Genomic DNA, 54,223 nt, shown 5'->3' with positions numbered 1-54,223 from the left:
CACGTGACCGGTGGGCTGGGATGGACCGATGACCGTCGACACCGCGACCGAGCTCTTCGAGGAACACCGGCCCGTTCTCACCGGTGTCGCCTATCGCATGCTCGGCCGTGTCGCCGACGCCGAGGACGTGGTCCAGGAGGCGTGGCTGAGGTGGTCGGCGGCGGCGCGCGAGGACATCCGGGAGCCGCGTGCCTTCCTGGTGCGGATCACCACCCGGCTGGCCGTCGACCGGCTCCGGCACCTCCGGTCACGCCGGGAGTCCTACACGGGGCCCTGGCTGCCGGAGCCGGTGGTCACGGAGTTCGGCCCCGCCGTGCCGGACACCGCGGAGCGCGCCGTCCTCGCCGACTCCGTGTCGCTCGCCGTGCTGGTCGTCCTCGAATCGCTCTCGCCGCTGGAGCGCGCGGTGTTCGTCCTCCGGGAGGCTTTCGGCTTCCCGTACGCCGAGATCGCCACCGCTCTGGACCGCACCGAGGAGGCCGTCCGGCAGCTCGCCGGCCGGGCCAGGCGGCATGTGGAGGAGCGCAAGCCGCGTTACGACGTGGACCCGGCCGAGCGCCGCGATCTCACGGAACGCTTCCTGGCCGCAGCCTCCGGAGGCGGCATCGAGCAGCTGCTCGCGCTGCTGGCCCCGGACGTCCGGCTGGTCAGCGACAGCGGTGGCAAGGCGAAGGCGCCGCGGCGGATCATCGAGACCGCCGACAAGGTCGGCCGCTTCCTCTTCGCCGTGGCCGGAGAGGTCGGCCCGGACAGGGACATCCGGATCATGGAGCTCAACGGAGGGCCCGCCGTCGTCTACTTCGTCGGAGGGAAGGCCGACACCGTCTTCCAGGTCGAAGTCAGCCAAGGTGTTATTCAATGCGCCTATATCATTCGTAATCCGGACAAGCTTTCCAGGCTGCCCGTCGCATAACCAAAAGCACCGCCGACCTCCTCCGCCCCCGGTGCCCCTCGGGTCCGCAACGGGCCTGGTCGGAGCCCCGCCATCCGTCGTGATGGCGGGGCTCTGTGCTGCGCTCACCTCACGGCACCACGAACGTCGTGTGAACGCTCTGCGCCAGAGTTCCGTTTCGTTCCGTTACGGAATAAGGATTGGTCTTGACCAAGGGGGTATGCCGTCCTAGGGTCTCTACTTAAGGCAAGAACCTTTAATAAATAACGTCGCGGAAAAGACGCCGGGCGATTGCGGAGGATCAGGGTGGGGACCACGCAGCTGGAAGCGGTACAGGAGCCGAAGTACTGGCACCTCAAGACCGTGCTCAGTGAGGCACTCGACTCGGACTTTGCGGTGGGGGAGATCCTGCCCAACGAGCGGGACCTCGCGGCGCGGTTCGGTGTCGCGCGAGCCACGCTCCGGCAGGCCCTGGAGCAGCTCGAACTCGAAGGCAGACTGCAGCGTCGCCGTGGTGTCGGGACGACCGTCGCCCCGCCGCGCGTGGGCATCGCCGTCTCCACCGCCCAGCACGAATGGACGGGCGGCGTCAGCGGCGAGGCCTGGCAGCCGGTCGACACCGTCATGGACAAGGCCCCCCCGGCGGTGGCCTCCATGCTCGGCACCGACCCCGCCGAACCGGTGCACGTGGTGCGCCGTATCCGCGACACCCAGGGACAGGCGGTAGCGGCGGAACTCCTCTACATCCCCGCCTCCTCGGTGCCCGACCTCTCCGCCATCGAAGCCCCGTCCGGCGCCGTCCGCGCCCGGAGCGTGCTGCGCGAGCTGCACCGGCTCGGCCTGCGGGGCCAGGACCGCTCCGTGGAGCTCGGCTCGGCGCGCGCGGCCGACGCCAAGGAGCTGGACCGGCTCCCCGGCGCCCCCGTCCTCGTCGTCACCACCCGCTACTTCACCGCCGACGGTACGGCGGCCGTGTCCGTCGCCACCTACCGCGCGGACACCTGCCGGCTCACCTTCGGGGACTCGGGCGCGCTGGAGATCAGCCACGACGACCAGCCGGAGCGCCAGGCCTCCTGACGCCGCCGACCCGCTCGGCCCCACGCCCGCCGCTTCTCCAGGACGCCAGTCTCCGGGAACCGGCGGGCGCGTGTGTTCCCGCCCGATCCGGCTCAGGGAACAGCGCCGGTGATCAACCCGGCCCGGGGAAGCCCGTGATGCCCGCGGCTCCCGTGGCTCCCGGGGCAGCGCCCGGATTCCCCGCCTCCCGGACAGCGTCCGCACCCCGACCCACCGACGCGCACGCGGTCCGTGTGCCGGGTCTCCCCGCGGTCAACGGCGGGCCGTCACGGCCCCCTCGACGGCGAACAGCTGCTCTTCGACGTGGTCGAGGGCGAGCCGCAACGCCCCCGTCGCGACGGCGGCCTCCCCGAGCAGCGACAGGGTCACCCGCGGTGGGCGCAGGCAGTAGCGGGCCAGCTCTCTGCGCAGGGGCTCCAGCACCCCGTCCAGCCCGGCGGCCCAGCCGCCCACCACGACCAGCTCCGGGTCGAGCGCCAGCACCAGCGCCGCCACATCGTGCACCAGCCGCTGCAGGAAGCGCTCGACCGCCGCCCGGGCCCCTGCGTCGCCCTCCCGCGCCTTGGCGAACACCGCTGTCACAGCAAGCTCGTCCAGCGGTTCCAGTGGTGTGTCCGTCGTCGACAGCAGATGCTCCGGCGTCACATCCCTGCCCAGCAGGTGCAGGGCGCCGATCTCCCCGGCGGCCCCGCCGAACCCCCGGTGCAGACGCCCGCCGATCAAGGACCCCGCGCCCGGGCTCAGCCCCGCCAGCACGAAGACCACGTCATCCGACTCGGTGGCCGCGCCCTTCCAGTGCTCGGCGACCGCCGCGGCGTTGGCGTCGTTCTCGACGAGCACGGGGCAGCGGAACGAACGGCGAAGCCGCTCCCCGAGCGCGAGGCCGGTCCAGTCCGGCAACGCCGTACCCAGCCGCACGGTGCCGTCGGCCTCCACGATCCCGGGACTGCCCACGCCGACCGCACGCAGACTGCTCCGGGCCACCCCGGTGCGTCGCAGCACGTCCGCGATCACGGCCCGTACCTGGTCGAGCCGGTCGTCCGCGCCGGCGGTCTCCGACACCACGCGGGAGCCCGCCCCGACGATGCGGCCGTCCAGCCCCGAGATGAGCGCCGACACCCGGTGCGGACCGATCTCCACCCCGAGGAGATGCCCCGCCTCGGCCCGGAAACGGAACCTCCGGGCAGGGCGCCCCTGGCGCCGCGCCTCGCCCTCGTCGGGCAGCGCCTCGACCACGAGCCCTGCTTCGAACAGCCCCTCGACGACCCCTTCGACCGTTGGCCGGGACAGCCCGGTGATCCGTGTCAGGTCCGTCAGCGTCGGCGCGCCGGCCCCTCTCAGCGCGTGCAGTACTACCGCGGAATTGATCCGTCGCAACAGCGAGGGGTCCCCACCGGTCAGCCGGCCCACGGTATGTCCTCCCAGCTCGTGCGCATGTCTGCCGGATCGTACTCGCTGGCCGGGAGCCCTGCGACCAGCGAGGGAAGCCGGTATCGAGCCGCAACCTCGGTCACCCCGGAGCGACGAACCCGGACTCGTACGCGGCGATGACCGCCTGCGTACGATCCCTGGCCCCCAACTTCGCCAGGACCGAGCTGACATGGGTTTTCACCGTCTCCGTCCCCACGACGAGGGTGGCCGCGATCTCCGCGTTCGACAGGCCTCGGGCCATCAACCGGAGCACCGCCGCCTCCCGCTCGGTGAGCGCCGCCCGGTCGAGAGCGGCCCGTGCTCTGTCCGTCCCGTACTCCGCGGCGAGCTGCCGGACCGCCGCCGGGAACAGCAGGGACTCCCCCTCGGCCACCAGACGCACGGCATGCACGATCTCCACCGGCCGGGCCCGCTTGAGCAGAAAGCCGTCCGCCCCCGCCCTCAACGCCTCGTACACGTACTCGTCGTTCTCGAACGTCGTCACCACCAGGATCTTCGGGGGATCCGGCACCGTACGCAGCACCAGCCTGGTCGCCTCGATGCCGTCCATCAGCGGCATCCGCACATCCATCGCCACCACATCGGGCCGCAACCGGTTCACCAGGGGGAGCACCGCCGCGCCGTCCGCAGCCTCGCCCACCACCTCGATATCGGGCTGGGCCTCCAGGACGGCACGCAGTCCGGCGCGTACCAGCGGCTCGTCATCGACCAGAAGAACGGTGAAGGGCATCCGTCCAGCGTATGCCGTCCAGCGGGAGGCTCACGCGCACCCGCCAATCGCCCTCCCGCGACTCCATCGTCGCCTTCCCGCCCAGCATCGCGGCCCGCTCCCGCATACCGCGCAGCCCACTGCCGCTCCCCGGCAGACCGGCCGCTCCGGAGAGCGGATTGATCACCTCCAACTCCAGCCGCCCGTCGGCCACCGTGATGCTCACCCGGATGGGTACCGGCCCCGCGTGACGGAGCACATTGGTGAGGCTCTCCTGAAGAATCCGATACCCCTCCCGCGAAACCGGCGCCGGGACCAGTCCCAGATTCCCGGACACCCGCGCATCCACCTGCGCCCCGGAACTCGTCGCGGAGTCCAGGAGCCGCTTCACCTCTCCCAGCGTCGGCCGCCGGCTCACGGGTGTGCCGGACTCGCGCAGCACCCGCAGCACCCGCTCCAGGTCCTCCAGGGCTTCACGCCCCGTCTCCTCGATGGCGGCCAGCGCCCGCTCGGTGAACGCCGGATCATTCGCCGCCCGCGCCGCACCGGCCTGCACCACCGCCACCGTCAGAGCATGGCCGATGGAATCGTGCAGCTCCCGCGCCATCCGATTACGCTCCAACAACTGCTCGGTCAGTTCCTCCAACACGCTCAGCCGGTCCGTCGGCGACGGGCCGAGCAGCCACCGGGCGGCCGCTGTACTGAGCCGGCCGCCGAGCACCACCAGAACGAGCAGCGGAATGATCGGCAGCGGTGCGAGCAGCGCGTTCCACCAGTGCGGACTCATGCCCTCCACCAGCCCGCCCGGAGATCTGCCCGTCGCCGACAGGACGAGCTCGATCGACGCCACGGGCAGCCAGAGGGCCATGATCGCCGCGGCCGAGATCAGGAGCCGCACCTCCAGCCAGAGCACGGTCCGCCACCGCTCCGCCCAACTCGTCGAGGAGGCAACCGAGATGGAGGCGTCCGGCTGGCCGCGCTCGGACGGAGTCAGCAGCAACTGAGCCTGCAGACCCTCCTCGAGCCGCATCGCGGGTATGAGACCCACGGGCACCGCGAAGAGCAGGGGCATCCAGAGCTGGTCGGAGATGAAGAACCACAGACTGGCCGCGGCAGCCGGAATGAACATGTGCAACCAGCGGCTGTAAGTGACCGCGCTGGTCAGCGGGGTGAGGATGCGGCGCATGTCCTCATCGTCCCAGTGGGCCGGGCGCACCGACTCCCCCATGCGAGGGAGACGATCCCCGCTGACGGGGGAGGCGGCCCGCCCGGCGTACGGGCCAGGCTGGTGGACATGAACAGCATCGACGTCCACGAGCTCACCAAGGAGTACGGAACCACCCGTGCGGTGGACCGCCTCAGCTTTCGCGTGCAACCGGGCAGGGTCACCGGATTCCTCGGCCCCAACGGCGCCGGCAAGTCCACGACCATGCGTCTCGTCCTTGGCCTGGACCGGCCGACCGGCGGCTCGGCCACGATCGGCGGGAGGCCGTACGCCCGGCTCGTCGAACCGCTGCGCACCGTCGGCGCACTGCTCGACGCCCAGGCCGCCCATGGCTCACGCACACCGCGCAGCCATCTGGCCGTACTCGCCGCGAGCAACGGGATACCCATGTCGCGGGTGAAGGCCGTGCTGGAGGAGACCGGGCTAGGCGACGTGGCCGCACGGCGGATCAAGTCCTTCTCCCTCGGCATGCGGCAGCGTCTCGGCATCGCGGCGGCCCTGCTCGGCGACCCGCAGGTGGTCGTGCTCGACGAGCCGTCGAACGGCCTGGATCCCGAAGGCATCATCTGGATCCGCGAACTCATGAAGCGGCTCGCCCGTGAGGGCCGGACGGTGCTGGTCTCCAGCCACCTCATGAACGAGACCGCCTCGTTCGCCGACCACCTGGTGGTGCTCGGCCGGGGCCGGCTGCTCGCCGATATGCCGATGAAGCAGTTTCTCGACTCCCGCAGCCGCCTCCGCGTACGCCTGCGAACGACCGAACCGGGCAGGCTCCACTCGGCGCTGGCCTCCAAGGGCCTGACCGGAGTGCAGGCCGAGGACGGCCGCTGGGTCATCGACGGCGTCACGGCGGAGGAGATCGGGGCGATCGTCGCCGGCGAAGGCATTCCCCTGCTCGAACTGGGGGATGAGCGCGCCACATTGGAGCAGGCCTACCTCGATCTCACGGCGGACGACACCCCCTTCGCCGCTTCGGCCACCCGCGACCGCCAGGAGGCGTGAGCATGACCCTGACGGCAGTACTCCACTCCGAGTGGATCAAGATCAGGTCGACACGGTCGATCTACGGCTCGCTGATGGCCGTCCTCGCCACCACCTTCACCATCACCGTGCTCATCCTGGGAACCACCGGCCAGGAGCAAGCGGAGCAGCCTGGATCCGATGCGCTCCTCAACGCCTTCTTCGCTCTGACCTTCGGGCAGATCGCGGCCATCGCGTTCGGCGCGACCGCGGTCTCCTCCGAGTTCCTCGACGGAGCCCTGCGCGTATCGCTTGCCGCGGTTCCCCGACGCTCCCTCTTCTACGCGGCGAAGATGGCGGCGATCGGCGGATCGGTGCTCGTCGTCGGGCTGGTGACCAGCTTCACGTCGTTCCTGGTCGGTCAGCTCTTCCTGGGGGAGCACGCGATCGGCCTGGGGCACCCGGGTGCGCTGCGTGCCGCCTTCGGCGGGGGGATCTACCTGGCGCTGATGGCGCTGCTCGCGGCGGGTCTCGCGGCGCTCCTGCGGAGTGCGGTGGCGGTGCTCGGCCTGCTCATACCGCTCTTCCTCATCGTCCCCTTCGTGTTGGTGGACGTTGCCACCGCGGTGGTGGCCTATCTGCCCGACCGCGCGGGGCAGGCGGTGCTGCACCAGAATCCGGAAGACGGTCCGGGGCCGTGGGCCGGCCTGGCGGTGGCCGCCCTATGGGCGGCGGCCGCACTCCTGGCGGGCTGGTGGGCGGTCCGCAACCGGGACGCGTGAGGGCCGGGGGAGCGAGGAGAGATGCGCGGGCGTGAGGATCGGGGGAGAGGTGCGGGCCGGAGCGGGTCAGTCGGTCGGGGCGGGGCCGGGGGCCGCCTGGTCGGGCGAAGGCCGGGTGAGGGCGGCGTCCCGGAGGCGGGCGTACTCCTCGGCCATGCTCTGGACCGTCCAGTGGGCGTTGAGGCCGCTGGGGTTGGGCAGAGCCCACACGCGGGCCCCGCCGACCGTGCGGTCCTGGGGGCCGATCCGGGCCCGGGGCTCCCCGAAGGCCGTGCGGTAGGCGGTGATGCCGACCACCGCGAGCCACTGGGGCGCGAGCAGTTCGACCTTCGCCGTCAGAGCGGCCCCGCCCTCCCGGAACTCGTCCGCGCCGAGTTCGTCGGCCCGGGCCGTGGCCCGGGCCACCACGTTGGTGATGCCCAGTCCGAGACCGAGCAGCTCGGCCTGCTCCGACGGACGCAGCTGTCGGGGGGTGAAACCCGCGCGGTGCAGGACCGGCCAGAACCGGTTCCCGGGGTGAGCGAAGTGGTGGCCCGTCACCGCGGTCGTCAGGCTCGGGTTGATGCCGCAGAAAAGCACGCGCAGACCGCCCGCGGCCACATCGGGGACGATGCGATCACGGGCGGCGCTCAACTCTTCGGGGGTCACGCGGTGAGGGCGGTGCCGGTCAGAGGATCGAGCCGGGGGCGTACTTCGCGGCCTCGGGGTACCGCTCGGTGATCTCCTCGATCCGGGCGACCAACACCGACACCTGGTCGCCGGCGGCGCCCGTGAACGAGAGCTTGTCGGCCATCAACTCGTCCAGCTGCGCGCGGTCCAGCGGGATCCGCTCGTCCGAGGCGAGCTTGTCGAGCAGCTCGTTGCGCTCGGCGCCCTGCTCCCGCATCGCGAGGGCGGAGGCGACCGCGTGCTCCTTGATCGCCTCGTGCGCCACCTCGCGGCCCACTCCGGCCCGTACGGCGCCCATCAGGACCTTGGTAGTGGCCAGGAACGGAAGGTAGCGGTCCAGCTCGCGCGCCACGACCGCGGGGAACGCGCCGAACTCGTCCAGCACCGTCAGGAAGGTCTCCAGGAGGCCGTCGAACGCGAAGAACGCGTCCGGGAGCGCCACCCGGCGGACCACGGAACAGGACACGTCGCCCTCGTTCCACTGGTCGCCCGCCAGCTCGCCGGTCATCGAGGCGTAGCCGCGCAGGATCACCATCAGACCGTTCACCCGCTCGCAGGAGCGCGTGTTCATCTTGTGCGGCATCGCGGACGAGCCGACCTGGCCGGGCTTGAAGCCCTCGGTGACCAGCTCGTGGCCGGCCATCAGGCGGATGGTCTTCGCCACCGAGGAGGGCGCCGCGGCGAGCTGCACCAGGGCGGTGACCACGTCGTAGTCGAGCGATCGGGGGTAGACCTGACCGACCGAGGTGAACGCCTCGGCGAAGCCGAGGTGCCCGGCGATGCGCTGTTCCAGGTCGGCGAGCTTGCCCGCGTCGCCGCCGAGCAGGTCCAGCATGTCCTGCGCCGTGCCGACCGGGCCCTTGATCCCGCGCAGCGGGTAGCGGGAGAGGAGGTCCTCCAGGCGGCCGTGGGCGACCAGCATCTCGTCGGCCGCGGTCGCGAAGCGCTTGCCCAGTGTCGTCGCCTGCGCGGCGACGTTGTGCGAGCGTCCGGCGACGACGAGCTCGCGGTACTCCGCCGCGAGCCTGCCGAGCCGGGCCAGGACGGCCACGGTGCGGTCGCGCATCAGCTCCAGCGAAAGGCGGATCTGGAGCTGCTCGACGTTCTCCGTGAGGTCCCGTGAAGTCATGCCCTTGTGGACCTGCTCATGACCGGCGAGGGCGTTGAACTCCTCGATCCGGGCCTTGACGTCATGCCGGGTGATCTTCTCGCGCTCGGCGATCGAGGCCAGGTCCACCTGGTCCAGCACACGCTCGTAGTCGGCCGACGCGGTCTCGGGCACCTCGATCCCGAGGTCCTTCTGAGCGCGCAGCACCGCCAGCCACAGCTGACGCTCCAGCTTCACCTTCTGCTCGGGGGACCAGAGGACGGCGAGCTCCGCGGAGGCGTAGCGGCCGGCCAGGACATTGGGGATGCGAGGCTTCGCAGACACAGCAGTCACGTAAAGGGATTCTACTGGCGGTTTGTGCAGGCCAGCGACGCGCCCCGGTTTGTGGCTTGCTACGAAGGGGGGCGGGATGAAGGCAGGCCCGGCGACCGGTTCAGCCGGTCTCCGCCGTGCCCACCGTGGTGCCGGGGGAGACGGCGCGACGCCACCCCGTCACCGGGCCAGGGTTCTCCGCGTCCGTCGGCGTGATCCAGAAGGCCCGGCCCGTCGTGGCGTCGAACTGGGCGCCCGAGCGCCCGTCGCCGGAGGAGCGGCCGGTGAGCCGCCGCCCGACCCAGGGGGCCAAGTGCTGACGGGCGAAGCGGATGTCCTGCGTTCGCCGGGCAGCCCAGCCCGGCGGCGCGGTCGCGGGCATCCGCGCACGCCAGTCCAGTTCGGCCGGCAGCCCCAGGGTCTGCCAGACGGCCTCGGCGACGCGCCGGTGGCCTTCGGTGGTGAGATGCAGCCGGTCGACGTCCCACATCCGGGGATCGGCGATCGAGGGCGCGGAGTAGAGATCCACCACCGCGGCGCCGTGCTGCCCGGCCAGATCGTCGATCAGGGCGAACAGCGCCTCCATCCGCGGGCGGAAACGATCGAACACCGGCCCGCTCCGCCCGGGGCTGCGCATCAGCACCAGCTGCTTGCAGGCGGGTGCGAGACGCTCCACGGCCTCTTCGAGCCGCCCCCTGACCATCCCCATGTCGCACTTCGGGCGCAGTGCGTCGTTGAGCCCGCCGACGAGGGTGACCACATCGGCCCGGAGCGAGGCCGCCGCCTCCACCTGCTCGTCGACGATCTGGCCGATGAGCTTCCCGCGTACGGCGAGATTGGCGTACCGGAAACCGGGGGACCGGACCGCGAGCCGGGCGGCGAGGACGTCGGCCCAGCCCCGGTAGGTGCCGTCGGGGAGCAGGTCCGACATGCCCTCGGTGAACGAGTCGCCGACCGCGACGAGACTGGTGTAGGAGGCATTCAATTCCATGGCCAGATGAGCGTACCGGTCGGTAGGCCGGGAGGCCAGCAGATCAGGGGGGTCCCGGCCGCCCGACGAGTTCGCGGAGCACGTCCTCCATCGTGACCATGCCGGCCAGTCGGTCGTCCTCGTCGAGAACGGCCGCCAGATGGGTCCGGCTGCGCCGCAGGGCGGTGAGCACGTCGTCCAGCGGAGTCGCCGCCCGGACGCGGGCGATCGGCCGCATCGCCGTCACCGGGAAGGGGACGTCCCGGGGCGTCGCGTCCAGGGCGTCCTTCACATGGAGGTACCCGAGGATGCGCTGCTCGCTGTCCATCACCGGGAAGCGGGAGAACCCCGACTCGGACGAGAGCCGCTCCAGCTCCTCCGGAGTGGTGCCGACCCTGGCGTACAGCACCCGGTCCACGGGCATGACCACGTCCCGTACCGGCCGGCGGCCCAGCTCCAGAGCATGGTGGAGGCGTTGCGCGGAGCGGTCGTCGACCAGCCCGGCGTCCCCGGCGTCCTGGACCATCCGGGCTAGTTCGTCGTCCGAGAACGTGGCGGAGACCTCGTCCTTCGTCTCCACCCGCAACAGCTTGAGCAGGGTGTTGGCGAACGCGTTGATCGCGAAGATCACCGGCCGCAGGGCACGAGCCATCGCCACCAGCGGAGGGCCCAGCAGCAGGGCGCTCCGCGCCGGTTCGGCCAGCGCGATGTTCTTCGGCACCATCTCGCCCAGGAGCATGTGCAGATAGGTGGCCACGCCCAGCGCGATGACGAACGAGAGCGGGTGGACCAGCCCGTGCGGCACCCCCACCGCGTCGAAGGCCGGCTCGAGCAGATGCGCGATGGCCGGTTCGGCGACGATGCCCAGCACCAGGGTGCAGAGCGTGATGCCGAGCTGGGCGGCGGCGAGCAGCGCGGAGACGTGCTCCAGGCCCCAGATGACACTGCGAGCCCGCCGGTTCCCGGCCTCGGCCTCCGGTTCGATCTGGCTGCGGCGCACGGAGATCAGCGCGAACTCGGCGCCCACGAAGAAGGCGTTGGCCACCAGGGTCAGCAGGCCGATGAAGAGCTGGAGAACGATCATCGCTGGGCCTCCGTCCGGTCCTCGGACCCCGGCAGGGGGGCGTGCAGCAGGACCCGCGCGGCACGGCGGCCCGAGGCGTCGACCACGTCGATCCGCCATCCTTCCAGCTCGACGCTGTCGTCCGCCGTCGGGATCCGTCCGATCTCGGCGGCGATCAGCCCCGCGAGGGTCTCGTAGGGCCCGTCCGGTACCCGCAGACCGATCCTGCGGAGCTGGTCGGTGCGCGCCGCCCCGTCGGCCGACCACAAAGTCCGTCCGTCGGCGTCCTCGCCCGCGGCGGCGAGGTCCGGCGTCTCGTGCGGATCGTGCTCGTCCCGGACCTCGCCGACGACTTCCTCCACGATGTCCTCCAGCGTCGCGACCCCGGCCGTCCCGCCGTACTCGTCGATCACCACGGCCATCGCGAGCCTTCCGGACAACCGGTCCAGCAGCCGGTCCACGGTGAGCGTCTCCGGTACGAGCAGGGGCTCGCGCAGCAGCTCCGAGATCCGGGTGTGGGGCCTCCGGTCGGCGGGGATCGCCAGCACGTCCTTGATGTGGGCCACGCCGACCACGGTGTCCAGGCTGCCCCGGTAGACGGGGAAACGGGACAGACCGGTCGCCCGGGTGGCGTTGGCGACGTCCTCGGCCGTCGCGCGCAGCTCCAGCGCGGTCACCTGCACCCGCGGCGTCATCACGTTCTCCGCGGTCAGTTCCGAGAGGTTCAGCGTGCGGACGAACAGTTCGGCCGTGTCCGCCTCCAGCGCGCCCGCCTTCGCGGAGTGCCGGGCCAGCGCCACCAGCTCCTGCGGACTGCGGGCGGAGGCCAGCTCCTCGGTCGGTTCCAGACCGAAGCGGCGCACGATCCGGTTGGCCGTGTTGTTGAGGTGGCTGATGAAGGGGCGGAACAGCGCGGTGAACACGCGTTGCGGGGTGGCCACCGCCTTGGCCACGGTGAGTGGGGAGGAGATCGCCCAGTTCTTCGGGACCAGTTCGCCGACCACCATCAGGACCACCGTGGACAGCGCCGTGCCGAGGACGAGCGCCAGGGTGGACGCGGCGGCGGGAGGCAGCCCCGCCGCCTCGACGGGGCCGCGGATCAGCTTGGCGATGGACGGTTCGGAGAGCATGCCGATCACCAGATTGGTGACGGTGATGCCGAGCTGGGCCCCCGAGAGCTGGAAGGTGAGGCTCCGGACCGCCTTGAGCGCGCTGGCGGCGCCTCGGTCCCCCCGCTCGACAGCCCGTTCGAGCTCGCCGCGCTCCACCGTGGTCAGGGAGAACTCCGCCGCGACGAACGCGCCGCAGGCGACACAGAGCAGCAGGGCGACGAGCAGAAGAAGCACTTCGATCATCGGTTCACCTCCGTCCCATGATCGGGCAGGGGTGGGGTGACCGCGCGGTGTCGGCAGTATCGGCTACTGGGAGGCTCGCCCATGGGCGGACGCTCACACCTTTCGGCAGGGGGTGACGGAGGGATGTCATCGTAGGCGTCTGCCCAGCGGCGCCCGGCGCACCGCCTCACTGCCCGCGGTACCGTGCCGGAAGCTCCGCGGCGCCGTGCCGGCGCTGCGCGGTACCCGGGTTCTGCGCCCGCCGTACCGCTCAGCCGGTGAGGTGCTTCACCCAGCGGCTCCACTGCGGCTGGGGCTCGTAGCCCGCCGCGCGCCAGGCGTGGTGGGCCGATGTGTTGTGGTCGAGGACCATGGCGTCGGCGCGCCGCCCGCCCAGCGCGACGCACCGTTCCTCGGCCGCTGCCAGGAGGGCGCCGCCCACGCCCCGGCGCCGCTGGTCCGGGTGGACCGCGAGCCGGTAGAGATGGCAGCGCCAGCCGTCGAAGCCGACGATGACCGTGCCCACCAGCGTTCTGTCCCGCTCCGCGAGGATCAAGGCGGCGGGGTCGCGTTCCACCAGGCGTGCGACCCCCTCCCCGTCGTCGCTGATGCTGGTGCCCTCGGCGGCCACCTTCCAGAAGGCGAGGACCGCGTCCAGATCGGCCGGGGTCGCGGACCGTATCGAAAGATCGTTCATGGCGGCCATCCCACCATCCGCGGCGACGGGCGTCGATCGCGTTCCACAGTCCGGGCGCGGCACCCCGCACTGCGCCACAGCGCTCCCCTTGCCGGTGCTAGCACGGTCGCGCTAGCGTGGTCGGGTGCCCAAGACTCAGCTGAACGTTCGAGTGGACGAGGCCACCGCCGAGGCCGCGCGGCAGCGCGCGCTGCAGAGGGGGATGAGCGTGAACCGCTACATAGAGGAACTCGTCCAGCAGGACGCGGGCGAGGTGGGACACACCTTCGTCGAGGCCGCGGCCGACTTCATGAAGCAGTACGAGTCGGTGTTCGCCGAGGAGTTCGGCCCGGAGCGCGAAGGTACCCGTTGAACCTTCGGATCGACCTCTCCTGGTTGTTGATGGTCGCCGAGCACAAGACGCCCGGAGACCCGCAGGTCGTCGACTGGGGTGCGCTCGTCGCCGCCGTCGCACGGCATGACGCGGAAATCTTCGGCAGCGCCGTCTACAGCGACCCGCACGCGCGCGCGGCCGCCCTGTTGCAACTGCTCCTGCACGTGCCCGCACTCGAACACTCAAACGCGATGTTCGCCTCGGCCGTCGCCTACGGCTACCTCGTCGCCTCCGGGCTCAAGGTCATCACCTCGCCCGAGCAGGTCCGCGATCTGGCGCTGCTGGTGAAACAGGGCAAGGCGGACGTACGCGCCATCGCCGACGAGCTGCGGCAGTGGAGCGTGTGAGGCCGGGTGGAGCACGCCACCACGGACCGGGCGAAGCGCTCCACGATCCGGTTCGGCGGCCGCAGGACCCGCCTGATCTCGGCGAGCGCCCGGGGCAGATCCCGCACGGTGCACAGGACCAGGGACGCCACCGCCCGTCGAAGGCCTCACTCTTGACGGGCAGCGCTTCGGCCGCCCCCGGCGCCACGTCCACCGGCACCTCCGCGCGCAGGGCGGAGCGGACGGCGAGCTGCCGCAGCGAGCGTTCCGGCTCCAGCGCCACGACCTCCGAGACGGCGCCGGGATAGTGGGCGAAGTTCAGCCCGTTCCCCGCGCCGATCTCGATGACCCGGCCGGAGAGGCCCGACAGCAGCTCCTCGCGGTACGCGGTGATGCCGCCCTTCAGGTCGGCGGTCACGCTCAGTCGTGCGTAGAAGCGGGCGAAGACCGGGTGGTGCACGGCGTCCCGGTGAAGCTTCCTGCTGCGCGGCCGCATGACGGACCTCCGCCGAGGAGTGGCTGTGACGCTTGAGGAGCGGTTGTGACGTCCCTCCACGATTCTCCCCCGGATCGCCCCGACGGGAATCATCGAGCACCGCCCCGACGGGGATCCTTGAGGACCGCCTCGACGGGGATCCTTGAGCACCGCCAGGACAGAAGTTTCCGAAGGCCGGCTGGACGCCCCCGGCGCGCCCGTCAGCGCGTCGCCGCCCAGTTCCCTCCGAGCTCCGGAGCCAGCCAGCCCGGCGCGCGTGCCGCGAAGGCGGCGCCCGACAGGGAACCCGCGCCGGCCGGTACCGCGCCGAGCAGTGGTGCGCCGGCCGCCACCGGCAGGTCCTCGATGTTGCAGCGGGACGCGAGGTCCGGCTCCGCCGGCATGCTGCCGATCACGACGCCCCGGCAGCTCAGCCCCCGGTTCCGCAGCGCCTCGGCCGTCAGCGCGGTGGCGTTCAGCGTGCCCAGGCCCGCGGGGGCCACCAGCAGCACCGGCGCGGACAGCAGACGGGCCGCGTCCGCGAGGGTGCCGCCCTCGTCGTCGAACCGTACGAGCAGCCCGCCCGCACCCTCCACCAGGACGAGGTCGTGCTCGGTGGCCAGCTTCTCCGCGGCCTCGGCGACCTCGAACGGCCGCACGGGCACGAGCCCCGCCCGCCGGGCGGCCGTGGCCGGAGCCAACGGCTCCGGAAAGCGCGCCAGTTCGACCGCCGTCACATGGCTCCCCGCCAGGCGCGCGACCTCGGCCGCGTCGCCGGACTCCCCGGGGCCGAGCCCGGTCTGCGCGGGCTTGAGCACCGCGACCCGGCGGCCCCGCGCGGCGGCCGCCACCGCGGCGGTCACCACGGTCTTGCCGATCTCCGTGCCCGTGCCGGACACCACCAGAATCGTCGACATATCGGCTCAGCCCTCCCGTGCCGCCGCGCACACGGCCCGGCAGATCCGCGCCACGTCCTCGTCCCCGGTGACGTACGGCGGCATCGTGTAGACGAGATCGCGGAACGGCCGCAGCCAGACGCCCTCGCGCACGGCCGCACGGGTCGCGGCCGCCATGTCCACCTCGTGGTCGAGCTGGACGACCCCGATCGCCCCCAGGACGCGTACGTCCACCACCCCGGCGAGGTCCGCCGCGGGAGCGAGCCCGGAGCGCAGGCCCGCGCCGATCCGCGCCACCTCGCCCTCCCAGTCCTGCCCGAGCAGCAGGTCCACGGAGGCCGAGGCCACCGAGGCGGCCAGCGGATTGCCCATGAACGTCGGTCCGTGCGCCAGCACCGGCACCTCGCCGCTGGAGATGCCCTCGGCCACCCGCGTGGTGCACAGCGTCGCCGCCATCGTGAGATAACCGCCGGTCAGGGCCTTGCCGACGCACATGACATCCGGCGAGATGCCGGCGTGCCCGGCGGCGAACAGCTTGCCCGTACGCCCGAAACCGGTCGCGATCTCGTCGAAAACCAGCAGGACGTCGTGCTCGTCGCAGGCCTCGCGCAGGACCCGCAGATAGGCGGGGGAGTGGAACCGCATCCCGCCGGCCCCCTGCACCACCGGCTCCACGATGACCGCCGCGAGCTCGTCGGCGTGCTCGGCGATCGTGTCCCGCAGATGCGTCACGTAGGCGGGGTCCGGCTCCGCTTCGAAACCGTCCGGCGGGGCGTCGGCGAAGACCTGGCGGGGCAGGGACCCCGACCACAGCTCGTGCATCCCGCCCTCCGGATCGCACACCGACATCGGCTGCCAGGTGTCCCCGTGGTAGCCCCCGCGCCAGGTCAGCAGCCGCTGCTTGGCCGGACGCCCGGCCGAACGCCAGTACTGGAGGCACATCTTGACCGCGACCTCCACGGAGACGGATCCCGAGTCGGCGAGGAAGACGTGCTGGAGCGGCCCGGGGGTGATCTCCACCAGCCGGGTCGCCAGCCGGACGGCGGGCTCATGGGTGAGCCCGCCGAACATCACATGGCTCATCCGGTCCAGCTGGCCGCGTGCCGCCTCGTTGAGGACCGGGTGGTTGTAGCCGTGCACCGCCGACCACCAGGAGGACATGCCGTCCACCAACTCGCGCCGGCCACCGACGGGTTCGGCGAGCCGGAGCCGCACGCCGGAGGCCGACTCCACGATCAGCGGCTCCTGGCGGCCCGGCATCGGACCGTACGGATGCCAGACGTGCGCCCGGTCCAGCGCCCGCAGTTCGTCGGGGGCGTACGGCTTCGGCGCGGCGGACAGGGGGAGTGCGGGGGCGTACGGTTCAGGCATTGGGCGCGAGATCCGTTCCCGCACCGCGCCGGCGCACCGTCACCAGATCCGTGCGCGCCGCGCCGTTGGCGTCCGTACGCGCCACCGGGGCGCTCTCCCCGGCGTCGGAGTCGGCGGCAGCCACCGGCTCCCGCTCCCCGTGTCCACCGCAGGGCCCGCAGCCCCCGCCGCCACCGTGGGAACCGCAGCCGACGGCTCCGGAGGCCTCCGGCGAACCGTTGTCCGCGGCCCCGCCGGAACCGTGCGATCCGCGGTCGGCCCCCGCCGCGGCGTCCTGCGTACCGCAGCCGCCGGCCAGGGCGTCGGCCCGGTGGCGCGGCAGCGTCGTCGTGCCCGCGCCCTCCACCTCGAAACCGGCGTCCGCGATCATCTCCAGGTCGGTCTGGCCGGCCTGGCCCTCGCTCGTCAGGTAGTCGCCCAGGAAGATGGAGTTGACGAGGTGGAGCGCCAGCGGCTGCATCGAGCGCAGGTGCACCTCACGGCCCCCCGCGAGCCGCACCTCGACGTCGGGGCAGACGAAGCGGACCATCGCCAGAATGCGCAGGCAGCGCTGCGGAGTGAGGTTCCACTCCTTGGCGAGGGGCGTTCCCTCGAACGGGATCAGGAAGTTCACCGGCACCGAGTCCGGGTCCAGGCCCCGCAGCGCGAACACCACGTCGACCAGGTCCTTGTCGCTCTCGCCCATCCCGGCGATCAGCCCGGAACACGCCGAGAGCCCCGCGGCCTGGGCCTGTTGCACGGTCTCGACCCGGTCCGCGTACGTGTGGGTGGTGGTGATCGCCCCGTACGTCTCCTCGGACGTGTTGAGGTTGTGGTTGTACGCGTCGGCGCCCGCCGAACGCAGCCGGTCGGCCTGTCCGTCGGAGAGGAGGCCCAGGCAGGCGCAGACCTCGATGCCCTCGTTCTCCTCCTTGATCGCCTCGATGGTCTTCGAGACCCGGTCGACGTCCCGGTCCGTCGGGCCGCGCCCGCTCGCGACCAGGCAGACCCGCTTGGCGCCGCCCGCCACCCCGGCGGCGGCGGCCTTGGACGCCTCGTCCGGCTTCAGCCAGGTGTACTTGAGGATCCCGGCCTTCGAACCGAGCCGCTGCGAGCAGTAGGAGCAGTCCTCGGGGCAGAGCCCCGATTTGAGGTTGACCAGGTAGTTGAGCTTGACGCGCCGCCCGAACCACTGACGGCGCACCTTCCCGGCGGCAGCCACTACGTCGAGCAGCTCGTCGTCGGAGGTCGCCAGTACGGCGAGCGCTTCTTCGCGGGTCGGCGGTTCGCGCCGCAGTCCCTTGTCCACCAGCGTGTTCAGCAGGTCCATGAGAGATGATCCTGACGTACGGCACCGCCTCCAGCCAAGGAGGAACCAGACAGGAGACCCGGGCGAGGGTGTGTGTATTGCCACACCCTGACCTGCTGCGCACCCGGCTAGGGTCTGTTGGCTGCCTACAAAGGGACCGTTCGCACCGGACCGTCCGCGCGGAGCCGCCCGCCGAGGGCCCGCCTACCCAAGGGACCGCCCCATGTCCTTCGCCCCGTTCGACTGGATCGACGCCGAGGCCCGCAGCAGGGCCACCGCCGGACTCGTCCGTACCCTGCGTCCGCGCGGCGCCGAGCCGGAACCGCTGGACCTCGCGAGCAACGACTATCTGGGCCTCACCCGCCACCCGGAGGTCACCGCCGCCGCGGCCGCCGCCGCACAGCGGTGGGGTGCCGGAGCGACCGGGTCACGCCTGGTCACCGGCTCCACCGCCCTGCACGCCGAACTCGAACGGGACCTCGCCGCGTTCTGCGGTTTCGAGGCGGCCCTCGTGCTCTCGTCCGGGTACGCGGCCAATCTCGCCGCGCTGACCGCGCTGACCGGACGCGGCTCCCTCATCGTCTCCGACGCGGGCAACCACGCCTCGATCGTGGACGGCTGCCGGCTCTCCCGCGCCGGGACCGCCGTCGTGCCCCATGCCGATCCGGACGCGTTCGAGAAGTCCCTGCGGGAGCACGACGGGCGGGCCCTCGCCGTCACCGACTCGGTCTTCTCCGTCGACGGCGACGCCGCCCCGCTCCCCGCCCTGGCCGAGGTCTGCCGCGCCGTGAACGCCGCCCTGCTCGTCGACGACGCCCACGGCCTCGGAGTGCTGGGCGAGGGTGGTCGCGGCGCCCTCGCCGGGGCGGGGCTGGCGGGCGGCGACGGGATCGTGGCCACGCTCACCCTGTCGAAGTCGCTGGGCAGCCAGGGCGGAGCGGTCCTGGGGCCCGCCCGGGTCATCGAGCACCTCGTCAACACGGCCCGGACGTTCATCTTCGACACGGGACTCGCCCCGGCGGCGGCCGGCGGCGCGCTCGGCGCCCTCGGGGTGCTGCGCCGGGAGCCCGAACGGGCGGCCCGCGCCCGGGAGGTGGCCACCGCGCTGTACGGAAGGCTCACCGCCGCGGGGCTGACAGCCGTCCGGCCCGACGCGGCCGTCGTCTCCGTCCGGGCGCCCTCGGCGGACGCGGCCGTGCGGTGGGCGGCCGACTGCCGCGCGGCCGGGGTGGCGGTGGGCTGCTTCCGCCCGCCGTCGGTACCGGACGGTGTCTCACGGCTGCGGCTCACCGCGCGCGCCGACCTGACCGAGGAGCAGATCACGACCGCGGTGGCCACGGTCCTCGCCACCGCTCCCCGGCAGACGGACGCTCCGGTCAGTTGAAGCGCCGTGGAATCGCTCCGTGCGGGCCGAGTCCGTCCACGAAGGTGCTCCACGCCGCCGCGGAGAAGCGCAGCGGCGGCCGGCGCACGTCCTTGGAGTCGCGTACGGCGAGGAGTGCGCCGCCCAACAGGGCGGTCTCCACACAGTTGTTCATCCCGGTCGAGCGGCTGCTGCGTCGCCACCGCGCGGCGGGCGGCGCGGTGGGCGACCGCGGTGCGGCGGAAAGTGCGAGACGGTCTGACATGGCGGCCCCTTAGCTGCGTCCGATCTCGGTGATGAGGTCCAGCGAGCGTTCTGGTGACAGCGCGTGTGCCTGCAAGGAACGGAAGGCCGAGCTGTACGCGTCGAGGTCTTCTTTCCGCTCCAGGTAGAGACTACTCGTCAAGTGGTCAAGAACGACCACATCCAGATCGGAAATGTTCGGAAAGGAGAAAATGACGAAAGGTCCGCTGAGCCCGACGTATCCGCCGACCGAGAAGGGCAGTAACTGCAGTAGCACATGCGGCAGTTGGGCAACCTCGATCAGATGGTGCAGCTGATCCCTCATCACCTCAGGCCCGCCCACCTCGCGGCGGAGCACCGCCTCGTCCAGCACGGCGGTGAAACGTAGCGGCGGACTCGCGCGCAGCGCCCGCTGGCGGGTCAGCCGGACCTCGACCAGCGAGTCGAGCCGGCCGTCCGGTAAGCCGTCCAGCGAGGCGCGGGTCACGGCACGCGCGTATCCGGCGGTCTGGAGCAGCCCCGGCACCACCGAGGTCTCCAGCGTCCGGACCGCACTGGCCTGCGACTCCAGGCTGATGAAGTCCCGGTACTGCGGCGGAATCAGCCCCCGGTAGGCATGCCACCAGCCCGAACCGCCGCCGCCCGCCGACCCCGCGAGGACTTCGAGCAGGGAGCGCAGCCCTGTGTCGCGCACCGCGTAGACGTCCAGCAGCCGTGACACGTCGGCGGGCGCCACCCCGCTCGCGCCCGTCTCGATGCGGCTCACCTTCGACTGGTGCCAGCCGAGCAGCCGCGCCGCGTCCCGGCTGGTCAGCCCGGAGGCGTGGCGCAGACTCCGCAGCTCCTCACCGAGCTTGCGGCGTCGGACGACGGGGCCGTGCGGCATGCCGGTCTCCTTCTGCTGTCGGAAAGGGCCGGTCCGTCACCCGGGCCGGCCCGCAGAGAGGTCAGTGTGCCGCCCGTCCACGCCCTACGGGCCCCGAATTCACCGCTTCGAGCGACAGATATATGCATATCTTGGCCGAACGTCGTTACAGGGAGCTGCATCAATGGCAATCTGGCGCGAAGCACAATCCTGGTCGGCCGCCGGTCGGCCAGGGCGGGAAAGGGACGGCGTCGCCATGGCAGACCATCAGGAAGCAACCGTCACGCTGCCGACCGATCCGGTCTCGGTCTCATCGGCCCGCAGACATGTCGCCAGGACCCTGGCCCAATGGGGGCTGCCCGACGACACGGAGTTCGCCGACACCATCCGGCTGATCGTCTCGGAGCTGGCCACCAACGCCGTTCAGCACACGTTCGGCCAGTCGCCCACCTTCACTGTGGACCTGCGCCTCGAACGCGACGAAGAGCTGTATCTCGGCGTCACGGACAGTCACCCCCGATGGCCCCAGCGGCTGCCCGCCGCCGTACGGCAGGACAACGGCCGGGGCATGGTCATCATCCGGGCACTGGCCAAGGAGTGCGGCGGACGGCTCCAGGTGACCCCGACCGCCGAGGGCGGCAAGACGGTCTGGATCGCTCTCCCCTGGGTCGTCCCGATCCAGGGCTGACCCGGTGAGGCTCACCGTGCTCGGGCCGTGCTCCCGCGGCCGAAACCGCTGCGCAGCAGCGCGAGCAGCGTCGCTGCCGCCGCGGTCGACCGGTCGCCCCGGTGCACGACCGAGATGGTCCGGCGGAACGAGGCGGGCTCCAGCCGCCGGACCGACAGCGGGGCCGAGGACATCGAGGCGACCATCTCCGGCACCACCGCCACCCCGAGTCCCGCGCTGACCAGCGCGCACACCAGCGCGTACCCGGGCGACTCACAGACCACGGCCGGTGTCGCCCCGGCCTCGGCGAGCGCGTTCTCGACCCCCCGCCGGGGCGGATGGGTGGGCGCGCTGCTGATCAGCGGCCGTCCCGCCAGCTCGCCGACCGGCAGCCGCCCGGTGCCCTCGGAGAGCCGGTGGCCCACCGAGGCGACCAGCACCAGCTCCTCGACCAGCAGCGGTTCGACGAGAACGCCCGCCGACGGGGGATCGGTCGCCGCCGGTTCGTAGGCGTGGGTCAGGGCGAGGTCCACCTCGCCGGCGACCACCGCGGCGATGCCGCCCGGCGGTTCGTATTCGGCGACGGCCAGCTCGACCTCCGGATGGGCCCGCCGGAACGCGCTCAGGACCGGCGGCAGCAGATGGATCCCGGCCGTCGTGAACGTCCCCACCCGCAGCCTGCCGCCCGAGAGCCCGGCCAGCTGAGCCAGCTCGTGCCGAGCCTGGTCCAGCTCGTCCAGGACCCGCCGGGCCCGCTGCGCCAGCAGCTCGCCCGCCGCGGTCAGCCGCGCCCCGCGGTGGTGGCGCACCAGCAGTGCCGCCCCGGCCTCCCGCTCCAGTTTGGCCAGCTGCTGGGAGAGCGCGGGCGCGGTGTAGCCGAGGCGGGCGGCGGCCCGGGTGATCGATCCGGCCTCCGCGACCGCCACGAGCGCCGCGAGCCGTGTCGGGTCGTACATCAAAGCGTTCCTTTAGGCAGACCCAGAAGATTGCAAGTACACGCTAAAGGCTCCGCCGGTCCAAGGTGGACCCATGGACGCACAACTGATCGCCTTCACCGGGGTCGCCGCCGGCATGGTCGCGCTGCCCGGCGCCGACTTCACCGTCGTCGTACGCAACGCCCTGGCCTCGCGCACCGCGGGCCTGGCCACCGCGTTCGGCGTCGCCGGAGGACTGCTGGTGCACACCGCGCTCGCGGTCGCCGGACTCGCCGCGGTGCTGGTGACCATGCCGGTGCTCTTCCGTACCGTCCAGTTGCTCGGTGGTGCGTACGTGCTCTACCTCGGGATCAGCGCGCTGTACGCGATCCGCCGCCGGCCCTCTCGGGACAGCTCCGGCTCACCCGCCGCCACGCGGGAGGACGAGCCGGGGCGGCCCGCGACCGGGGAGTTCGGACGCGCGCTGCGCCAGGGGTTCCTGACCAACGCGCTCAACCCGAAGGCCCCGGTCCTCTTCCTCAGCCTGCTGCCCCAGTTCGTGCCCCACGGTCAGCCGCCGCTGCCCAGGACCCTGCTGCTCGCGGCCCTGGTGGTCGTGCTGGCGCTGATCTGGTTCCCGGCCGTCGTCCTGCTCGTGGACCGGCTGGGCCGGTGGCTGCGCCGCCCGCGTACCGCCCGCGCCATCGAGGGCGGCAGCGGTGTGGCGCTCACCGGTCTGGGACTCGCCCTGGTCACCGGCCCCCTGCTGCGCTGAGGGCGCGGTGGCCGTCGCGGACGGCGGACAGCCCAGGGCGGGCCGGGCCGTCCGCACGGAAAGAGCGTCCGGCCGGTGGGTCAGCGGACCCGTCCGTACCAGACGCTCTTGGACCAGATCTTGGCCAGTCTCACCACGTCCCCCGATTTGGGGGAGTGCCAGATCTTCCCGGCCCCGGCGTAGATGCCCACGTGGTAGACGCTGCGCCCCGAATGGAAGAAGACGAGGTCGCCGCGTTTGCGCTGCGACTTCCCGATGTGGCGGGTCTTGTTGTACTGCTGCTGTGCCGTGCGGGGAAGCTTCTTGCCGGCCTTCTTGAACGAATAGACCGTCAGCCCCGAACAGTCGAAGCGGCTGGGACCGGCCGCTCCGTACTTGTAGGGGGCCCCCTTCTTCGACGCGGCGACCTTCAGGGCCTTCGTCGCGTGGGTGGCGGCCTCGGCATCGCTCACCAGACCGGGCGCCAGCATCGAGGACGTCACGGCCAGGGTGAGTACCGAGGCCGTACCGACCCGGGCGAACAGAGACGGGACATGAACCTGCGCAGACATGCGCAACCCTTCGTCAGCCGCCTGTGAAGGATGACCTGTCGGGTTCGGGCTGGCGAAGTTGCCCGGCCGCTGTCGCGGCTTCACCCCGAGGGCTTCCCGGTCTCCCGGGCGGCCCGTTGTGCTCGGGTCCTCCACTCCTGCCGATCCACTCCTGTCGACCAGTCATCCGGGCGGCGGCAGGACTCGGCGTCCGCCCGGACCGCCCCGCCGCGGTGGCGGGGGCTTGTCGTCCCAGGGATCTTGACTCACCCGGTGCCGGATTTCCGAGCTGAAACAGCGGTTTGTGAGTCTCCTCACCACTGATCCATTCGGGTGGACAGGTCGGATTCAGGCTCGCCCACGAGCCGGGCGGACACCCTCGTACCAGCGACGAAAGGGCGCATTTCGAGTACGGACCGCGCACCGAACGCAAGTTGAGCCGTCGCTCGGGCGGGTGATCGTCTACGCCGAACGAGCGAGACGAATCGGTCCCGGGGCCGGGCGTGTCGTGCGCGGGGCCGACCGGCCCGCTCCCGTGACGCGCTCCCCCGCGCGGGGCAGGTCAGTTCACGGGCGGCGGCATCGCGACCCGGCCCGCCCGGCGCTCCCCGTCCAGGACGCGCAGGGCCCGCGCCAGGGTGGCGGCGTGGATCCGCGACTCGCCGCGCTCGTGCATCAGGGCCAGGGCGTCGCGCAGCGTGGCCGCCCGGGAGGCCAGGGCCTGGGCGGCCCGCAGCGCGCTGTAGGTGTCGCTGCCACGGGCCGGGTTGATCCGGCCCACCTGGTCGAGCACGGCCAGATAGCAGTCGACGAACTCGCCCTCGGCCCGGGTCAGTGCGGGCAGGGGCGGGAAGTCGGTTGGCTCCATCGGCGTCTCACCTCGCGTCGTGCGGCGGCCGGGAGAGTCAGCGGTTCTCCATGACGTGGTCGACCAGCCCGTTGGCGAGGGCGGCCCTGGCGTCGAGGATGGTGTCGCGCTCGATGTCGGCGGTGACCTGCTCCGCGGTCCGGCCCGTGTCCCGGACCAGCATGGCCGCGAACATCTCGCGGGTGCGCACCAGTTCGCGCGCGTGGATCTCCAGGTCGGACGGCTGGCCCCGCATCGGTTCCTCCATCGCGGGCTGCTGAATGACTACCCGCGCGCCGGGCAGTGCATGTCGGCGCCCCTTCGCCCCGGCCGCCAGCAGGGCCGCCGCGTATGAGCCCGCCTGCCCCAGACAGAAGGTCTCCACCTCGCAGGTCAGGAACCGCATGGTGTCGTAGACCGCCGCCATCGCCTGGAACGTGCCGCCGGGGGAGTTGATGTAGAGCGACAGGGGCCGGTCGGGGTCGGCGTGCTCCAGGTACATGAACTGGGCGATGAGGTCGCTCGCGGCGATGTCGTCGATCGGGCTCCCGAGGAAGACGATCCGCTCGGACAACAGCTTGGAGTACGGGTCCAGCGTCCGGGTTCCGTTCGCGGTGCGCTCGGTGAACGACGGCAGTACGTAGCGGGCGGCGGGGCGGATCATGGCGGTGCCTTTCTCCTGGAGCTGACCGGCCAGCTGTCCGTCCGTAAAAAATGTACAGGACGTACAGAAGGTTATGATGGGGACTATGGCCTACGAGATTCCGGTGACGCAAGCACGGGCGGAGCTCGCCGAACTGATCAACCGCGTTGTCTACGGCGGTGAACGCGTTGTGGTGACGCGTCACGGCAAGCCGCTCGTCGCGCTGGTTTCCGCCGCTGACCTGCAACGACTGGAAACCGATGAAGCGGCTGCCGAGGAGCAGGTGATCAGCTCGGTCTCCTCGATCGGCTCGGCGCCATCCGCTCAGGGCGAACGGCGCAGGTTCGGCATCGCCGCCGAACACCGCCCCGACGACGGCCGGGACGGCTGAGACCCCGACCGCCCCGGGGCGGCACGAAGCCGGGCGCCCCTCCCGTAGGAGAGGCGCCCGGTTCGGCGATGTGCACGCGGCGCTCAGCCGGTCAGGGCCGGCTCGCGGACGGGTCCGGCCGGCTCGGCCGACGTCGGGCCGGGGCGTGCGGACAGCACCGCCGCCAGGCCGAACAACGCCCATAGCGAGAGCGTCAGTACCGCGCCGCCCGCGGCGCTCCCGTCGAAGAAGGCGACCGAGCGGAGCAGCGAACCGCCCGCGCCCGGCGGAAGCCACTGGCCGATGACGCCGACGGGCTCGGGCAGCAGCTCCGGTGCGCTGGTGACGCCGGAGAAGGGGTTGCTCAGCAGGACCATCAGCAGCGCTCCGAGCCCGATGCCCCGCGGCCCGAACAGGGCGGCGAGCCCCGCCACCGCCGAACCGATGGCCAGCACGGTGAGCGCGAGCACTCCCGCCTCCGTCCACCAGTCGCCCGCGATCGCGCCGAGCCAGCTGTGCGCCACGGCCGTGGCGGTGAGGCCCACCAGAGCGGCCGACCCGACGAGGGCCACCGCGGCCCGTGCCCCGCGCAGACCCATCAGGGTGACGGCGGCTCCGGCCGCCATGCCCGCCAGGGCCAGCGGCAGGACGCTCGCGCCGAGTGCGCTGCCGCGCGGGTCCCCGGGCGGCGGGGCGACCACATCGGTGACCCGCACCGGGGTGCCCTCGGGGGTGGACGCCGTCACGGCCTCACGCAGCAGTTGGGAGACGACGGGGCTCGCCGCCGAGGCGGTGAGCAGGTGGGGTCCCTGCGGGGTGACGACGACGGCCCCGTATACGGTCCGGTCCTCGATCGCGGTGCGGGCGGCGGCCTCGTCGTCGAAGCGGTGCACGTCGAACGCGCCGTCGCGCTGCTCGAAGCGCTGTTCCAGCTGCTGGGCCACCGACGCCTGGCCCGCGACCCCGACCGGAAGGTCGCGCGGTGCGATCCGGGCGGCGGGCCAGGCGAAGGCCCAGAGGGCGAGCGTCACCATCAGGGGGATCAACAGGATCACCGCCACCGCGCGGCGGTTGGGAGCGGTGGACATGGGAGGCCTCGATTCGTGCGGCAGTGGAGCATCTGCATCCACGTCTGAGAGAAGGATCGTTCGTTTTACGTCTGTTCCCCACTGTCGGCACACCCTGCGGGATTGTCAAGAAGGAACGTTCGTTTTAAGTTGGTCCCATGGCTCGCGTATCCCAGGAACACCTCGACGCCCGTCGCCGTCAGATCCTCGACGGTGCGGCGCGCTGCTTCGCCCGCAACGGATTCCACGGCACGTCCATGCAGGACGTCCTCAAGGAGGTGGGTCTGTCCGCCGGAGCGGTCTACCGCTACTTCCCCGGCAAGGAGGACATCATCGCGGCCATCACGGAGGAGACCTTCGCCGCCATTCGCGGCGCCTTCGAGGAGGCCTCCCGGGTGACGCCGCCGCCCACCCCGGACGTGCTGCTCGGCCGGGTGCTCGGCGGGGTGCTCGCGGGGGAGGTGCACCGGCTGGAGCGCCGGGCCTTCGCCGCGCTCGTCGTCCAGCTCTGGTCCGAGACGCTGCGCGACGAGCGGCTCGCCGCGCTCGTCGACGACGGCTACGCGACCATGCGCGTCGCCTGGGCGAAGCTCGTCGACGCCTACCGTTCCGCCGGGCTCCTGGCGAGCGACGTGCCCGGCGACGATGTGGCGCGCACGATGATCGCGACGGCGCAGGGCTTCATCGTGCAGGAGGCGCTCTTCGGGGACGTGCGCCCCGAAGTGCTGAGGAACGGGTTGCGCGGGCTGATGTCCATCAGCCCGCAAAAGATCAGTTAACGCGGGGGAAAAACTTCCGCCCTAACGTGCAATACCTGGTCGCGAGGCCACCGTTCCCCGTTCAACGAGTTGTTGAACGGGGATAGGGTCCCGCTGCGTCCGGAGCCGGAGCCGGACGGAAGACGATGAGGTGGAAGCGTGCAACTGACCCCGCACGAGCAGGAACGTCTGCTCATCCATGTGGCCGCCGACGTGGCCGAGAAGCGCCGGGCACGCGGGCTGCGGCTCAATCACCCCGAGGCCGTCGCCCTGATCACCGCCCATCTGCTGGAAGGCGCCCGAGACGGTCGGACGGTCGCCGAACTCATGGCTTCGGGACGTATTTTGCTCACCCGGGACGAGGTCATGGAAGGCATCCCCGAGATGCTCCTCGACGTCCAGGTCGAGGCCACCTTCCCGGACGGCACCAAGCTCGTCACCGTCCATGACCCGATCGTCTGACGGGGCCGCGCCGATGATTCCCGGAGAGATCCTGTACGGGGACGGGGACATCCCCCTCAACGCGGGGCGCACGGTCACCCGCCTCACCGTCCTCAACGCGGCCGACCGTCCCGTCCAGGTCGGCTCCCACTACCACTTCGCCGAGGCCAACCCCGGACTGCGCTTCGACCGCGCCGCCGCCCACGGGCTGCGGCTGAACATCGCCGCCGGCACGGCGGTCCGCTTCGAACCCGGTGTCCCCGCCGACGTCGAACTCGTCCCCCTCGCCGGCCGCCGCGTCGTCCCCGGCCTGCGCGGCGAAACCGGAGGTGCCATCGATGCCTGACCTCAAGAGAGCCGTGTACGCCGACCTGTTCGGACCCACCACCGGCGACCGCATCCGGCTCGCCGACACCGACCTGCTCGTCGAGATCGAGGAGGACCGCTCGGGCGGCCCCGGACACGCGGGCGACGAGGCGGTGTTCGGCGGCGGCAAAGTGATCCGGGAGTCGATGGGCCAGGCCCGCACCACCCGCGCCGAGGGCGCGCCCGACACCGTCATCACCGGGGCCGTCGTCATCGACCACTGGGGCGTCGTCAAGGCCGACATCGGCATCCGGGACGGCCGGATCACCGGCATCGGCAAGGCCGGGAACCCGGACACCATGGACGGCGTCCACCCCGACCTGGTGATCGGCCCGGAGACCGAGATCATCGCGGGCAACGGGAAGCTGCTCACCGCCGGAGCGGTCGACGCCCACGTCCACTTCATCTCGCCCACCCTCGTCGACCAGGCGCTCTCCAGCGGCATCACCACCCTCGTCGGCGGCGGCACCGGGCCCGCCGAGGGCACCAAGGCCACCACCGTCACCCCGGGACCCTGGCACCTGGCCCGGATGTTCGAGGCGCTGGAGACCTTCCCGGTCAACATCGGGCTGCTCGGTAAGGGCAACACGATGTCACGGGAGGCCATGCACTCCCAACTGCGCGGCGGCGCACTGGGATTCAAGATCCACGAGGACTGGGGCGCGACGCCCGCCGTCATCGACGCCTGCCTCACGGTCTGCCAGCGGACGGGCGCGCAGCTCGCCATCCACACGGACACCCTCAACGAGGCCGGGTTCGTCGCCGACACCCTCGCCGCCATCGCCGGCCGGACGATCCACGCGTACCACACCGAGGGGGCCGGAGGCGGACACGCGCCCGACATCATCAGCGTCGTCTCCGAGCCCTACGTCCTGCCCAGCTCGACCAACCCCACCCGGCCGCACACCGCCAACACCATCGAGGAACACCTCGACATGCTGATGGTCTGCCACCACCTGAACCCCGCCGTCCCCGAGGACCTGGCCTTCGCGGAATCCCGGATCCGGCCCTCCACCATCGCGGCCGAGGACATCCTGCACGACCTCGGCGCCATCTCGATCATCTCCTCGGACTCCCAGGCCATGGGGCGGATCGGCGAGGTGATCCTGCGGACCTGGCAGACCGCCCACGTCATGAAGAAGCGGCGCGGATCCCTGCCCGGGGACGGCCGGGCCGATAACCACCGGGTCCGTCGCTATGTCGCCAAATACACCATCAACCCGGCCGTCGCGCAGGGGCTGGACCGGGAGATCGGCTCCGTGGAGACCGGCAAGCTCGCCGACCTCGTCCTCTGGGACCCGGCGTTCTTCGGCGTGAAGCCCCGGACCGTCATCAAGGGCGGACAGATCGCGTACGCGCAGACGGGCGACGCCAACGCCTCCATCCCGACACCCCAACCGGTCCTGCCCCGGCCGATGTTCGGCGCCCTGGGGCGAGCGGCCGCCCAGGGCTCGTTCAACTTCGTCGCCGCCGTCGCGATCGAGGACGGGCTGCCCGAACGCCTTGCCCTGCGCAAGCGGTTCGTACCGATCACCAGCACCCGGGGGGTCGCCAAGGCGGACATGCGGGAGAACGACGCCCTGCCCCGCGTTCGCGTCGACCCCGACAGTTTCGCCGTCACGATCGACGGCGACCCGGTCGAGCCCGCACCGGCGGCGGAACTGCCCATGGCCCAGCGCTACTTCCTCTTCTGAGCGGATCCGGCCATGTCACGCGCAGCACTCCTCGTCCTCGCCGACGGCCGCTTCCCCGCCGGAGGACACGCCCACTCCGGCGGCGCCGAACCGGCTGTCGCCGAGGGCCGCGTCCTCGACGCCGACTCCCTCGCCGACTTCTGCCGGGGCCGGCTGCACACGGCGGGCCTCGCCGCCGCCGCCCTCGCCGCGGCGGCGGCCCACGGCCTCGACCCGCTCGCCCTCGACGAGGCCGCCGACGCCCGTACCCCCTCGCCCGCCCTGCGGGCCACCGCGCGGAAGCTGGGCCGGCAGATGATGCGGGCCGCCCGCGCCACCTGGCCGAGCCCTGAACTGGACGCGCTCGCGGCGGCCCGGCCGCGCGGCGCCCACCAGCCGGTCGTCCTCGGGCTCACCGCACGGTCGGCGGGTCTCGACCCCGTGGACGCCGCCCACTGTGTCGCGTACGAGACCGTCAGCGGCCCCGCCACCGCCGTCGTCCGGCTCCTCTCCCTCGACCCCTTCCACGCCACCGCCGTACTCGCCCGGCTCGCCCCCGAGCTGGACCGGGTCGCCGAACAGGCCGCCGAGGCCGCCCGGCAGGGCATCGACGCCCTGCCCGCCGCCTCGGCGCCGCTCCTCGACATCGCCGCAGAGGCCCACGTCGCCTGGCCGGTCCGCCTCTTCGCGTCGTAACCGCACCCGCCCGCGCTCGCGGACCCACCCTCCGCCCCGCACACCCACAGGAGCCCCCATGCACCTCGGCCACTCCCACGACGGCCCCGCCGCCGTCAGCGCCGACGCCACCCGCCCCGACGGCACCCGGCGCGCCCTGCGCATCGGCCTCGGCGGCCCCGTCGGCTCCGGCAAGACGGCCACGGTCGCCGCCCTCTGCCGCGAACTGCGCGACCGGCTCTCCGTCGCCGTCGTCACCAACGACATCTACACCCAGGAGGACGCCGCCTTCCTGCTGCGCAACGCGGTCCTGCCACCCGAGCGGATCCAGGCCGTCGAGACCGGCGCCTGCCCGCACACCGCGATCCGCGACGACATCTCCGCCAACCTCGAAGCGGTCGAGGACCTGGAGGACGCGGTCGGCCCGCTCGACCTGATCCTCGTCGAGTCCGGCGGCGACAACCTCACCGCCACCTTCTCCAAGGGGCTCGTCGACGCCCAGATCTTCATCATCGACGTCGCGGGCGGCGACGACATCCCGCGCAAGGGCGGCCCCGGCGTCACCACCGCCGACCTCCTCGTCGTCAACAAGACCGACCTCGCCCCTTACGTCGGCTCCGACCTGGAGCAGATGGCCCTCGACGCCAAGAAGCAGCGCGGCGAACTCCCCGTCGTCTTCACCTCGTTGACCTCGGCCGAAGGCGTCGGACCGGTCGCCGGCTGGGTTCGGGCACAGCTCGCCGCCTGGGCCGCGTGAGCGTCCGCGCGACGGCCCGGCTCCGGGCCGAGCCCGACGGGCGGGGCGGGGCCGCCCTGCCCGTCCTGGTCAGCGACGGCCCGCTCGCCCTGCGCCGCACCCGCTCGCCGCTGGCCGCGTACGCCAGGGTCACCGTCGTCGGCGCGATGAGCGCCCCGCTCAACGGCGACCGGCTGGCGATCGAGGCGGACGTGGGGGACGGTGCGCGCCTCATCGTGAACGCGGCGGCGGCCACCGTGGCCCTCCCGGGCCCGCGGGCGGGCACCGGACCGTCCACGTACGGGGTGGAGCTGACCGTGGGGGAGGGGGCCGTGCTGCACTGGCTCCCCGAACAACTCGTCTCCGCCCACGGCAGCGACCTCCACCAGGCCACCCGGGTCCGACTCGCCCCCGCCGCCCGCCTGTTGCTGCGCGAGGAACAGATCCTCGGCCGACACGGCGAGCCCACCGGAGCGCTCACCACCCGGCTCACCGTCCACCGGGCGGGCCGCCCGATCCTGGACCAGCAACTGGCCTACGGGCCCGGCGCCCCCGCCGGCTGGGACGGCCCCGCCGTCCTCGGCGGCCACCGGGCCGTCGGCCAACTGCTCCTCGCCGACCCGGCCTTCGAGGACGCCCCGCTCCCCGCGCGCCTCCTCGGTCCCACCGCCGCCCTCGCCCCACTCGCCGGCCCCGCCGTCCTGGTGACCGCCGTGGCCGCCGACGCCCGCCTGCTGCGCGGGATCCTGGACGACGCGATGCGCGAACTGCTGGACGGCCTGAGGACGGACCACGACACGGGCTGAAGGCGGCCCGGCCGACGGAGTCCGCTCAGCGGACCTCCTTCACCGGTTATGGGTTCGGTAAAGAAACAGGTGTACGCCCTGGCCCCGGGGGCCCCACAGGCGAAAGGATCCCCGCGACGTACCGATGACCACGCCGCCTCCGGCGGCGGATCGGATGAAGGGGGAGGTTCCACGTGAGACGTACCAAGGTGCTCGGTTCGGCCGGGGCTCTCGTCGCGGGCACGCTCATAGCGGGGGCGATGGCCGCACCCGCCGCCAGTGCCGACGGCAGCCGGCACGGACGGGGCGACGCGGAGGCGCGCGGGGTCGCCGTCGCGGCGCACCGGGCGGCGAGTGCCGGGATCGACTGGAAGGACTGCCCGGAGGACTGGAACCTGGCCGCCCCCATCCAGTGCGGCTGGGTGACCGTGCCGCTCGACTACGCCAGGCCGAACGGCAAGAAGATCAAGATCGCCGTCGACCGGCACGTCAGCACCGGCACGAAGAGCGAGCGCCAGGGCGCACTGCTCTACAACCCGGGCGGGCCCGGCGGTTCGGGACTGCGTTTCCCCGCCCGGATCACCGCCAAGAACCCGATCTGGACGAAGACCGCGAAGGCGTACGACTTCGTCGGCTTCGACCCGCGCGGCGTCGGCCGCTCGGCCCCCATCTCCTGCGCCGACCCGCAGGAGTTCGTCAAGGCCCCCAAGGCCGACCCGGTCCCCGACAGCGAGGCCGACAAGCGCTCCCAGCGCAAGCTGGCCCGCGAGTACGCCGAAGGGTGCGGCGAGCGCAGCGGCGCGATGCTGCCGCACATGACGACGCCCGACACCGCACGCGACCTGGACGTCATCCGGGCCGCGCTCGGCGAGAAGAAGCTCAACTTCCTCGGCGTCTCCTACGGCACCTACCTGGGCGCCGTCTACGGCACTCTCTTCCCGACCCACGTCCGGCGCATGGTCGTCGACAGTGTGGTCGACCCGTCCCGGAAGAACATCTGGTACCGGGCGAACCTCAACCAGGACATCGCCTTCCAGACACGTTGGGACGACTGGAAGACCTGGGTCGCGAGGCACGACTCCGTCTACGGCATCGGCGACACCCCGCAGAAGGTCGAGAAGGCCTGGCTGGAGCTGCGGGCCGCCGCCAAGAAGGAGCCCATCGGGGGCGTCGTCGGGCCCGCCGAGCTCATCGGCTTCTTCCAGGGCGCGCCGTACTACGACTCCGCCTGGGCCCCCACGGCCAGGACCTGGAGCGCCTACCGGGCCGGTGACACCCAGGCCCTGGTCGACGCCGCCGGCCCCGACATGAGCGACCTCGCGGGCAACGCCGCCGCCGAGAACGGCAACGCGGTCTACAACGCCGTCGAATGCGCCGACGCCAAGTGGCCCACCGACTGGCGCACCTGGGACCGGGACAACTCCCGGCTGCACGAGAAGTACCCGTTCATGACGTGGGCCAACGCCTGGATGAACCTGCCCTGCGCCACCTGGCCGGCCAAGCAGCGGACCCCGCTGGACGTGAGGACCGGCAAGGGCCTGCCGCCGGTCCTCATCGTGCAGTCCACCCGTGACGCCGCCACCCCCTACCAGGGCGCCGTCGAGCTGCACAAGCGGTTCAAGGGCTCACGGCTCATCACCGAGAAGGACGCCGGATCCCACGGCGTCACCGGACTGGTCAACCCCTGCGTCAACGAGCGGGTGGACACCTACCTGCTCACCGGGAAGACCGACCGGCGCGACGTGACGTGCGCCCCGCACGCCACGCCGAAGCCGTAGATCACCCGGGAGGCGCCCGGCCGGGGACCGCTCACCGTCCCCGGTCGTGCGCCTCCAGCCAGGCGTCCTCCGCCGCGTAGTCGAAGAGCCAGGCACCGTAGTTGGCGAGCATCTTCGGGAACGCCTCGCGCCAGTCGCGCTTTGCCAGCTGCCCGGCGAGCCACTCGACCGTCTCCGGCAGCGACTCCACGTACCCGGTCACCGGGCGGTACCCGAGCTGTTCCTCGGCGGCCGTCATGTCGTAGACCACGGGGTGGGCGCCGCTCCACGGTGTCACCCCGACATGCTCCTCCGGGGAAGCGCCGTCGATCAGCACCGTCTCCGTCTCCCGCCCGAGCACGTCGTCGATGGCCGACGCGATCTCCGCGACCGTGGGAGCCTCGGGGTCCCCGGCGTTCAGCACACGCGACCCCGGCCGCCCGGCGGCCAGCCGGATCAGCTCCGCCGCGTTGGACACATGGACCGGGTGGAAGCGGCTCTCCCCGTTGTGCACGAACACCCGGCGCCGGCGCCCGTCCAGCAGCCGCTTCACCACGTACAGCTCGCGCGGAGTGCGGCAGTACGGGCCGTGGACCGCGCCCGCGCGCAACAGCGTCACCGGCAGCTCCTCGCCCGCCGCCAGCAACTTCCGCTCCAGCAGGACCTTCCGCGTCGCGTACGAGGCGTCACCCGGTGCCACCGTGCGCCAGGTCTCCGGCAGCGGCACCGGGAAGCGGGGGAAACCGTCGATCGAAGCCTGCGTGTCGAAGCTGCGGCCCCGGTCGTCCTCGTACACCGCCCCGCTGGAGATCACGACGGCCGAGCCGATCCGGCCGGTCAGCCCCGTCAGCTGCCGGGCGTGCGCGCCGTCGAACGCCACCACGTCGACCAGCACGTCACAGCCGTCGCCCAGCGCCCGGCCGAGCGCCCCCTGCTCGTCGCGGTCGAGCGCCACCGTCCGGACCCCGGCGTCCCATCGCCCGTCCCGGCCACCACCGCGCGAGGCCGCGGTGACCTCCCAGCCGTCCGCGGCCAGCGCCCGCACCGCGGCCCGCCCGATCTGGCCCGTCGCTCCCAGCACCCATGCGTGTCCCTTGCTCATGGATCCGACGCTAGGGGAGCCGACCCACCGGGGCGAGGGCGCTCTGCCAGTGGCGTATTCCAGTTCAGCGTCGCAGTTTGGGGAACTTCCTCGGCGGCTCGGCCTCCTGTTCGGCCGCCTTCACCTTGGCCGCGTACTCGTCCACGTACTCCTGGCCGGAGAGGACGAGGATCGCGTACATGATCTCGTCCGTCACGGCCCGGATCGCGGCCTTCTGGTTCTCCATGCCCGCGTAGCGGGAGAAGTCCAGCGGTTCGCCGAAGCGGATCGCGACCCGTTTGATCTTCGGCACGACCTGGCCGGGCGGCTGGATCTCGAAGGTGCCGACCATGGCGCAGGGAATCACCGGCACCTGCGCGGTGATCGCCATCACCGCGACCCCGACCTTGCCCTTGTAGAGCCGGCCGTCGTGCGAGCGGGTGCCCTCCGGGTAGATCCCCAGCAGCTCGCCCTTGCTCAGCACGCCGAGCCCCTCGCGGATGGCCGCCTGCCCGGCGTCCTTGCCGGACCGGTCCACCGGGATCTGGCCCGCGCTGCGGAAGAAGGCCGCGGTGAGCCGGCCCTTGACGCCCGGGCCCGTGAAGTACTCGGCCTTCGCCAGGAAGGTGATGCGGCGCCTGATGATGGCCGGCATCAGGAAATGGTCGGAGAAGGAGAGGTGGTTGCCCGCGACGATCGCCGCGCCGTCCGTAGGAATGTTCTCCAGGCCCTTGATCCGGGGCCGGAACAGCAGCCGCAGTGCGGGCCCCAGCACGACATATTTCAGGACGTAATAGAACACCTTGCGGGTGCACCTCGCTCTGCCGGGTCGGCGTCAGGGCTGTACTGCCGGGTTCAGGGCTGCGTACTACCAGGTCAGGGTGGTGCCGGACGCTACAGCGTAGACCCCGGCACCACCGTGCGACCGTAGCGAACCGGTCTCCCGGCTCGTACCCGCCTCCGGGCCCGTCAGGCGTCCTCACCCGCCGCGGAGGACCGTCCCGGGGGCTCAGGTGTCCTGCGTGGCCAGCATGCCGAGGGTGCACAGGCCCAGCACGACCCAGCCGAACCAGAGCCAGCCACTGCTTCCCAGCGCCACCGTGTACGCGGTCACCGCGATCAGGGCCCCGCCGGTCAGATATCCCATGGTCTTCGTCGATCCGGACATGCGCGCACGCTCCTCGTCGGCCGCGCGGCCGTTGTCCCCATGGTCACCCCGTATGCGCCCTCCGCGCTACTGTCCGCGCGCCTGCAAAGACGCGAGATAGGCGTTGTACGCCGCCAGCTCCTTGTCCCCGTCGCGGTCCGCCGCCCGGTCGGTGCGCCGCGCGGTGCGCTGTTCGGAGCGGTACCACTGGAAGACCAGCGCGATCAGCACCAGCACGGAGGGGATCTCGCTGAACGCCCAGGCGATGCCGCCAGCCCAGTTCTGGTCGCTCAGGGCGTCGATGCCGAGCGAGGCCGGCGGGTTCTCGTACGTCTCCACCATCGGCGTCGACGCCATCATCAGCGCGATCCCGAAGAACGCGTGGAACGGCATCCCGGCGAACAGCTCCAGCATCCGCATCAGATAACCGGGCCGGTGCGGGCCCGGGTCCACGCCCATGATCGGCCAGAAGAAGACCAGGCCGACCGCGAGGAAGTGGACCATCATCCCGACGTGACCCGGCTTCGAGCTCATCAGGAAGTCGAAGATCGGCGTGAAGTACAGCGCGTAGAGGCTCGCGATGAACAGCGGGATCGTGAACACCGGATGCGAGATGATCTTCATGTACCGGCTGTGCAGCAGCTTCAGCAGCAGCTCGCGCGGTCCGGTCCGCCCCCGCCCGGCCGGCGGCAGCGCGCGCAGTGCCAGCGTCACCGGGGCGCCCAGCAGCAGCAGGATCGGCGACAGCATGCTGATCACCATGTGCTGCACCATGTGCACGCTGAACATGACCATGCCGTAGTCGTTGAGCTTGGTGCACATCACCAGTGCGATGCTCAGTACGCCCACGGTGAAGAACACGATCCGGTTCACCGGCCAGCCGTCCCCGCGCCGACGCAGCCGCACCACGCCGTACCCGTACAGGGCGAGCGCCAGGACGCAGCCGGTCAGGAAGAACGGGTCGGCGGAGAGCTCCAGCCCCCGCCCCAGCGTGAACGGCGGCAGATCCATGTTCATGCCGTGCCCGCTGTGATCCATCTGTTCACTCCCGATGGGGACACGTCCCCGTTTCGTGCCGGTTGTCCGGTCCAGAGTAGAACTGCCCCCGGTCGCGGTCGCGGCCGGGGGCAGTTCTGGGACGACGTGTCCTGACGGGGTGGACGAAGTGCTCTAGAGCACGCACTCCGCCTCGGCGTACCGCTCCGCGGGGACCGTCTTGAGCGTCTCGACGGCCTCGCCCAGCGGGACCATCACGATGTCGGTGCCGCGCAGCGCCGTCAGCATCCCGAACTCGCCCCGGTGCGCCGCCTCCACCGCGTGCCAGCCGAACCGGGTCGCCAGGACCCGGTCGTACGCGGTGGGCGTGCCGCCGCGCTGGACGTGGCCGAGGATGACCGGACGGGCCTCCTTGCCGAGCCGCTGCTCCAGCTCCCCGGAGAGCTGGGTGGCCACGCCGGCGAACCGCTCGTGACCGTAGATGTCCTTGACGCCCTGCTCGAACTGCATGGAGCCCTCGCGGGGCTTGGCGCCCTCGGCGACCACCACGATGGCGAACTTCTTGCCCGCCGAGAAGCGCTTGCCGACCAGCTCGGTCAGCTCGTCGATGTCGAAGGGGCGCTCGGGCACCACGATGGCGTGGGCGCCGGCGGCCATACCGGAGTGCAGGGCGATCCAGCCGGTGTGACGGCCCATGACCTCGACGATCAGCACCCGCTGGTGCGACTCGGCGGTGGTCTTCAGCCGGTCCAGCGCCTCGGTGGCGACGCCGACGGCGGTGTCGAAGCCGAAGGTGACGTCGGTGGAGGCGATGTCGTTGTCGATGGTCTTGGGGACGCCGACGATCGGGAGGCCGGCCTCGGAGAGGAGGTTCGCGGCCTTGAGGGTGCCCTCGCCGCCGATCGGGATGATGGCGTCCAGGCCGAGGTCCGCGACATGGCCGCGGGCGCGCTCCACGCCGTCGCGCAGATGCGCGGGCTGGACGCGGGAGGAACCGAGGATCGTGCCGCCGCGGGCCAGGATGCCGCCCACCGCGTCAAGGTCGAGCTTGCGGTAGTCGCACTCCAGCAGGCCCTTCCAGCCGTCGTGGAAGCCGATGACCTCGTCGCCGTGGTCCACCACCGCGCGGTGCACGACGGAACGGATGACGGCGTTGAGGCCGGGGCAGTCGCCGCCGGAGGTGAGTACGCCAATGCGCATGGCCCGGAAACCTTTGCAACGTTAAGTCGACGACCGGACCACGTCGTCCGGTTGGATCCCCGCCACCCTACCGGCGCAGGGTGGCGGGACCGAACCGGCCGTCCGCCTGCTGGACTCCGCTCAACCGAGCGGAAAACGCCTCAGGCGCACACCGCTCGGGCGAGCGGAAAACGCCTCAGGCGCACGCCGCTCAGGCGAGCGGAAAGCGCCTCAGGCGGGCTGGGTCGCCGAGGCGATCCGCTCGGCGCGCAGCGCCTCGTACCAGCGGTCGTCGGTGGGCGGCAGCGCGTTCACGTCGAGGGCCAGCTTCAGCAGCAGATCGGCGATCTGCGGGTTGCGGGCCAGCACGGGGCCGTGCATGTACGTCCCGAAGACCGTGTCGTTGTACGCGCCCTCCGTGCCGTCCCCGGTGCCGTTGCCCCGGCCGAACTGCACCCGGGCCAGCGGCCGTGCCGTCGGGCCGAGATGGGTGACGCCCTGGTGGTTCTCGAACCCGGTCAGCGGCGGCAGGCCGAGGTGCGGGTCGATGTCCCCGAGTACGTCGCCGACGCACCGTGCGCCCTCGCCGCGGGTGGAGACCACGTCGAGCAGACCGAGACCGGCCTCGCGCTCGCCGAGGTCGTTGACGAACTCGTGCCCGAGGATCTGGTAGCCCGCGCAGACCGAGAAGATGATCGCGCCGTTGGACGCGGCCCGGCTCAGCCCGCCGTCGCGGCGCAGCCGCTCGGCCGCCAGGCGCTGTGGCCGGTCCTCTCCGCCGCCGATCAGGTAGATGTCGCCGGACGTCGGCACCGGCTGGTCGCTGCGCACGTCGACGCGCTGAACGTCCAGACCGCGCTGCCGGGCACGTCGCTCCACGACCAGGGCGTTGCCCTGGTCGCCGTAGGTGCTGAGCAGGTCGGGGTAGACCCAGACCAGACGCAGACCGTTGTTGCTCATGCTTCGTCCTCTCCGGAGGTGGCCGGGGCCGGGGTCAGTTGCCGACACGACGGCGCAGATCCTGGAAGGCGGTGTAGTTGGCGATGACCTCGATGCGGCCGGGCGGTGCGTGACTCACGGCCTCGTCGAGCGTCTCGCAGACCCGGAAGTCGAGACCGGCGACTTCGAGGCGGACCGCGAGGTCCAGCTTCCGGTCGCCGAGCACGAAGATCGGGTGACCCGCCAGCTGCGTGTAGTCCACGTCCCACAGCCAGGAGGTGTCCGTGCCGTCCGCGCCGCGCGCGTTCACCGAGAGGATCACCGGCGTCGGCGGCGGGTCGATCAGCGAGAACGTCTCCAGCCAGCCGGCCGGGTTCTTCGCCAGCAGCAGACGCAGCTCACGGTTCTGGAAGGTGACGACGTCATAGCGTCCGGCCACCGCCTGCACCTGGTACATCCGCTCCAGCGCGACCTGCGGCGGCACGCCGAAGACGGCGGCGACGGCGGCGGAACTGGTGGCGTTCGCCTTGTTCGCCCGGCCCGGCAGCTGGAGGTGGATCGGCCACGCCGAACCGTGCGGGTCCAGGACGTAGTCGCCGTTCAGCGCCCAGCTCGGGGCGGGGCGGCGGAAGCCGCACTGCCCGCAGAACCAGTCGTCGCCCGGGCGCTGCATCACGCCGCCGCAGGACGGGCAGGACCAGGCGTCGTCCTTCCACGCCTGGCCGGCCGCCACCCACACCACGTTGGGCGAGGAGGAGGCCGCCCAGACGACCAGCGGGTCGTCCGCGTTCGCGATGACCACGGCCTTCGAGCCGGAGAGGCCCTCGCGCCAGTGCTCGGCCATCATCCGGGTCTCGGCCGCGCGGTCCAGCTGGTCGCGCGAGAGGTTGAGCAGGGCGATCACCTTGGGGGTGGTGTCGCGCGCGACCCCCGCCAGATACTTCTCGTCGACCTCGATCACGCCGAACTTCGCGTCCGAGCCGCCGGCCAGCGCCGAGGTGATGCCCGCGGGCATGTTCGCGCCGAGCGCGTTCGACACGACGGGCCCGGCGGCCCGCAGCGCCTCGGCGATCAGCCGTGTGGTGGTCGTCTTGCCGTTCGTCGCCGACACGAGGATCACGTCCAGGTGCTGCGCCAGCCGCCCCAGCAGGTCGGGGTCGAGTTTGAGCGCCACCCGGCCGCCGATCACCGATCCGCTGCCCCGCCCCGCGGCGCGTGACACCGCCGCCGCGGCCTTGCCCGCCGTCACGGCCAGTTTGGCCCGCGGCGACAACGGCTCCGTGTTGCCTGCCATCGTCCTAGATCCTCCTTGCATCGGTCCGCGCCCAGCCTATCGATGTCCGCCGCGGCGACCGCACCGCGGCACCACGGGAACTCCCCGGCCCCGGCGGAACGTAACCTTGCCGCCATGCGAAACCGCCCGATCCCCGGCAGCTCCGGACTGGTCCGTGAGATGAGTCTGCTCGGCGACCCGTTGCTCCACCGCGCCTGCGAGGACGTCACGGACTTCGGCCCGTCGCTGGCACGGCTGGTCGAGGACATGTTCGCGACGATGTACGCCGCGCAGGGTGTCGGGCTCGCCGCCAATCAGGTCGGCGTCCCGCTCAGGGTGTTCGTCTACGACTGCCCGGACGACGACGATGTCCGCCATCTGGGACACGTGGTCAATCCCGAACTGGTCGAGGCGGACGGACTCACCGTACGCGGACCGGAGGGCTGTCTGTCACTTCCCGGTCTGGAAGCGGGCACGGATCGCTTCGACCACGCGGTCGTCGAGGGGCTCACGATGACCGGCGAGCCGGTCCGGATCGCCGGGACGGGATGGTTCGCCCGGTGCCTCCAGCACGAGTGCGACCACCTGGAGGGCACGGTCTACACCGACCGGCTGACCGGGCTGCGGCGCACCCGGGCGCTGCGCGCGGCGCGCCGCGCACCGTGGGCGCGCAAGGACTGAGGCCCGCCGGGCTCCGGGGTCCGGCGTCGCGAGAGGGTCAGAACCCCGGGCCGCCGTGGCGGTCGCCCGCCTCCGCGAGCCTGCCCCACAGCAGATCGGCGAGGCTGCTCACCAGCCGTTCGCGGGAGCAGGGCCGGTCGCCGAGCCACCAGTCGCCCGCCGCGTGCATCATGCCGACGATGCCGTGCCCCCAGATACGGGCCATCTGCTCGCTGTCCGGGCCCAGGTCGACGCGCTCGGCGATCACCTGGCCCAGCTCCTCGCCGAGGCGGCGCAGCAGCGGGGCGGAGTGCCGGCCGACGTCGAAGCCCTGTTCGGGGGAGGGGGCGGTGTCGGCACCGTCGGCAGGATGCATCAGGAAGCGGTAGACCTGGGGGCGGGCCTCGATCGCGGCGAGATAGGTGTCGAGCGTCGACTCCACCCGCTCACGCCGGTCGGCGGGCGCGTCCAGGGCGGCCCGCAGGGCGCTGAGCAGCGCGTCGGTGTGGCGCTTGGCGAGGGCGCGGTAGAGGCCGCCCTTGTCCCCGAAGTGGCGGTAGAGAATGGGTTTGGTGATCCCGGCCTCGGCGGCAATGGCGTTCATCGAGGCCCGCGGTCCGTCCCTGAGTACCACCCGGTCCGCCGCTTCCAGCAACTCGCGGCGACGGCGCTCGGCCGCGGTCCGCTGCCGCTCGGCGTTTCGTGCGGTCTCCATGTCGTCTCTTCTCCCACCCCTGGCCACGCGATGCCGTCGCATCGCCTCTGCACGCCCGCGCAACGTAACACTCCGCCGGGCGGGCGCCTGATCGGCTCCGTGGCGGTTGACAGTACCTACTTACCGGTAACAGACTGTGGTTACCGGTAGTAACATATGGTTTTCGCCGCAGTGCCTGGAGGGGAACATGACCGAGTTCACGCTCGATCTCAACGACGACCAGAAGCAGGTCAAGGAGTGGCTCCACGGCTTCGCGGCGGATGTCATCCGCCCCGCCGCCTCGGAGTGGGACGAGCGTGAGGAAACGCCCTGGCCCGTCATCCAGGAAGCGGCCAAGGTCGGCATCTACTCCCTGGACTTCTACGCCCAGCAGTTCTTCGACCCTACGGGTCTCGGCATCCCCATGGCCATGGAAGAGCTCTTCTGGGGCGACGCGGGCATCGCCCTGTCGATCGTCGGTACGGGCCTGGCGGCCGTCGGCGTCCTCGCCAACGGCACCGAGGAGCAGATCGGCACCTGGATCCCGCAGATGTACGGCGACGCCGACGACGTGAAGGTCGCCGCCTTCTGCTCGTCCGAGCCCGACGCCGGATCGGACGTCGCCTCGATGCGCACCCGGGCCGTCTACGACGAGGCCAAGGACGAGTGGGTCCTCAACGGCACCAAGACCTGGGCGACCAACGGCGGCATAGCCAACGTGCACGTGGTCGTCGCCGTCGTCGACCCCGACATCGGCTCCAAGGGCCACGCCTCCTTCATCGTGCCGCCGAACACCCCCGGTCTCTCCCAGGGCCAGAAGTTCAAGAAGCACGGCATCCGCGCGTCCCACACCGCCGAGGTGGTCCTGGAGGACGTCCGCGTCCCCGGACACTGCCTGCTCGGCGGCAAGGAGAAGCTCGACGAGCGCCTCGCCCGCGCCCGGGAGCGGGCCAGGTCCGGCGGCGAGCGGGTCAAGAACGCGGCGATGGCCACCTTCGAGGCGTCCCGCCCGGCCGTCGGCGCGATGGCCGTGGGCACCGCCCGCGCCGCCTACGAAGTCGCTCTCGACTACGCGCAGACCCGCAGCCAGTTCGGCCGCCCGATCATCGACAACCAGGGCATCGCCTTCCAGCTCGCCGACATGCGCACCCGGATCGACGCCGCCCGGCTGCTGGTCTGGCGCGCCTCGTGGATGGCCACCACCGGCAAGCCGTTCACCTCGGCCGAGGGCTCCATGTCCAAGCTGTACGCGAGCGAGACCGCCCGGGACGTCACCGCGCAGGCGATCCAGATCCTCGGCGGCAACGGCTTCACCCGTGAGTACCCGGTCGAGCGCATGCACCGGGACGCGGCCATCTACACCATCTTCGAGGGCACCAGCGAGATCCAGCGCCTGGTGATCGCCCGCACCCTGTCGGGCATGCCGATCCGCTAGCCGCCGCAAACGACGGGAAGCGGGGCGGTCCGGTACGCGCGTCCCGGACCGCCTCCCTTCCGGCGTTCTCAGCCGGGCAGCTGCGCCTCGATCGCCGCCACGACCTCCGTGGCCTCGGGCTCGGCGCGCGGCCGGAGCCGGGCGACGGGCTCACCGGCCGGCGAGATGAGGAACTTCTCGAAGTTCCACTGGACGTCCCCGGCCTCTCCGTCCGCGTCCGCCAGCTTCGTCAGCTCCACGTACAGCGGATGCCGGTCCGCGCCGTTGACGTCGATCTTCTCCAACAGCGGGAAGGTGACCCCGTACGTCGTCGAGCAGAAGCTCTGGATCTCCTCCGCGCTGCCCGGTTCCTGCCCGGCGAACTGGTTGCACGGGACACCGAGCACGGTCAGGCCCCGGTCCCCGTAGTTCTGCTGCAGCCGCTCCAGGCCCTCGTACTGCGGGGTGAGCCCGCACTTCGAGGCCACGTTCACCAAGAGGACGGCCCGGCCGCTGTACGCGCCCAGCGTGGTCGGCTCGCCCGCGAGGGTGCGCAGCGGAATGTCGTGCAGCGTCATGAAACTCTCCCTGATCGTTGCGTGGTGGTGCCCATGGTGCCGCCCGCCGCTCACGGAGCGGCGAGCTCCTTGTAGTAGAAAGTGGTCGGCTTGAGGCTGCCCGCCGGATCCGCCGCGTATCCCGGTACGCTCCCGACCTTCGTCCAGCCCGCCTTGCGGTAGACCTGCTCGGCCAGGCTGCCGCTCTCGGTGTCCAGGATCAGCAGCGTGATGCCCTCGGTGGCCGCGTACGCCTCGACCGCGGCCAGCAGCGCCCCGCCGAGCCCCTGGCCGCGCGCGGAGGGCCGGACCATCAGCTTGGCGACCTCCGCGCGGTGCCGGGCGTTCGGCAGCGGAGCACGGACCAGGGCGATCGTCCCCGAGACCCGCCCGCCCTCGCGGGCGATCCAGGTGCCGATCCGCCCCGCCTCCACGTCGGCGGCCCGCTCACGCCACCAGGCGGCGGCCGTCTCCCGGTCCAACGGGGCGAGGAAGCCCACCGAGGACCCCTCGGCGACGGTCTCGACCAGGAGGCAGGCCAGCTCGTCGGCGTACGTGACCAGCTCGGGGGCGGACACGTGGACGATCTCGGTCATGGGCGGGAGTCCTTTCGCGGGGGAACGGTCGGAACTATCGGGAGGGGCGGCAGGGCGGGGGAGTGGTGAGGAGCCGGGTCGAGGGTCAGGGCAGGACGATGAGCAGGGCGTAGCGGGTCCGTCCGGGGCCCGCGCAGCGGAAGCGGGAGGGGCCGTGCAACCGGAAGCGGAGGCAGTCCCCCGTGCGCACGGTGTGCGTCACCTCGGCGACCGTCACCTCCACCGTGCCTTCCTGTACCCAGATGTGCTGCTCGACACCGGGTACGGGTGCGTCCTCGTAGGCGACCGACGCACCCGGTTCGAGGATCGACTCCACGACCTCGGCGCGCAGTCCTGCGTGCGGCGGCGAGACCGAGCGCCGGACGAACCCGGCTTCCTGGTCGCGCCAGACCGCCTGCCGCGCCTCGGGCACCAGAGGCGGGGGCTCCGCCTCCACCTCCATGAGCAGCCGGGACATCGTCCGGCCGTAGACCGTGCACAGCCGCCCGAGCAGGGTGGCGGTCGGGCTCACCTCGCAGCGCTCCAGCCGGGACAGCGTCGACCGGCTCACCCCGCTGCGGTGGGCCAACTCGTCCAGGGACCAGCCCTGTTCGGTGCGCAGCTCCGCCAGTCTCACGGCGAGCCGGACGCCCAGAGGGTCCGGCTCCTCCGTCGCTTCTCTCATATCAGGGAAGATATCCCGAATACGGGACAGGCTCTAGGCGGCCTTCTCCGGCTGTCCTCGGCCCCCGTCCACCGGCGCGGGCGTCAGCCGAAGGGTGACCACGTACGCCACCACCACCGACACGATCACCAGGGGCATCACGGTGAGCCCGTCCTCGCCCAGCAGGAGCGTCGCCAGGAGCACCGAGGTCATCGGCAGCCGCAGCATCGCCACGCACATGGCACCGACGCCCATCGCGAACCCGGCCGTGAGATCCAGCCCCGGCAGATGGGACAGCGCGATGCCTCCCACCGCGCCCACGAACATCGCGGGGAAGACGGGGCCGCCCCGGAAACAGCTCAACGAGGCGCAGTAGGCGAACGACTTGCAGACGATGAGCAGCACCAGCGCACCGACCGAATACCCCGCGCTCCCGGACAGGAGATGGCCCAACTCGTGCTCGCCCGAGTACAGCACCTCGGAGCCGTCCTCGCCCGACGTCTCGGCGTACACCAGCGCGAGCCCGCCGACGACCAGCCCCATCACCGCCGTGGCCACCACCGTCCGCCGCTCCACACGTTCCTGCAGGGCCAGCGACAGTCGGCGGATGCCCGCACCGGCGAAGGCGGCCGCGACCCCGAGAACCAGCGCCCACCCGAACCCGGCGGCGTCGGGGACCGCCGTCGGCGGGACGTCGCCCAGCGTCAGCGAGTAGGTCCCCAGACCCGTCCAGGAACCCAGTCCCGTGAAGATCAGCGCGCCGATCCCCGCGGAGAGCAGCCCGGGAACCAGCACCACGCCCAGCATCGGCCCGGCCAGCCCCGACACCTCCATCAGCAGGAACGCGCTCAGCAGCGGGGACCCCAGCAGGGCGCTCACCGCGGCGAAGCTCCCCGACGCCCCGACCAGGGACCGCGCCTGTGGTGTCAGGTCCCGTTTGACGCGCCCCGCCGCCCAGACGGCCAGCCCGCCGCCCAGCGCGATCAGGGGCGCCTCCGGCCCGAGCACGGCGCCCACGCCCAGCGAGAGCAGCGCCGCCAGGGCGATGCCGGGCAGGTCGGCCGGGGCCGGGGCCCCGGTGGACACCAGCCCCTCCGCCGGCCGGTGCCCGCCCCCGCCCGGCAGCCGGCGGACGGTGAGGCCGACCAGGAGACCCGCGACGCCGAGCAGTGGTACGGGCCACCAGGACGGCGTCTCCTCGAAGCCCATCGCCCTCGGCAGCTCCGTGTACGTCAGCGACTGGAGCTCCGAGACGAGGGCCAGGAAGCCGAACGCGACCGCGGAGACCGGCACCCCGAGAACGGCTGCCATCAGCAGGAGCCCCGCGTACCTCCGCGTGCGGACCGCCGCGTACGGGTCCTCCGGCGCTGCGACGGGTGTGCCCGGAGGCGTGGCCGGCATAGGTCGAACTCCTCGGCGTGACGATCCCCGGGAAGGGGAGGGGCGGGCCCCACGGTTCACGCCGGACTACCACGCGCCGGCGCACCGGGCGCCTCCCCGCCGCCGGGGACACGCCCTCCGGTGCACAAGGTCAGCCGCCCGGCCCCGGAAGACCGTTCGCGTCGCCCACCGGGACCTCTGCCGGCAGCCGTCCCGAGGCCACCCCCGGTCCGCGGACTGCGCTTCGAGGACGGTCAGCGGGTCGGGGCGTCGCGGCGACGCCGTGAACTCCGCATGGCTCTACCGGGGAGCGCCCCGCCGGCGGCCTGCCGAGAGCCGCCGTTCGGACGATGTCGCGTGAGGTGCGGCGCGAAGCGGCGCCACGGCTTCCCGGCCCACGAGGTGCCCCTTCCGGAGTTCGTCAGGCCTCTTCGGTGAGCCGGCGGTGACGGTCGTGCCGGAGACCGACCCGCCGCCAGATCGCCCGCTGGGCCTTGAGCGCGGCCGTGCCCACCACGATCAGCACCAGGATGTTCACTACGAGCTGGATGGCCGAGCCCCGCACGTCGGGCCAGCTGGTGAACGCCGTGGAGACCGCGATGTCCGCAGCGGCCGGGATCGTCGTCACGGAGATGAACACGCCGAGCAGGGCGCTGCTCCGGGCCTCGGTGAGCGACACGATCCCGACGATCCCGGCCAGGGTGGCGACGGCCACCGAGAAGAAGTTCGGTGTGTTGATGAGATTGGAGACGGGGCGCAACCCCAGGTCGAAGGCCTCCGACTGCAGCCCGAAACCGCGGATGAGGAGGGCGAAGAGGAACGTGACGACGATGGTGAGAAGGAAACCGGTCCCCAGGGCGGCCAGTCCGCTGCGTACCACGGCCCGATGGCCCCGGTCGATCCCCAGCGCCACACTGACGATGGCGCCGTACTCCGGCCCGACGACCATCGCCGCCACGATCAGGATCTGCGAGTTGGTGACGATGCCGACCGAACCGATCAGCCCGGCGACCACGAGATAGAGATAGAAGCTCGGCGGGTACCGCCCGCCGGACCTGATGCGCGCCTCGACCTGCTCCCAGACCGGCGCCCGGCTCAGCGGCCCCAGCTCGCGCCGCCCCTCTACGGAGGCTCTGCCGGGGAAGGCCATGTCGACCGGTTCGATGACCAGTGTGCCCCGCTGGTCGAGGTGGACGTCGAGCAGACGGTGCAGCACGTCGTTCGCCGCCCCCGCCAGTACGTCGCAGGCGATGGAGTCACCGTCGGGACGGCGCGCGGCGTCGCGCTGGACGATGAGATTGAGCACGCAGGGATCGTCCGAGAGCAGGCCGACGACCTCGTCGGTCAGGTCCGGCGGGCTCACCGCGCGGATGTGGATCATGTCCATCCCGCTACCTCCGCGGCTCCCGGCCCCGTCGCACGGAGCTCCGCCCGGCCGGCGTCCCGGGGGTCACTCCAGTAACGCGGCCCCGGCCCCGTTCGGCAAACCGGGCACCCGGCCCCGTCCCGTCGCACGGACGCGTGCCGCGCACCCGGGACGGGAGCGCCGGACAGTGAGGGGACGGGGCCGGACCGGGAGGAAGGCGAATGGACCGGTATCCGCCGATCGCCGACCACGGGCTCGACATGGTCAACCGCTCCGCGATCACCCTGAAGCTGCTCACCTACGAACCCAGCGGCACCCCCGTCGCCGCGGCTCTCGCTCATCATGGCGGCCCGCACCCTGGACGAGGCGCTCGACCGGGAGCGCGGTCGTCCCTGAGCCACGAGGGCCCTGCCGGGCGGCCGCGGTGCCGTGCTGGCAGGATCGGCGCGTGGAGATTCCCGACACCCTTCCCGAACCGCTGCCCGGTGCCGCCGGAGCCGTCGCCGGGGACCCCGCTGCCGAAGGCGAGCAGCACCGGGGCCGCCGCCTCGTCCGCTGCCGCCTCTGCGGCCGGCCCCTCACCGGGACCGGCTCGCGCCGGGCAGGCCTCGGACCGTCCTGCGACGCCAAGCTGCACCCGGCGCCGCCGGACATCCGCACCCGCCGCCACGAGGTCGACCAGGACCCGCTGCCCGGCACGTAGAACGGGGCTCGCTCGCAGGCCGCTAGGACGGGGCGGGGCTTCAGCCGCTCGCCAGCCGCCGGAACAGCCCCTCCTGCACCACCGACACCAGCAGCTGCCCCGAACGGTCGTAGATCCGGCCCCGCGCCAGACCCCGGCCGCCCGTGGCGATCGGGGACTCCTGGTCGTACAGGAACCACTCGTCCGCCCGGAACGGCCGGTGGAACCACATCGCGTGGTCCAGCGAGGCCATGTCGAAGCCGCGCGGACCCCACAGCGGCTCCACCGGGATCCGGACCGCGTCCAGCAGCGTCATGTCGCTCGCGTACGTCAGCGCGCAGGTGTGCACCAGCGGGTCGTCGCCCAGCGGGCCCACCGCCCGCATCCACACCGCACTCCGCGGATCCGCGTCCTTGATCTCGTCCTTCGTCCAGCGCAGCCGGTCGACGTAACGGATGTCGAAGGGCTGCCGCCGGGCCATCCGCTCCAGAGCCTCCGGCAGTACGCCCAGGTGCTCGCGCACCTCCTCGGCCACCGTCGGGAGCTCCTCCGGGTCCGGGACGATCCGGGCCGGCGGCAGCTGATGCTCGAACCCCGCCTCCTCGGGGCGGTGGAAGGACGCCGTCAGGTTGAAGATCGTCCGGCCCTCCTGGACCGCCGTCACCCGCCGGGTGGTGAACGACCGGCCGTCCCGCACCCGCTCCACCTGGTACACGATCGGCACTCCGGGACGGCCCGGCCGCAGGAAGTAGGCGTGCAGCGAGTGCACCGGCCGCTCCCCGTCGGTGGTCCGGCCCGCCGCCACCAGCGCCTGGCCCGCGACCTGCCCGCCGAAGACCCGTTGCAGGGACTCCTCGGGGCTGCGGCCGCGGAAGATGTTGACCTCGATCCGCTCCAGGTCGAGCAGGTCGACCAGGTGCTCGGCCGGGTTCGTCATGCCGTACCTCTCCATTCCGGTGCAGGGGGGTATCTCACAGCTGGCCGACCTCGGTGACCCGGACGACCGCCCGGCCCTCCTCGTCGGACGCCGCGAGATCCACCTCGGCCTTGATGCCCCAGTCGTGATCGTCCGCCGGGTCGGCGAACGCCTGCCAGACCCGCCACAGCCCGTGCGCCGGGTCCTCCTCGATCTTCAGCAGCTTCGGACCGCGCGCGTCCGGACCGGTCCCGATCTCCTCGTGCGCGTCCCAGTACGCGTCCATCGCCTCGCCCCAGGCGTCCTCGTCCCACCCGGCGTCGCCGTCCAGCTCGCCCAGGTCCCGGACCCGGTCCAGCGCGGCCAGCTCCACCCGGCGGAACATCGCGTTGCGCACCAGCACCCGGAAGGCGCGGGTATTGGCCGTGACCGGCTTGACCTCGTCCGCCTTCTCCTGGGCCTGCTCGGCGGTCTCCACCTCGGGGTTGGCCAGCTGCTCCCATTCGTCCAGAAGACTGGAGTCCACCTGACGCACCATCTCGCCGAGCCAGGAGATCAGGTCCTGGAGGTCCTCCGACTTCACGTCGTCCGGGATCGTGTGCTCCAGCGCCTTGTACGCGCTCGCCAGATACCGCAGCACGATGCCCTCGGTCCGGGCCAGCTCGTAGTGCGAGGTGAACTCCGTGAAGGTCATGGCACGTTCGTACATGTCCCGGATCACCGACTTCGGCGACACCGGGTGGTCGTTCACCCACGGATGGCTCGTGCGGTACACGTCGTAGGCGTGCCACAGGAGCTCGCTCAGCGGCTTCGGGTACGTGACGTCCTGGAGCAGTTCCATCCGCTCCCCGTACTCGACCCCGTCCGCCTTCATCTGCCCCACGGCCTCGCCGCGCGCCTTGTTCTGCTGGGCGGCCAGGATCTGGCGCGGATCGTCCAGCGTCGACTCGACGACCGAGACCATGTCCAGCGCGTACGAGGGGGACTCGGCGTCCAGCAGGTCGAACGCGGCCAGCGCGAACGTGGAGAGCGGCTGGTTCAGCGCGAAGTCCTGCTGGAGGTCGACCGTCAGCCGGACGATCCGGCCCTCGGCGTCCGGCGTCTCCAACCGCTCCACCACCCCGCCGTCCAGCAGCGAGCGGTAGATGGCGATCGCCCGCCGGATGTGCCGCAGCTGCGCCCGGCGCGGCTCGTGGTTGTCCTCCAGCAGATGCCGCATCGCCTCGAACGCGTTGCCCGGGCGCGCGATCACCGCGAGCAGCATGGTGTGGGTCACCCGGAAGCGGGAGCTCAGCGGCTCGGGATCGGAGGTGATCAGCTTGTCGAAGGTGGTCTCCGACCAGGCGACGAAGCCCTCCGGGGCCTTCTTGCGGACCACCTTCCGCTTCTTCTTCGGGTCGTCGCCCGCCTTCTTGACGTTCTTCTCGTTCTCGATGACGTGCTCCGGCGCCTGCGCCACGACGAAGCCGGCCGTGTCGAACCCGGCCCGCCCGGCCCGGCCCGCGATCTGGTGGAACTCCCGCGCGCGCAGGGTCCGCACCCGGGTGCCGTCGTACTTGGTGAGCGCCGTGAACAGCACCGTGCGGATGGGCACGTTGACGCCGACGCCGAGCGTGTCCGTGCCGCAGATCACCTTCAGCAGACCCGCCTGGGCCAGCTTCTCCACCAGACGGCGGTACTTGGGCAACATCCCCGCGTGGTGCACCCCGATGCCGTGGCGTACGTAACGGGAGAGGTTCTGGCCGAACTTGGTGGTGAAGCGGAAGCCGCCGATCATGTCGGCGATCTTCTCCTTCTCCTCCTTCGTGCACATGTTGATGCTCATCAGCGACTGTGCCCGCTCGACGGCCGCCGCCTGAGTGAAGTGCACGATGTAGACCGGCGACTGCCGGGTGTCCAGCAGCTCGGTCAGCGTCTCGGTGATCGGCGTGAAGCGGTATTCGTAGCTGAGCGGCACCGGACGGGTCGCCGAGCGCACCACGGAGGTGGGCCGACCGGTGCGCCGGGTCAGGTCCTTCTCGAACATCGCGACGTCGCCGAGGGTCGCCGACATCAGCACGAACTGGGCCTGCGGAAGCTCCAGCAGCGGGATCTGCCAGGCCCAGCCCCGGTCGGGCTCGGCGTAGAAGTGGAACTCGTCCATCACGACCTGGCCGATGTCGGCGTACTTGCCGTCGCGCAGCGCGATGGAGGCCAGCACCTCGGCCGTACAGCAGATCACCGGGGCGTCCGCGTTGACCGAGGCGTCGCCGGTGAGCATGCCGACGTTCTCGGTGCCGAAGAGCTTGCACAGGTCGAAGAACTTCTCCGACACCAGCGCCTTGATCGGCGCCGTGTAGAAGGTGACCTTGTCCTGCGCCAGCGCCGTGAAGTGCGCGGCCGCCGCCACCAGGCTCTTGCCGGAGCCGGTCGGGGTGGAAAGGATCACGTTCGCCCCGGAGACCACCTCGATCAGCGCCTCCTCCTGAGCCGGATAAAGGGTGATGCCCTGGGTCTCGGTCCATGAGGAGAAGGCCTCGAAGAGGGCGTCCGGGTCGGGTGTCTTGGGCAGCTGGTCGATGAGGGTCACACCCCCCATCTTGCCTGTCTTCGGCCCGGATGAGGGAACCGGCGGACGGCACGAAGATCACGGACGATACGCTGCGGTCTCAACCTGCCCGCGCCCTACCGGTGATGGGCGTACGCAGCAGTGGGGGCGGGAAAGACCATGATGGGACCGGCACACTCCCTGTCAGGGGCAGCGGCCTGGCTGGGGGTGGGCGCGGCGGCCGCCGCCGCGGGCCACACGATGCCCTGGCCCGTCCTCGTCGTCGGGGCGCTGATCTGCGCCGGAGCCGCGCTCGCCCCCGACCTCGACCACAAGTCCGCGACCATCTCGCGCGCCTTCGGACCTGTCTCCAAAGCCCTCTGCGAGATCGTCGACAAGCTCTCCTTCGCCGTCTACAAGGCCACCAGGAGCACCGCCGACCCCCGCCGCACCGGCGGCCACCGGACACTGACCCACACCTGGCTGTGGGCCGTCCTCGTCGGCGGCGGCTGTTCCGCCGCGGCGATCTCCGGCGGGCGCTGGGCGGTTCTCGCGATCCTCTTCGTCCACCTGGTGCTGGCGGTCGAGGGCCTGCTGTGGCGGGCCGCCCGGGTCTCCAGCGACGTCCTCGTCTGGCTGCTCGGCGCCACCAGCGCCTGGATCCTCGCCGGCGTCCTGGACCAGCCGGGCAACGGCGCCGGCTGGCTCTTCGACGCCCCCGGCCAGGAGTACCTGTGGCTCGGCCTGCCCATCGTGCTCGGCGCCCTGGTCCACGACATCGGTGACGCGCTCACCGTCTCGGGCTGCCCGATCCTGTGGCCCATCCCGATCGGCCGCAAGCGCTGGTACCCGCTCGGCCCTCCCAAGTTCATGCGCTTCCGGGCCGGCAGCTGGGTGGAGATGAAGGTACTGATGCCGGCCTTCATGGTCCTCGGGGGAGTGGGCGGGGCCGCCGCCCTCAACTACATATGACGCCCCTCACGGCGTCCGGGCGGCCTCCGGGGGCGTCCGGACCGGTCCCGCGCGGGCGGGCGACGCGCTCCGCCCCGTAGCACCATGGCAGCATGCTGCTCGCCGAGCTCGCCCAGGTTTCCCTGGAGGTCGCCGCCACCTCCGCCCGGTCCCGCAAGACGGCGCTCCTCGCCGGCCTCTTCCGGGACGCCGCACCCGAGGACGTCCCCGTCGTCATCCCGTACCTCGCCGGGCGGCTGCCCCAGGGCCGCATCGGCGTCGGTTGGCGGAGCCTGGGGGACCCGGTGGAACCGGCCTCCGGGGCGACCCTCACCGTCACCGGCGTCGACGCCGAGCTGACCGCCCTGGCCGAGACCTCCGGCCCCGGCTCCCAGGCCCTGCGCCAAAGGCGCCTGCGCGCCCTGTTCGCCGCCGCCACCGCCGACGAGCAGCGCTTCCTGCGGGCCCTGCTCACCGGTGAGGTACGCCAGGGGGCCCTGGAAGCCGTCGCCGCCGACGCCCTGGCCCACGCCGCCGGAGCACCGCCCGCCGACGTCCGGCGCGCCGTGATGCTCGCCGGGTCCCTCCAGGAGGTGGCCAAGGTCCTCCTCGCCGACGGACCCGGAGCGCTCGCCGGCTTCCGCCTCACCGTCGGGCGGCCCGTCCAGCCGATGCTCGCGCGGAGCGCCGCCTCGGTGGGCGAGGCCCTCGACAAGCTGGGCCCGTGCGCGGTCGAGGAGAAGCTCGACGGGATCCGGGTGCAGGTCCACCGGGACGGCGACCGGATCCGCGCGTACACCCGGACCCTCGACGACATCACCGACCGGCTGCCCGAACTGGTCACCGCCGTCGCCGCGCTCGACGCGCGCCGCTTCGTCCTCGACGGCGAGCTGATCGCCCTGGGGGAGGACGGCAGGCCCCGGCCGTTCCAGGAGACCGCCTCCCGGGTGGGCTCACGGCGGGACGTGGCCGGGGCCGCGGCGCACGTGCCCATCGTCCCCGTCTTCTTCGACGTCCTTCTCGTGGATGACGAGGACCTGCTCGACCGGCCCTTCGCCGACCGCCACGCGGCCCTGGCCCGACTGCTCCCCGCGAGCCTGCGGGTCCGGCGCACCCTCGTCGCCGATCCGGACGACCCCGAGGCCCGCGCGGCTGCCGACGCGTTCCTGGCGGACACCCTGGCGCGGGGTCATGAGGGAGTCGTCGTCAAGGACCTGACCGCCGTCTACAGCGCGGGCCGCCGGGGCGCGTCCTGGCTGAAGCTGAAGCCCGTGCACACCCTGGACCTGGTGGTCCTGGCCGTCGAGTGGGGCAGCGGCCGGCGCACCGGCAAGCTCTCCAACCTGCACCTGGGCGCCCGCCGGCCCGACGGCACCTTCGCGATGCTCGGCAAGACCTTCAAGGGGCTCACGGACGCCCTGCTGGACTGGCAGACCGAGCGGCTGGGGGAGCTGGCGACCGACGACGACGGCCATGTCGTCACCGTACGCCCGGAACTCGTCGTGGAGATCGCCTACGACGGACTCCAGCGCTCCACCCGCTACCCCGCCGGGGTCACCCTCCGGTTCGCCCGTGTCCTGCGCTACCGGGAGGACAAGACCGCGCGGGAGGCGGACACCGTGGAGACGGTCCTGTCCCGCCAGCGGTGAGCGCGCCCCGGGGGACCCGGGACGCGCTCGGACGTGCGTGACGGCTCAGTGCTCGATGACCGTCGCCGCCGTGTGCTCCTTGATCTGCTCCGGCGTCAGATAGACGTCCGTGTACTCGAAGTCCCGCAGCGTCGCCGGCT

General features: G+C 71.9%; 58 protein-coding genes, 1 pseudogene and 1 riboswitch (1 of these 60 only partly in view). Of the genes and pseudogenes, 23 read left to right on the top strand and 36 right to left on the bottom strand.

The window, feature by feature from the left end:
* Positions 1–28: 28 nt before the first annotated feature.
* On the top strand, positions 29–913 hold the full coding sequence (gene sigJ / locus ACH4RG_RS32065) for an RNA polymerase sigma factor SigJ (protein WP_397923380.1): 885 nt from the start codon (positions 29–31) through the stop codon (positions 911–913).
* A gap of 285 nt (positions 914–1,198) precedes the next feature.
* On the top strand, positions 1,199–1,969 hold the full coding sequence (locus ACH4RG_RS32060; RefSeq protein WP_397923382.1) for a GntR family transcriptional regulator: 771 nt from the start codon (positions 1,199–1,201) through the stop codon (positions 1,967–1,969).
* A 252-nt stretch (positions 1,970–2,221) separates the two neighbouring features.
* Here ACH4RG_RS32060 and ACH4RG_RS32055 read toward each other — a convergent pair whose 3' ends face one another.
* The 3 genes from ACH4RG_RS32055 to ACH4RG_RS32045 all read right to left on the bottom strand — a co-directional run bounded on the left by ACH4RG_RS32055 (position 2,222) and on the right by ACH4RG_RS32045 (position 5,295).
* Complete coding sequence (locus ACH4RG_RS32055; protein ID WP_397923384.1) at positions 2,222–3,379, bottom strand: ROK family transcriptional regulator; 1,158 nt, start codon at positions 3,377–3,379, stop codon at positions 2,222–2,224.
* Positions 3,380–3,479: 100 nt separating this feature from the next.
* Entirely contained in the window at positions 3,480–4,130 is a 651-nt protein-coding gene (locus tag ACH4RG_RS32050) for a response regulator (RefSeq protein WP_397923386.1), read from the bottom strand.
* Entirely contained in the window at positions 4,102–5,295 is a 1,194-nt protein-coding gene (locus ACH4RG_RS32045; RefSeq protein WP_397923388.1) for a sensor histidine kinase, read from the bottom strand. The genes ACH4RG_RS32050 and ACH4RG_RS32045 overlap by 29 nt, the downstream gene beginning before the upstream one ends.
* A 108-nt stretch (positions 5,296–5,403) precedes the next feature.
* On the opposite strand from ACH4RG_RS32045, the gene ACH4RG_RS32040 reads away from it, so the two are divergent.
* Both ACH4RG_RS32040 and ACH4RG_RS32035 read left to right on the top strand, forming a co-directional pair.
* Positions 5,404–6,336 carry an ABC transporter ATP-binding protein gene (locus ACH4RG_RS32040; RefSeq protein WP_397932525.1) on the top strand — a complete coding sequence of 311 codons (933 nt, stop codon included), beginning with the start codon at positions 5,404–5,406 and terminating at the stop codon, positions 6,334–6,336.
* 2 nt (positions 6,337–6,338) lie between these two features.
* Entirely contained in the window at positions 6,339–7,076 is a 738-nt protein-coding gene (locus ACH4RG_RS32035) for an ABC transporter permease (RefSeq protein ID WP_397923391.1), read from the top strand.
* A gap of 66 nt (positions 7,077–7,142) precedes the next feature.
* Here the strand turns inward: ACH4RG_RS32035 and mug are convergent, their stop codons facing one another.
* The 6 genes from mug to ACH4RG_RS32005 form a co-directional block, all read right to left on the bottom strand.
* A complete protein-coding gene (mug, locus tag ACH4RG_RS32030; RefSeq protein ID WP_397923393.1) occupies positions 7,143–7,724 on the bottom strand; it encodes a G/U mismatch-specific DNA glycosylase in 582 nt (193 codons plus the stop codon).
* Between the two features lie 19 nt (positions 7,725–7,743).
* Positions 7,744–9,186 carry an adenylosuccinate lyase gene (gene purB, locus ACH4RG_RS32025; RefSeq protein ID WP_397923395.1) on the bottom strand — a complete coding sequence of 481 codons (1,443 nt, stop codon included), beginning with the start codon at positions 9,184–9,186 and terminating at the stop codon, positions 7,744–7,746.
* A 100-nt stretch (positions 9,187–9,286) separates the two neighbouring features.
* Positions 9,287–10,156, bottom strand: a complete 870-nt coding sequence (locus ACH4RG_RS32020; protein WP_397923431.1) for an SGNH/GDSL hydrolase family protein — start codon at positions 10,154–10,156, stop codon at positions 9,287–9,289.
* Positions 10,157–10,199: 43 nt separating this feature from the next.
* Positions 10,200–11,219 (bottom strand): hemolysin family protein, encoded by a 1,020-nt coding sequence (locus tag ACH4RG_RS32015; RefSeq protein WP_397932527.1) that lies wholly within the window; start codon positions 11,217–11,219, stop codon positions 10,200–10,202.
* Positions 11,216–12,553, bottom strand: coding sequence for a hemolysin family protein (locus ACH4RG_RS32010; RefSeq protein ID WP_397923435.1), 1,338 nt, complete (start codon positions 12,551–12,553; stop codon positions 11,216–11,218). The genes ACH4RG_RS32015 and ACH4RG_RS32010 overlap by 4 nt, the downstream gene beginning before the upstream one ends.
* 250 nt (positions 12,554–12,803) lie before the next feature.
* Complete coding sequence (locus tag ACH4RG_RS32005; RefSeq protein ID WP_397923437.1) at positions 12,804–13,238, bottom strand: GNAT family N-acetyltransferase; 435 nt, start codon at positions 13,236–13,238, stop codon at positions 12,804–12,806.
* A 115-nt stretch (positions 13,239–13,353) separates the two neighbouring features.
* On the opposite strand from ACH4RG_RS32005, the gene ACH4RG_RS32000 reads away from it, so the two are divergent.
* Positions 13,354–13,581: a hypothetical protein gene (locus ACH4RG_RS32000; protein WP_010062312.1), complete on the top strand. Its 228-nt coding sequence runs from the start codon at positions 13,354–13,356 to the stop codon at positions 13,579–13,581.
* The gene (locus ACH4RG_RS31995; RefSeq protein WP_018957883.1) at positions 13,578–13,949 is read left to right on the top strand and encodes a hypothetical protein; all 372 of its coding nucleotides are present in this window, start codon (positions 13,578–13,580) and stop codon (positions 13,947–13,949) included. Before ACH4RG_RS32000 ends, ACH4RG_RS31995 begins: the two co-directional genes overlap by 4 nt.
* A gap of 56 nt (positions 13,950–14,005) precedes the next feature.
* On the opposite strand, the pseudogene ACH4RG_RS31990 reads toward ACH4RG_RS31995, so the two are convergent.
* From ACH4RG_RS31990 to bioB, 4 genes and pseudogenes are all read right to left on the bottom strand, one after another.
* Positions 14,006–14,424 (bottom strand): annotated as a pseudogene (locus tag ACH4RG_RS31990) (class I SAM-dependent methyltransferase); the annotation flags it as partial.
* A 200-nt stretch (positions 14,425–14,624) separates the two neighbouring features.
* The gene (gene bioD, locus ACH4RG_RS31985; protein ID WP_397923441.1) at positions 14,625–15,320 is read right to left on the bottom strand and encodes a dethiobiotin synthase; all 696 of its coding nucleotides are present in this window, start codon (positions 15,318–15,320) and stop codon (positions 14,625–14,627) included.
* A gap of 6 nt (positions 15,321–15,326) precedes the next feature.
* A complete protein-coding gene (locus ACH4RG_RS31980; RefSeq protein WP_398540622.1) occupies positions 15,327–16,670 on the bottom strand; it encodes an adenosylmethionine--8-amino-7-oxononanoate transaminase in 1,344 nt (447 codons plus the stop codon).
* The gene (gene bioB / locus ACH4RG_RS31975; RefSeq protein WP_397923445.1) at positions 16,663–17,979 is read right to left on the bottom strand and encodes a biotin synthase BioB; all 1,317 of its coding nucleotides are present in this window, start codon (positions 17,977–17,979) and stop codon (positions 16,663–16,665) included. Before bioB ends, ACH4RG_RS31980 begins: the two co-directional genes overlap by 8 nt.
* A gap of 202 nt (positions 17,980–18,181) precedes the next feature.
* Here bioB and ACH4RG_RS31970 point away from each other — a divergent pair, with 202 nt between their 5' ends.
* A complete protein-coding gene (locus tag ACH4RG_RS31970) occupies positions 18,182–19,342 on the top strand; it encodes an 8-amino-7-oxononanoate synthase (protein WP_397923447.1) in 1,161 nt (386 codons plus the stop codon).
* On the opposite strand, the gene ACH4RG_RS31965 is transcribed toward ACH4RG_RS31970, so the two are convergent.
* Positions 19,335–19,586 (bottom strand): DUF397 domain-containing protein, encoded by a 252-nt coding sequence (locus ACH4RG_RS31965; protein WP_397923449.1) that lies wholly within the window; start codon positions 19,584–19,586, stop codon positions 19,335–19,337. The two genes, ACH4RG_RS31970 and ACH4RG_RS31965, sit on opposite strands and share 8 nt — an antisense overlap.
* Positions 19,587–19,595: 9 nt before the next feature.
* The gene (locus ACH4RG_RS31960; RefSeq protein WP_397932530.1) at positions 19,596–20,450 is read right to left on the bottom strand and encodes a helix-turn-helix domain-containing protein; all 855 of its coding nucleotides are present in this window, start codon (positions 20,448–20,450) and stop codon (positions 19,596–19,598) included.
* A 235-nt stretch (positions 20,451–20,685) separates the two neighbouring features.
* Here ACH4RG_RS31960 and ACH4RG_RS31955 point away from each other — a divergent pair, with 235 nt between their 5' ends.
* Positions 20,686–21,117: an ATP-binding protein gene (locus tag ACH4RG_RS31955; protein WP_397923453.1), complete on the top strand. Its 432-nt coding sequence runs from the start codon at positions 20,686–20,688 to the stop codon at positions 21,115–21,117.
* Positions 21,118–21,128: 11 nt separating this feature from the next.
* On the opposite strand, the gene ACH4RG_RS31950 is transcribed toward ACH4RG_RS31955, so the two are convergent.
* Entirely contained in the window at positions 21,129–22,052 is a 924-nt protein-coding gene (locus ACH4RG_RS31950; protein ID WP_397923455.1) for a LysR family transcriptional regulator, read from the bottom strand.
* A gap of 73 nt (positions 22,053–22,125) precedes the next feature.
* Here ACH4RG_RS31950 and ACH4RG_RS31945 point away from each other — a divergent pair, with 73 nt between their 5' ends.
* The gene (locus ACH4RG_RS31945) at positions 22,126–22,785 is read left to right on the top strand and encodes a LysE family translocator (protein ID WP_397923457.1); all 660 of its coding nucleotides are present in this window, start codon (positions 22,126–22,128) and stop codon (positions 22,783–22,785) included.
* An 80-nt stretch (positions 22,786–22,865) separates the two neighbouring features.
* On the opposite strand, the gene ACH4RG_RS31940 is transcribed toward ACH4RG_RS31945, so the two are convergent.
* The 3 genes from ACH4RG_RS31940 to ACH4RG_RS31930 all read right to left on the bottom strand — a co-directional run bounded on the left by ACH4RG_RS31940 (position 22,866) and on the right by ACH4RG_RS31930 (position 24,826).
* Positions 22,866–23,336 (bottom strand): C40 family peptidase, encoded by a 471-nt coding sequence (locus ACH4RG_RS31940; RefSeq protein WP_361880225.1) that lies wholly within the window; start codon positions 23,334–23,336, stop codon positions 22,866–22,868.
* Between the two features lie 3 nt (positions 23,337–23,339).
* A riboswitch (cyclic di-AMP (ydaO/yuaA leader) is annotated at positions 23,340–23,525 on the bottom strand.
* Positions 23,526–23,877: 352 nt separating this feature from the next.
* Positions 23,878–24,183, bottom strand: a complete 306-nt coding sequence (locus ACH4RG_RS31935; RefSeq protein ID WP_397923459.1) for a hypothetical protein — start codon at positions 24,181–24,183, stop codon at positions 23,878–23,880.
* A 37-nt stretch (positions 24,184–24,220) separates the two neighbouring features.
* Positions 24,221–24,826: an ATP-dependent Clp protease proteolytic subunit gene (locus tag ACH4RG_RS31930; protein WP_398540621.1), complete on the bottom strand. Its 606-nt coding sequence runs from the start codon at positions 24,824–24,826 to the stop codon at positions 24,221–24,223.
* A gap of 85 nt (positions 24,827–24,911) precedes the next feature.
* Between ACH4RG_RS31930 and ACH4RG_RS31925 the strand changes: the two genes are divergently transcribed.
* Positions 24,912–25,196 (top strand): type II toxin-antitoxin system Phd/YefM family antitoxin, encoded by a 285-nt coding sequence (locus ACH4RG_RS31925; RefSeq protein ID WP_397923462.1) that lies wholly within the window; start codon positions 24,912–24,914, stop codon positions 25,194–25,196.
* An 83-nt stretch (positions 25,197–25,279) separates the two neighbouring features.
* Here the strand turns inward: ACH4RG_RS31925 and ACH4RG_RS31920 are convergent, their stop codons facing one another.
* A complete protein-coding gene (locus ACH4RG_RS31920) occupies positions 25,280–26,263 on the bottom strand; it encodes an ABC transporter permease (protein WP_398540620.1) in 984 nt (327 codons plus the stop codon).
* Positions 26,264–26,400: 137 nt separating this feature from the next.
* Between ACH4RG_RS31920 and ACH4RG_RS31915 the strand changes: the two genes are divergently transcribed.
* The 8 genes from ACH4RG_RS31915 to ACH4RG_RS31880 all read left to right on the top strand — a co-directional run bounded on the left by ACH4RG_RS31915 (position 26,401) and on the right by ACH4RG_RS31880 (position 33,454).
* On the top strand, positions 26,401–27,021 hold the full coding sequence (locus ACH4RG_RS31915; RefSeq protein WP_398540619.1) for a TetR/AcrR family transcriptional regulator: 621 nt from the start codon (positions 26,401–26,403) through the stop codon (positions 27,019–27,021).
* Between the two features lie 138 nt (positions 27,022–27,159).
* Positions 27,160–27,462: an urease subunit gamma gene (locus ACH4RG_RS31910; RefSeq protein ID WP_397932533.1), complete on the top strand. Its 303-nt coding sequence runs from the start codon at positions 27,160–27,162 to the stop codon at positions 27,460–27,462.
* Between the two features lie 13 nt (positions 27,463–27,475).
* The gene (locus tag ACH4RG_RS31905) at positions 27,476–27,787 is read left to right on the top strand and encodes an urease subunit beta (protein ID WP_397932549.1); all 312 of its coding nucleotides are present in this window, start codon (positions 27,476–27,478) and stop codon (positions 27,785–27,787) included.
* The gene (locus ACH4RG_RS31900) at positions 27,780–29,501 is read left to right on the top strand and encodes an urease subunit alpha (RefSeq protein WP_398163342.1); all 1,722 of its coding nucleotides are present in this window, start codon (positions 27,780–27,782) and stop codon (positions 29,499–29,501) included. The genes ACH4RG_RS31905 and ACH4RG_RS31900 overlap by 8 nt, the downstream gene beginning before the upstream one ends.
* 12 nt (positions 29,502–29,513) lie before the next feature.
* On the top strand, positions 29,514–30,176 hold the full coding sequence (locus ACH4RG_RS31895) for an urease accessory protein UreF (RefSeq protein ID WP_398540618.1): 663 nt from the start codon (positions 29,514–29,516) through the stop codon (positions 30,174–30,176).
* 58 nt (positions 30,177–30,234) lie between these two features.
* Positions 30,235–30,912, top strand: coding sequence for an urease accessory protein UreG (gene ureG, locus ACH4RG_RS31890; RefSeq protein ID WP_398163344.1), 678 nt, complete (start codon positions 30,235–30,237; stop codon positions 30,910–30,912).
* The gene (locus tag ACH4RG_RS31885) at positions 30,909–31,697 is read left to right on the top strand and encodes an urease accessory protein UreD (protein WP_398540617.1); all 789 of its coding nucleotides are present in this window, start codon (positions 30,909–30,911) and stop codon (positions 31,695–31,697) included. The genes ureG and ACH4RG_RS31885 overlap by 4 nt, the downstream gene beginning before the upstream one ends.
* A gap of 173 nt (positions 31,698–31,870) precedes the next feature.
* The gene (locus tag ACH4RG_RS31880; RefSeq protein WP_397923471.1) at positions 31,871–33,454 is read left to right on the top strand and encodes an alpha/beta hydrolase; all 1,584 of its coding nucleotides are present in this window, start codon (positions 31,871–31,873) and stop codon (positions 33,452–33,454) included.
* A gap of 31 nt (positions 33,455–33,485) precedes the next feature.
* Here the strand turns inward: ACH4RG_RS31880 and ACH4RG_RS31875 are convergent, their stop codons facing one another.
* The 7 genes from ACH4RG_RS31875 to ACH4RG_RS31845 form a co-directional block, all read right to left on the bottom strand.
* Positions 33,486–34,535: an NAD-dependent epimerase/dehydratase family protein gene (locus ACH4RG_RS31875; protein ID WP_398540616.1), complete on the bottom strand. Its 1,050-nt coding sequence runs from the start codon at positions 34,533–34,535 to the stop codon at positions 33,486–33,488.
* Between the two features lie 64 nt (positions 34,536–34,599).
* The gene (locus ACH4RG_RS31870; protein WP_397923474.1) at positions 34,600–35,316 is read right to left on the bottom strand and encodes a lysophospholipid acyltransferase family protein; all 717 of its coding nucleotides are present in this window, start codon (positions 35,314–35,316) and stop codon (positions 34,600–34,602) included.
* Positions 35,317–35,523: 207 nt separating this feature from the next.
* Positions 35,524–35,682 carry a hypothetical protein gene (locus tag ACH4RG_RS31865; protein ID WP_265602998.1) on the bottom strand — a complete coding sequence of 53 codons (159 nt, stop codon included), beginning with the start codon at positions 35,680–35,682 and terminating at the stop codon, positions 35,524–35,526.
* Positions 35,683–35,748: 66 nt separating this feature from the next.
* Entirely contained in the window at positions 35,749–36,699 is a 951-nt protein-coding gene (locus ACH4RG_RS31860) for a cytochrome c oxidase assembly protein (RefSeq protein WP_397923476.1), read from the bottom strand.
* 132 nt (positions 36,700–36,831) lie between these two features.
* A complete protein-coding gene (locus ACH4RG_RS31855) occupies positions 36,832–37,857 on the bottom strand; it encodes a 6-phosphofructokinase (protein WP_003970624.1) in 1,026 nt (341 codons plus the stop codon).
* Between the two features lie 210 nt (positions 37,858–38,067).
* Positions 38,068–38,796: a glutamine amidotransferase gene (locus ACH4RG_RS31850; RefSeq protein ID WP_018957917.1), complete on the bottom strand. Its 729-nt coding sequence runs from the start codon at positions 38,794–38,796 to the stop codon at positions 38,068–38,070.
* A 34-nt stretch (positions 38,797–38,830) separates the two neighbouring features.
* Positions 38,831–40,069 carry a MurT ligase domain-containing protein gene (locus ACH4RG_RS31845; RefSeq protein WP_397923478.1) on the bottom strand — a complete coding sequence of 413 codons (1,239 nt, stop codon included), beginning with the start codon at positions 40,067–40,069 and terminating at the stop codon, positions 38,831–38,833.
* 114 nt (positions 40,070–40,183) lie between these two features.
* On the opposite strand from ACH4RG_RS31845, the gene def reads away from it, so the two are divergent.
* Positions 40,184–40,729, top strand: coding sequence for a peptide deformylase (def, locus tag ACH4RG_RS31840; protein WP_397932538.1), 546 nt, complete (start codon positions 40,184–40,186; stop codon positions 40,727–40,729).
* Positions 40,730–40,766: 37 nt separating this feature from the next.
* On the opposite strand, the gene ACH4RG_RS31835 is transcribed toward def, so the two are convergent.
* Complete coding sequence (locus ACH4RG_RS31835) at positions 40,767–41,423, bottom strand: TetR family transcriptional regulator (protein WP_397923482.1); 657 nt, start codon at positions 41,421–41,423, stop codon at positions 40,767–40,769.
* A 187-nt stretch (positions 41,424–41,610) separates the two neighbouring features.
* Between ACH4RG_RS31835 and ACH4RG_RS31830 the strand changes: the two genes are divergently transcribed.
* A complete protein-coding gene (locus ACH4RG_RS31830; protein ID WP_397923484.1) occupies positions 41,611–42,837 on the top strand; it encodes an acyl-CoA dehydrogenase family protein in 1,227 nt (408 codons plus the stop codon).
* 68 nt (positions 42,838–42,905) lie between these two features.
* Here ACH4RG_RS31830 and ACH4RG_RS31825 read toward each other — a convergent pair whose 3' ends face one another.
* The 5 genes from ACH4RG_RS31825 to ACH4RG_RS31805 form a co-directional block, all read right to left on the bottom strand.
* Positions 42,906–43,394, bottom strand: a complete 489-nt coding sequence (locus tag ACH4RG_RS31825) for a glutathione peroxidase (RefSeq protein ID WP_265603005.1) — start codon at positions 43,392–43,394, stop codon at positions 42,906–42,908.
* Between the two features lie 50 nt (positions 43,395–43,444).
* Positions 43,445–43,969 (bottom strand): GNAT family N-acetyltransferase, encoded by a 525-nt coding sequence (locus ACH4RG_RS31820; protein ID WP_397923486.1) that lies wholly within the window; start codon positions 43,967–43,969, stop codon positions 43,445–43,447.
* 85 nt (positions 43,970–44,054) lie between these two features.
* Positions 44,055–44,633 carry a helix-turn-helix domain-containing protein gene (locus ACH4RG_RS31815; RefSeq protein ID WP_397923488.1) on the bottom strand — a complete coding sequence of 193 codons (579 nt, stop codon included), beginning with the start codon at positions 44,631–44,633 and terminating at the stop codon, positions 44,055–44,057.
* 33 nt (positions 44,634–44,666) lie between these two features.
* Positions 44,667–46,013, bottom strand: a complete 1,347-nt coding sequence (locus tag ACH4RG_RS31810; protein WP_398540615.1) for a chloride channel protein — start codon at positions 46,011–46,013, stop codon at positions 44,667–44,669.
* 400 nt (positions 46,014–46,413) lie between these two features.
* The gene (locus ACH4RG_RS31805; protein WP_397923492.1) at positions 46,414–47,379 is read right to left on the bottom strand and encodes a DUF389 domain-containing protein; all 966 of its coding nucleotides are present in this window, start codon (positions 47,377–47,379) and stop codon (positions 46,414–46,416) included.
* A 427-nt stretch (positions 47,380–47,806) separates the two neighbouring features.
* Between ACH4RG_RS31805 and ACH4RG_RS31800 the strand changes: the two genes are divergently transcribed.
* Entirely contained in the window at positions 47,807–48,061 is a 255-nt protein-coding gene (locus tag ACH4RG_RS31800) for a DUF6011 domain-containing protein (RefSeq protein WP_397923496.1), read from the top strand.
* 40 nt (positions 48,062–48,101) lie between these two features.
* On the opposite strand, the gene ACH4RG_RS31795 is transcribed toward ACH4RG_RS31800, so the two are convergent.
* On the bottom strand, positions 48,102–48,977 hold the full coding sequence (locus ACH4RG_RS31795) for an acyl-CoA thioesterase (protein ID WP_397923498.1): 876 nt from the start codon (positions 48,975–48,977) through the stop codon (positions 48,102–48,104).
* 34 nt (positions 48,978–49,011) lie between these two features.
* Positions 49,012–51,525, bottom strand: coding sequence for a DEAD/DEAH box helicase (locus ACH4RG_RS31790; protein WP_398540614.1), 2,514 nt, complete (start codon positions 51,523–51,525; stop codon positions 49,012–49,014).
* Positions 51,526–51,663: 138 nt separating this feature from the next.
* Between ACH4RG_RS31790 and ACH4RG_RS31785 the strand changes: the two genes are divergently transcribed.
* Together ACH4RG_RS31785 and ACH4RG_RS31780 are read left to right on the top strand one after the other, a co-directional pair.
* A complete protein-coding gene (locus ACH4RG_RS31785; RefSeq protein WP_397923502.1) occupies positions 51,664–52,455 on the top strand; it encodes a metal-dependent hydrolase in 792 nt (263 codons plus the stop codon).
* 92 nt (positions 52,456–52,547) lie between these two features.
* Entirely contained in the window at positions 52,548–54,083 is a 1,536-nt protein-coding gene (locus ACH4RG_RS31780; RefSeq protein WP_398540613.1) for an ATP-dependent DNA ligase, read from the top strand.
* A gap of 45 nt (positions 54,084–54,128) precedes the next feature.
* Here ACH4RG_RS31780 and ACH4RG_RS31775 read toward each other — a convergent pair whose 3' ends face one another.
* Positions 54,129–54,223: the end of an NAD(P)/FAD-dependent oxidoreductase gene (locus ACH4RG_RS31775; protein ID WP_397923506.1), read on the bottom strand. Its footprint extends 1,267 nt past the window's final position; the window shows 95 of its 1,362 coding nt (coding positions 1,268–1,362); its start codon lies off the right edge, out of view; it ends in the stop codon at positions 54,129–54,131.

Source organism: Streptomyces sp. NPDC021019 (assembly GCF_044333295.1).
Taxonomy (GTDB): Bacteria; Actinomycetota; Actinomycetes; order Streptomycetales; family Streptomycetaceae; genus Streptomyces.
Note: the sequence above shows the minus strand (reverse complement) of the source record. Positions and strands in the feature narration are given on the sequence as shown.

Bases quoted from the DNA above. Each gene is read 5' to 3' on its own strand.
- ACH4RG_RS31780 (WP_398540613.1), top strand. From the start codon at position 52,548: ATGCTGCTCGCCGAGCTCGCCCAGGTTTCCCTGGAGGTCGCCGCCACC.
- ACH4RG_RS31845 (WP_397923478.1), bottom strand. From the start codon at position 40,069: ATGGCAGGCAACACGGAGCCGTTGTCGCCGCGGGCCAAACTGGCCGTG.
- ACH4RG_RS31900 (WP_398163342.1), top strand. From the start codon at position 27,780: ATGCCTGACCTCAAGAGAGCCGTGTACGCCGACCTGTTCGGACCCACC.
- ACH4RG_RS31920 (WP_398540620.1), bottom strand. From the start codon at position 26,263: ATGTCCACCGCTCCCAACCGCCGCGCGGTGGCGGTGATCCTGTTGATC.
- ACH4RG_RS31940 (WP_361880225.1), bottom strand. From the start codon at position 23,336: ATGTCTGCGCAGGTTCATGTCCCGTCTCTGTTCGCCCGGGTCGGTACG.
- ACH4RG_RS31960 (WP_397932530.1), bottom strand. From the start codon at position 20,450: ATGCCGCACGGCCCCGTCGTCCGACGCCGCAAGCTCGGTGAGGAGCTG.
- sigJ (WP_397923380.1), top strand. From the start codon at position 29: ATGACCGTCGACACCGCGACCGAGCTCTTCGAGGAACACCGGCCCGTT.
- ACH4RG_RS32020 (WP_397923431.1), bottom strand. From the start codon at position 10,156: ATGGAATTGAATGCCTCCTACACCAGTCTCGTCGCGGTCGGCGACTCG.
- ACH4RG_RS31815 (WP_397923488.1), bottom strand. From the start codon at position 44,633: ATGAGAGAAGCGACGGAGGAGCCGGACCCTCTGGGCGTCCGGCTCGCC.
- ACH4RG_RS31850 (WP_018957917.1), bottom strand. From the start codon at position 38,796: ATGAGCAACAACGGTCTGCGTCTGGTCTGGGTCTACCCCGACCTGCTC.
- ACH4RG_RS31935 (WP_397923459.1), bottom strand. From the start codon at position 24,183: ATGGAGCCAACCGACTTCCCGCCCCTGCCCGCACTGACCCGGGCCGAG.
- ACH4RG_RS31905 (WP_397932549.1), top strand. From the start codon at position 27,476: ATGATTCCCGGAGAGATCCTGTACGGGGACGGGGACATCCCCCTCAAC.
- ACH4RG_RS31970 (WP_397923447.1), top strand. From the start codon at position 18,182: ATGTCCTTCGCCCCGTTCGACTGGATCGACGCCGAGGCCCGCAGCAGG.
- ACH4RG_RS31865 (WP_265602998.1), bottom strand. From the start codon at position 35,682: ATGTCCGGATCGACGAAGACCATGGGATATCTGACCGGCGGGGCCCTG.
- ACH4RG_RS32015 (WP_397932527.1), bottom strand. From the start codon at position 11,219: ATGATCGTTCTCCAGCTCTTCATCGGCCTGCTGACCCTGGTGGCCAAC.
- ACH4RG_RS31835 (WP_397923482.1), bottom strand. From the start codon at position 41,423: ATGGAGACCGCACGAAACGCCGAGCGGCAGCGGACCGCGGCCGAGCGC.
- ACH4RG_RS32035 (WP_397923391.1), top strand. From the start codon at position 6,339: ATGACCCTGACGGCAGTACTCCACTCCGAGTGGATCAAGATCAGGTCG.
- bioB (WP_397923445.1), bottom strand. From the start codon at position 17,979: ATGGACCTGCTGAACACGCTGGTGGACAAGGGACTGCGGCGCGAACCG.
- ACH4RG_RS31925 (WP_397923462.1), top strand. From the start codon at position 24,912: ATGGCCTACGAGATTCCGGTGACGCAAGCACGGGCGGAGCTCGCCGAA.
- ACH4RG_RS32040 (WP_397932525.1), top strand. From the start codon at position 5,404: ATGAACAGCATCGACGTCCACGAGCTCACCAAGGAGTACGGAACCACC.
- ACH4RG_RS32010 (WP_397923435.1), bottom strand. From the start codon at position 12,553: ATGATCGAAGTGCTTCTTCTGCTCGTCGCCCTGCTGCTCTGTGTCGCC.
- def (WP_397932538.1), top strand. From the start codon at position 40,184: ATGCGAAACCGCCCGATCCCCGGCAGCTCCGGACTGGTCCGTGAGATG.
- ACH4RG_RS32005 (WP_397923437.1), bottom strand. From the start codon at position 13,238: ATGGCCGCCATGAACGATCTTTCGATACGGTCCGCGACCCCGGCCGAT.
- ACH4RG_RS31980 (WP_398540622.1), bottom strand. From the start codon at position 16,670: ATGCCTGAACCGTACGCCCCCGCACTCCCCCTGTCCGCCGCGCCGAAG.
- ACH4RG_RS32050 (WP_397923386.1), bottom strand. From the start codon at position 4,130: ATGCCCTTCACCGTTCTTCTGGTCGATGACGAGCCGCTGGTACGCGCC.
- ACH4RG_RS31830 (WP_397923484.1), top strand. From the start codon at position 41,611: ATGACCGAGTTCACGCTCGATCTCAACGACGACCAGAAGCAGGTCAAG.
- ACH4RG_RS31950 (WP_397923455.1), bottom strand. From the start codon at position 22,052: ATGTACGACCCGACACGGCTCGCGGCGCTCGTGGCGGTCGCGGAGGCC.
- ACH4RG_RS31795 (WP_397923498.1), bottom strand. From the start codon at position 48,977: ATGACGAACCCGGCCGAGCACCTGGTCGACCTGCTCGACCTGGAGCGG.
- ACH4RG_RS31895 (WP_398540618.1), top strand. From the start codon at position 29,514: ATGTCACGCGCAGCACTCCTCGTCCTCGCCGACGGCCGCTTCCCCGCC.
- ACH4RG_RS31855 (WP_003970624.1), bottom strand. From the start codon at position 37,857: ATGCGCATTGGCGTACTCACCTCCGGCGGCGACTGCCCCGGCCTCAAC.
- ACH4RG_RS32045 (WP_397923388.1), bottom strand. From the start codon at position 5,295: ATGCGCCGCATCCTCACCCCGCTGACCAGCGCGGTCACTTACAGCCGC.
- ACH4RG_RS31915 (WP_398540619.1), top strand. From the start codon at position 26,401: ATGGCTCGCGTATCCCAGGAACACCTCGACGCCCGTCGCCGTCAGATC.
- ACH4RG_RS31930 (WP_398540621.1), bottom strand. From the start codon at position 24,826: ATGATCCGCCCCGCCGCCCGCTACGTACTGCCGTCGTTCACCGAGCGC.
- ACH4RG_RS31810 (WP_398540615.1), bottom strand. From the start codon at position 46,013: ATGCCGGCCACGCCTCCGGGCACACCCGTCGCAGCGCCGGAGGACCCG.
- ureG (WP_398163344.1), top strand. From the start codon at position 30,235: ATGCACCTCGGCCACTCCCACGACGGCCCCGCCGCCGTCAGCGCCGAC.
- ACH4RG_RS31860 (WP_397923476.1), bottom strand. From the start codon at position 36,699: ATGGATCACAGCGGGCACGGCATGAACATGGATCTGCCGCCGTTCACG.
- ACH4RG_RS31785 (WP_397923502.1), top strand. From the start codon at position 51,664: ATGATGGGACCGGCACACTCCCTGTCAGGGGCAGCGGCCTGGCTGGGG.
- ACH4RG_RS31875 (WP_398540616.1), bottom strand. From the start codon at position 34,535: ATGAGCAAGGGACACGCATGGGTGCTGGGAGCGACGGGCCAGATCGGG.
- ACH4RG_RS31945 (WP_397923457.1), top strand. From the start codon at position 22,126: ATGGACGCACAACTGATCGCCTTCACCGGGGTCGCCGCCGGCATGGTC.
- ACH4RG_RS31825 (WP_265603005.1), bottom strand. From the start codon at position 43,394: ATGACGCTGCACGACATTCCGCTGCGCACCCTCGCGGGCGAGCCGACC.
- ACH4RG_RS31955 (WP_397923453.1), top strand. From the start codon at position 20,686: ATGGCAGACCATCAGGAAGCAACCGTCACGCTGCCGACCGATCCGGTC.
- ACH4RG_RS31965 (WP_397923449.1), bottom strand. From the start codon at position 19,586: ATGTCAGACCGTCTCGCACTTTCCGCCGCACCGCGGTCGCCCACCGCG.
- bioD (WP_397923441.1), bottom strand. From the start codon at position 15,320: ATGTCGACGATTCTGGTGGTGTCCGGCACGGGCACGGAGATCGGCAAG.
- ACH4RG_RS31820 (WP_397923486.1), bottom strand. From the start codon at position 43,969: ATGACCGAGATCGTCCACGTGTCCGCCCCCGAGCTGGTCACGTACGCC.
- ACH4RG_RS31805 (WP_397923492.1), bottom strand. From the start codon at position 47,379: ATGGACATGATCCACATCCGCGCGGTGAGCCCGCCGGACCTGACCGAC.